Source organism: Alkalihalobacillus pseudalcaliphilus, from assembly GCF_028610675.1.
Taxonomy (GTDB): Bacteria; Bacillota; Bacilli; order Bacillales; family Bacillaceae_D; genus Alkalihalobacillus; species Alkalihalobacillus pseudalcaliphilus.
Genome location: NZ_JAQQWS010000016.1, coordinates 1 through 56,846, shown reverse-complemented (window position 1 = coordinate 56,846; position 56,846 = coordinate 1). Strand labels below are relative to the sequence as shown.

Here is a 56,846-nt window from a genome sequence, read left to right as displayed (position 1 = left end):
GGTCAAAGTGGTCTTTGATGCCCATATGGTTGAGGGTGTAGGGAAGAAGTATAAGAATTATCGAGTAGATGTGATTTATACAGGGAAAAATGAAACGGCTGATGAGAGAATTGAAAAGTTAGTTTCGGAATTAAAGCGTCTCGATCGCACGATCCATGTGGCAACTTCTGATTTCACTGAACAGTCGATAACGTTTGGAAAAGGGGCTTTGAGGAAGTCAGCGAGAGAGCTCTTAATTGAAACAGAAATGATGACAAAGGGCATTCATCATGCTGTCGAAAAAACAAGAAAAAGCCAAAGAACGACAAATCTCAAGCTTTCTGATGAAGTGGCAGAAATTTTTGAAAAATGGCGTCGAGGTTTATAAAGGGTAGTTGACCTTCTCGAAAAGTGTGCTATATAATGTTTCTATAATTTAACAGCACCTAGGTCGGGGGGGATTGTTTTGAGCATGGACCTTCAAGAAACTTTAGCAAAGCCGGATTTTAACCAGTTTGATGATGATCAATTAGTAGGACAGGCACGCTTAGGAGACGGTGCGGCACTTGAATATTTAATTACGAAGTACAAAAATTTTGTTCGGGCAAAAGCTCGATCCTATTTTTTAATAGGTGCCGATCATGAAGATATTGTGCAAGAAGGTATGATTGGTCTTTACAAAGCGATCAGAGACTTTAATGGTGAGAAGCTATCATCATTTAAAGCCTTTGCTGAGCTTTGTGTAACGAGACAAATTATTACAGCGATCAAAACAGCAACCAGACAAAAACATATCCCATTAAATTCATACGTATCATTGGACAAGCCTTTATACGACGAAGAATCCGACCGTACATTACTTGATGTAATATGCGGAACACGTGTAACCAATCCAGAAGAACTTCTAATTAATCAAGAAGAATTTGCAGACATTGAATTGAAAATGGGTGAGATTTTAAGCGAGCTCGAACAGCAGGTTTTGATGCTTTATTTAGATGGACGTTCCTATCAAGAAATTTCAGAAGATTTAAACCGGCATGTCAAGTCGATTGATAATGCACTGCAACGGGTGAAGCGTAAGTTAGAGCGTTATGTGGAGTTAAAAGGTGTGACATTGTAAATCAATAAGTCGGAAAGTTCAAAAAGCATGGTGTGAAGTTTAGAACTTTGCACCATGCTTTATGTTTTTATTTCTCTGTTAGTTACATGTGAAAAATATAAGATACATCGATATAATCTTGAGATTGAATTGACACCCTATTTTAGCTGTGCTAGAGTGAAAATGTATGTATGTACGTCTAAACTGGGGGTGGACAAGTATTGTCAGCAAAAATTGCCCTTGCGTGTAGTATCTGTCAATCTCGTAATTATTCAACAAATAAGAATAACCAAAACGAGACAAAACGTTTAGAGATCAAGAAGTTTTGTAAAACCTGTAATGAGCATACGCTTCATCGGGAAACGAAGTAAGGCATTCTGATAGATTTGTTGAATGATGGTTTTAGAAATAACTATTTTATTTGGCTTATATGTAAATCAATTACAATAAAAATACGTAGATCGGAATAGATAATCATACTTTTGTCTATATTGATTGGTGTGTTGGAGGTGTCTCGTTTGGCAAACGGTGAAAAAAGTAGTGGCAATTTCTTTGGCGGTGTTGTACGTGAGATGAAAAGGGTTTCTTGGCCGTCGAGAAAGGAACTCACTCGCTATACAGTTGTAGTTATTGTAACAGTTATCATTATGTCACTTTTCTTTTGGGCTGTTGATTTAGGGATTTCAGCCATAGTAGAACGATTAGTTGGTTAATAAAGTGGTTTAAATAGATAGCCTTAATGAAGTGTTAAGGCTTTTATTAAACTCTATGAGGAGGGAAGGACGCTACCGTCCTGAAAGCATGGAAAAAAATTGGTATGTTGTTCATACTTACTCTGGGTATGAAAATAAAGTAAAAGCGAATCTAGAAAAGCGTCTTGAATCGATGGAAATGGCCGATAAAATCTTCCGTGTTCTTGTTCCTGTCGAAGAAGAAACAGAAGTGAAAAACGGGAAAAGTAAAACCGTTTCTAGGAAAGTTTTCCCTGGTTATGTACTCGTTGAGATGTTAATGACGGACGATTCCTGGTATGTTGTGCGGAATACGCCAGGTGTGACTGGTTTCGTTGGTTCGGCTGGTGCGGGATCGAAACCTACAGCGCTAATGCCTGATGAAGTTGATCGCATCCTGAAACAAATGGGTGTAGAGGAACCGAAAGCCGAGATTGATTTTGAACTTAAGGAATCAGTGAAGGTGAAAGAAGGTCCGTTCGCTAACTTTGTTGGCTCGATAGAAGAGATTCTTGTCGACAAAAAGAAATTAAAAGTGCATGTTAATATGTTTGGTCGTGAAACACCGGTAGAACTAGAGTTTGGACAGGTTGAAAAGATTTAATTTGAAAAAAACTTGAAATTGGTCGGTGAAGATGATAAAATCGTCATGGTTGATAATGGTTTATTAACATGAGCCAATCGGGTGCATGCATGCATCCGTTTTTTGAGTGGGAGGGTGAAGAGCCCGGATACCACATCACGGACTAAGGAGGTGTGTCACGTGGCGAAAAAGGTAATTAAAATGGTTAAGTTACAAATTCCTGCTGGAAAAGCAAATCCAGCACCACCAGTTGGTCCTGCACTAGGTCAAGCAGGTGTTAATATCATGGGATTCTGTAAAGAGTTTAATGCTCGTACTTCAGATCAAGCTGGTCTTATCATTCCTGTAGAAATTACGGTATTTGAAGACCGTTCGTTTACATTTATTACGAAAACTCCTCCAGCTGCCGTTCTACTTAAGAAAGCAGCAGGAATTGAGTCTGGTTCTGGCGAGCCAAACCGTAATAAGGTTGCAACAGTCAAGCGTGATAAAGTACGCGAGATTGCTGAGACAAAAATGCCAGATTTAAATGCAGCTGATGTTGAAGCAGCAATGCGCATGGTTGAAGGAACTGCGCGTAGCATGGGTATTGTGATTGAAGATTAAAGGTAAGACTCACGAGGTTGCGATTGAGGCGAGTCCTCATCCCTATTATTAGGTTCGCAACCTTTCATAGTGGGAGGTTCTACCGCTAAAACCACATTTGAGGAGGAAATAAACATGGCTAAAAAGAGTAAAAAGTATCAAGATGCTATTAAATTAGTTGATCGTGATACAGCTTATTTAGTAGATGAAGCATTAGAATTAGTGAAGAAGACAGCGACTGCTAAGTTCGACGAAACTGTAGAAGTAGCTGTACGTCTTGGAGTTGACCCTAAAAAAGCGGACCAACAAATCCGTGGTGCGGTTGTACTTCCAAATGGAACAGGTAAAACACAATCTGTTTTAGTATTTGCTAAAGGCGAAAAAGCAAAAGAAGCAGAAGCTGCTGGAGCTGATTTCGTAGGTGATGAGGATTATATTAACAAAATCAACCAAGGTTGGTTCGAGTTTGATGTAATCGTAGCAACACCAGATATGATGGCACAAGTTGGTAAATTAGGTCGTGTCCTTGGACCAAAAGGCTTAATGCCAAACCCTAAAACAGGAACTGTAACATTTGACGTAGAAAAAGCGATCAACGAAATTAAAGCTGGTAAAGTAGAATACCGTGTTGATAAAGCGGGTAACATTCATGTTCCTATCGGTAAAGTGTCGTTCGAAACTGAGAAATTAACGGAGAACTTCAAAACAATTATCGATACATTAATGAAAGCTAAGCCTGCTGCGGCGAAAGGAACTTATGTGAAGAACGTAACGGTTGCTTCAACTATGGGTCCTGGAGTTCGTGTTAATGCATCTGCTTTAACAAAATAATAGTTGACATTTGATTGGAAGCTGCGTATACTTCTAGGAGTGTGCGAGAGCATTCAAATAAAATTAACATTCATACCGTAGACAGTAGGGGCTTTTAGCTTAATTATCCTACCGAGGTAAGCGATATAGATTCTTCAATTAGAGTCCATAATGCCCTCATGTCTATTATAGCGTGAGGGCTTTTTATAGCTTAATACGTCCGGGTATGGAACAACAAACTCTAGGAGGTGTAACAATGAGCATACTAGAACAAAAACAACAAGTTGTTTCTGATATTGCAGCTAAATTACGCGACAGTAAATCAACAGTAGTGGTTGATTACCGTGGTCTTAATGTTGCTGAAGTAACAGAATTACGTAAGCAGCTTCGTGAAGCTGGTATCGAGTTTAAGGTTTACAAAAACACATTAACTCGTCGTGCGACAGAAGCTACTGAGCTTACTGACTTAGATTCACATCTAGTGGGACCAACTGCGATTGCATTTGGTGCTGATGATGTAATTGCCCCTGCTAAAATTATCAATGAGTTCGCGAAAAAACACGAAGCTCTTGAAATTAAAGCTGGTGTTATCGAAGGTCAAGTTGCATCTGCAGAAGAAATCAAAGCGCTTGCGGAACTACCGTCTCGCGATGGACTTCTTTCTATGCTACTCAGCGTTCTTCAAGCACCAATGCGCAACATGGCGCTTGTTACAAAAGCTGTTGCAGAGCAAAAGGAAGAGCAAGGAGCTTAATAGTAGCTTCTGCTTAAGGAATGTTTCATAAAAGAAAACCAATAATAGGAGGAAAATAAAATGAGCAAAGAGCAAATTATTGAAGCGATTAAAGAAATGACAGTTTTAGAGCTTAACGACTTAGTTAAAGCAATTGAAGAAGAGTTTGGTGTAACGGCTGCAGCACCTGTAGCTGTAGCTGGTGGAGCTGCTGACGGTGGCGCTGCTGAGCAAACTGAATTCGATGTAATTCTTGAGTCTGCTGGTGGATCTAAAATCAACGTAATCAAAGTTGTTCGTGAAATCACTGGTCTTGGTCTTAAAGAAGCGAAAGCTGTTGTAGATGGTGCACCAGCTCCAGTTAAAGAAGGCGCTAGCAAAGAAGAAGCTGAAGAAATCAAAGCTAAACTTGAAGAAGCAGGAGCTTCTGTAGCAGTTAAGTAATTTGATAAAGTGAAAAAGACTCGCGTCAAAGCGGGTCTTTTTTTCTCTCACTAGGATATATAAGAAGGGATTGCCTTGGTTATGTCAGAACATTATTATTCCAAACAACCACAGATAGAAAGTGACGTCAGAAAATGGAACACTGAACTTGCTGGCCTATCCTTTTCATTTACGACGGATCGTGGTGTATTCTCAAAAGGTGAGGTTGATTTTGGGAGTCGTTTTTTAATTGAAGAAATGATAGTACCTTCTACTGTTGGTCCGATTCTTGATGTCGGTTGTGGTTATGGTCCGATCGGCTTAACGTTAGCCAGGAAGAATTCGGAGCGTGATGTGACGATGGTTGATGTTAATGAAAGAGCCTTATTGCTTTCGCAAATCAACGCCGAAGAAAATGGAGTTAATAATGTGAAGGTGTATCAAAGCAATGGCTTTGAGAAGGTGAAGGAAAACAATTTTGCATTAATTGTAACGAATCCACCTATTCGAGCGGGGAAAAAGGTTGTCCATGATATTCTTGAACAAGCCTATGAACATCTTAAGCCGTTAGGTGAGTTATGGGTCGTCATCCAAAAGAAACAAGGGGCACCCTCAGCTATTGAGAAATTAAATGAAGTGTTTGGTCAAAGTGAGGTTTATAAGAAGAAAAAAGGCTACTATTTAATCGTCGCCAAAAAAATTGACTGAGCCTTTGTTTTGTGGTATTGTTATTTAATGCGTATAACTACCTATTTTTTGTTGTGCAAAAAATGAAAAAGTCAAGGATTATTTGATTATAACAGGATAATAATGGTTATACTAGAATAATCAAATGTGAGTACGTTTTTTATGGTTTTAATTTCAAAGCCATATTTCTTTTTGTTTCATTATTTTTTAAAATTTTTCTCTGACATGATGAGCTTCAATGATTGCTTAGCAGGAGAAGGTACTGTGTAGAGAAATCAATTTTAGATACTATAACGCTAGATTTGAGGGGTGAATCAGTTGACAGGTCAACTTGTTCAGTATGGACGCCACCGCCAACGTAGAAGCTATGCAAGGATTAATGAGGTATTGGAATTACCGAACTTAATCGAGATACAAACAGCTTCTTATCAATGGTTTCTTGATGAGGGACTTCGTGAAATGTTTCAAGACATTTCCCCAATTCAAGATTTCACAGGGAATTTGGTTTTAGAATTTATCGATTATAGCTTAGGAGAGCCTAAGTATCCGGTCGATGAGTCGAAAGAACGAGATGTAACATATGCTGCGCCTTTACGCGTAAAAGTCCGTCTTATTAACAAAGAGACAGGTGAAGTGAAGGAGCAAGAAGTATTTATGGGAGATTTCCCATTAATGACAGAGACAGGTACCTTTGTTATTAATGGTGCAGAACGTGTTATAGTTTCCCAATTAGTTCGTTCGCCAAGTGTCTATTATAGTGAAAAAACGGATAAGAACGGAAAGAAGGGCTATACCGCTACTGTTATTCCAAACCGAGGAGCTTGGTTAGAGCTCGAAACAGATGCGAAAGATATCGTGTATGTTCGTATTGATCGTACGAGAAAGATCCCTGTAACGGTTCTTTTACGTGGATTAGGGTTTGGATCTGATCAAGAGATCATTGATTTATTAGGGGAAGATGAGTTTTTACGCAATTCCCTTGAAAAAGACAATACCGATAGCTCCGAAAAAGCCCTATTAGAAATTTATGAGCGTTTACGCCCAGGTGAACCACCTACGGTTGAAAATGCGAAAAGCTTATTAGAGTCTCGCTTCTTTGACCCGAAACGCTATGATTTGGCCAATGTAGGTCGTTATAAAATCAATAAAAAGCTCCACATTAAGAATCGTCTATTTAATCAACGTTTAGCTGAGACGCTTATTGATCCTGAAACAGGAGAAGTGCTAGCGGAAAAAGGTACATTACTTGATCGTCGTACTTTAGATCGTATCATACCTTACTTAGAGAATAATGTTGGTTTTAGAAAGGCTCGCACAACAGGTGGGGTAGTAGGAGATGAAGATATCAATCTTCAATCCATCTTAATCTATGCTCCTGATGATGTTGATGGAGAGATGCCTATCCGCGTAATGGGTAATGGTATGGTCGATCGTGATACGAAGCATATTACACCTGCTGACATTATTGCATCGATTAATTACTTCTTTAACTTATTACACGGTGTCGGTGATACAGATGACATCGATCACCTTGGTAACCGTCGCCTTCGTTCAGTTGGTGAATTATTACAAAACCAATTTAGAATCGGTTTATCGCGTATGGAACGTGTTGTTCGTGAGCGTATGTCGATACAAGATCCGAATATGATTACGCCTCAAGCGCTTATTAATATTCGTCCAGTTATTGCTTCAATTAAAGAGTTCTTTGGTTCTTCTCAGTTATCACAGTTTATGGACCAAACGAATCCGCTTGCTGAATTAACACATAAGCGTCGTCTTTCTGCCTTAGGACCTGGTGGTTTAACGCGTGAGCGTGCTGGCTTTGAAGTACGTGACGTTCACTGGTCTCACTATGGTCGTATGTGTCCGATTGAAACGCCTGAGGGTCCAAACATTGGACTTATCAACTCTTTATCTTCTTATGCTAAAGTGAATGAGTTTGGCTTTATGGAAACACCATACCGCCGTATTGACTCTGAAACTGGGAAAGTTACCTCTCAGATTGATTACTTAACAGCAGATGAAGAAGATAACTATGTCGTTGCCCAAGCGAATGCTCGTTTAAATGATGACGGCTCTTTTATTAACGATAATATTATTGCCCGTTTCCGTGGTGAGAACTTAGTCGTATCAAAAGAACGTATTGATTATATGGATGTATCACCGAAGCAGGTTGTTTCTGCTGCGACTTCATGTATCCCGTTCTTAGAGAACGATGACTCCAACCGTGCACTAATGGGAGCGAACATGCAACGTCAAGCTGTTCCTTTATTAGTACCAGAAGCACCAATTGTCGGTACAGGGATGGAGCACGTTTCTGCTAAAGACTCAGGTGCTGCGATTGTTTCAAAATTCCCAGGTCTTGTAGAGCGTGTAACAGCTCGTGAAATTTGGGTTCGTCGTATCGAAGAAGTAGACGGTAAAGAAGTCAAAGGTGATTTAGATAAATATCGTTTACAGAAGTTTGTTCGTTCTAACCAAGGAACAAGTTATAACCAACGCCCGATTGTTCGTGAAGGAGACGTTGTTGAGAAGCGCGAAATCTTAGCAGACGGTCCATCAATGGAGCAGGGTGAGATGGCTCTTGGCCGTAATGTAATGGTTGGATTCATGACTTGGGAAGGTTATAACTATGAGGATGCTATCATTTTAAGTGAGCGCCTTGTTAAAGATGATGTTTACACATCTGTCCATATTGAAGAGTATGAGTCAGAATCTCGTGATACAAAGCTTGGACCAGAGGAAATTACACGTGATATTCCGAACGTTGGGGAAGACGCATTGAAGAACCTTGATGATCGTGGAATTATACGAGTTGGAGCGGAAGTAAAAGACGGAGATATTCTCGTTGGTAAAGTAACACCAAAAGGAGTTACAGAATTAACAGCTGAAGAACGTCTGCTACATGCTATCTTTGGTGAAAAAGCTCGTGAGGTACGTGATACATCATTACGTGCACCACATGGTGGCGACGGAATCGTTCTCGACGTAAAAATCTTCAATCGTGAAGATGGCGATGAGTTACCTCCAGGTGTGAATCAGCTCGTTCGTGTTTATATCGTACAAAAGCGTAAAATCCATGAAGGCGATAAAATGGCGGGTCGTCACGGTAATAAAGGGGTAATCTCTCGTATTTTACCAGAGGAAGATATGCCTTATTTACCAGACGGAACACCAATCGATATCATGTTAAACCCACTAGGTGTACCTTCGCGAATGAACATCGGACAAGTGCTTGAGCTCCATTTAGGTATGGCTGCTCGTAAGCTTGGTATCCACGTTGCATCACCTGTTTTTGATGGTGCGAATGAGGAAGATGTTTGGGGTACATTAGATGAAGCGGGCATGGCTCGTGATGGTAAAACTATTCTTTATGATGGACGTACGGGTGAGCCGTTTGATAACCGTGTATCAGTAGGTATCATGTATATGATTAAGCTGGCACACATGGTTGATGATAAGCTTCATGCACGTTCGACAGGACCTTATTCTCTAGTTACGCAACAACCACTAGGTGGTAAAGCTCAATTTGGTGGACAGCGTTTCGGTGAGATGGAGGTTTGGGCACTTGAAGCATACGGTGCAGCTTACACATTACAAGAGATTCTAACGGTTAAATCAGATGACGTTGTTGGTCGTGTGAAAACGTATGAAGCGATTGTAAAAGGTGAGAATGTCCCTGAACCAGGTGTACCTGAATCGTTTAAAGTATTAATTAAAGAGCTTCAGTCTTTAGGTATGGATGTTAAGATGCTTTCTAGCAATGAAGAAGAAATTGAAATGCTAGAGCTTGATGATGAAGACGATCAAACAAGCGAAAAGTTAAACCTTAACTTCGATGCTAACGAGTCAAAAGCTTAATATAGAATGAACCTTTGTCGGTTTATGGTAAGGGACTAGTGTTAGCTAGTAGCTGAAGTTTTGACAAAATCAGAGACTTTATGGAAGCTAGTTGACGCTAGTTCCCTTTTCCGTTTGCAAAAAACTTGGAAACTAAAAGGGAGGTTAGCCCCTTGTTAGATGTGAATAACTTCGAATATATGAAAATTGGTCTTGCTTCACCAAACAAGATTCGTTCTTGGTCAAGAGGGGAAGTTAAAAAGCCAGAAACAATAAACTACCGTACTTTAAAACCTGAAAAGGATGGACTTTTCTGTGAACGTATTTTCGGACCGCAAAAGGACTGGGAATGTCATTGTGGAAAATACAAACGTGTTCGTTATAAAGGTGTTGTTTGTGATCGTTGTGGCGTAGAGGTAACACGTTCAAAAGTTCGTCGTGAGCGTATGGGACATATCGAGTTAGCGGCTCCTGTATCGCATATTTGGTATTTCAAAGGGATTCCAAGCCGTATGGGTCTTGTATTAGACATGTCTCCACGTTCATTAGAAGAAGTTATTTACTTTGCTTCTTATGTTGTGACAGATAATGGCGATACACCACTTGAGAAAAAGCAACTTCTTTCAGAAAAAGAATATCGTGCTTATTACGATAAGTATGGTCGTTCTTTTACTGCACAAATGGGTGCTGAAGCGATTCGTAAGCTTTTAGCTGATATCGATTTAGAAAAAGAAGTAGATGCTTTAAAAGAAGAGCTTTTAACGGCACAAGGTCAACGTCGTACTCGTGCGATTAAACGTCTTGAAGTATTAGAAGCATTTAGAAACTCAGGTAATGAGCCATCTTGGATGATTTTAGACGTACTTCCAGTTATCCCGCCAGAGCTTCGTCCGATGGTACAACTTGATGGTGGTCGTTTTGCGACTTCGGACTTAAATGACTTATACCGTCGAGTGATTAACCGTAATAATCGTTTGAAGCGTTTATTAGATTTAGGAGCACCAAACATTATTGTTCAAAATGAAAAGCGTATGCTGCAAGAAGCTGTAGATGCTTTAATCGACAATGGCCGTCGTGGTCGTCCTGTAACAGGTCCGGGTAACCGTCCATTAAAATCGTTATCACACATGTTAAAAGGTAAACAAGGTCGTTTCCGTCAAAACTTATTAGGTAAACGTGTTGACTACTCTGGTCGTTCGGTTATCGTCGTAGGACCTAACCTAAAAATGTACCAATGTGGTTTACCTAAGGAGATGGCACTTGAATTATTTAAGCCTTTTGTTATGAAAGAGCTTGTAAGCAAAGGTCTAGCTCATAACATTAAGAGCGCCAAGCGTAAAGTTGAACGCGTTCAACCGGAAGTTTGGGATGTACTTGAGGAAGTAATTCGTGAGCACCCTGTATTACTAAACCGAGCTCCTACACTTCACCGTCTTGGTATCCAGGCGTTTGAACCTATTTTAGTAGAAGGTCGTGCGATTCGTTTGCATCCGTTAGTTTGTACAGCTTATAACGCTGACTTTGACGGTGACCAAATGGCCGTTCACGTTCCTTTATCAGCAGAAGCTCAAGCGGAAGCTCGTATTTTAATGTTAGCTGCCCAAAACATCCTTAACCCTAAAGATGGTAAACCAGTTGTTACACCATCACAGGATATGGTATTAGGTAACTATTACTTAACTATGGAACGTGATGATGCAAAAGGTGAGGGAGCAATCTTTAAAGATACAAACGAAGCATTACTAGCTTACCAAAATGGTTATGTACACCTACATTCTCGTGTAGCGATTCCGGTCGCATCTTTAAATAAATCAACGTTTAAAGAAGATGAAAATGATAAGTTGTTGTTAACGACAGTTGGTAAGTTAATCTTTAATGAGATTTTACCGGAAACATTCCCATACATTAACGAACCAACTGACTTTAACCTAGAGGTTGAAACGCCAAGTAATTATCTTGTGCCGAGTACAACTGATGTTAAGGCTGAGTTCTTAAAACGTGATGTCGTTTCTCCATTTAAGAAAGGTTTCTTAGGTAATATCATCGCAGAAGTATTTAAAACGTTTAAGATTACGGAAACATCTAAGATGCTTGACCGTATGAAGGACTTAGGATTTAAATATTCTACAAAAGCTGGTATTACTGTTGGTGTAGCGGATATCGTTGTACTTGCTGAAAAGAAAGAAATTTTAGCTGAGGCTGAGTTAAAAGTTGAACGTATTACGAAGCAATTCCGTCGTGGTTTAATTACAGAGGAAGAGAGATACGACCGTGTTATCTCTGTTTGGAGTAATGCTAAGGACGTTATTCAAGATAAGTTAATGCTTACATTAGATAAGCGAAACCCAATCTTTATGATGAGTGACTCTGGTGCCCGTGGTAACGCTTCTAACTTCACGCAGCTTGCAGGTATGCGTGGGTTAATGGCTAACCCGTCTGGCCGAATTATCGAACTTCCAATCCGTTCAAGTTTCCGAGAAGGTTTAACGGTATTAGAGTACTTTATTTCGACGCACGGTGCTCGTAAAGGTCTTGCCGATACAGCCCTTAAGACAGCTGACTCAGGTTATTTAACTCGTCGACTTGTTGACGTTGCTCAAGACGTCATCGTCAGAGAACAGGATTGTGGTACGGATCGTGGCTTAGAAGTTGCGGCGATTAAAGAGGGCAACGAAGTTATTGAAGAGTTATTCGACCGTTTAGTTGGCCGTGTTGCTTTTAAGACCGTTCGTCATCCTCAAACAAAAGATGTTATCGTAAAAAGAAATGACTTAATTACTGAAGATATCGCCAAAATTATTGTCGATACAGATATCGAAAGTGTTCATATCCGTTCTGTATTTACATGTGATACACGTCACGGTGTTTGTAAACAGTGTTATGGTCGTAACCTTGCTACAGGTAGCGATGTAGAGGTAGGAGAAGCAGTAGGTATTATTGCTGCTCAATCTATCGGTGAGCCAGGGACACAGTTAACGATGCGTACCTTCCATACAGGTGGGGTAGCCGGAGATGATATTACGCAAGGTTTACCACGTATTCAGGAGCTCTTTGAAGCTCGTAACCCGAAAGGTCAAGCGGTTATTTCTGAGTTCGAAGGTGAAATTGTTGATATTAAAGAAGGCGACAAGCGTGAAGTATCACTAAAAGGCGTCATGGAAACGAAAGCATATGCGATTCCATACGGTTCACGTATTAAAGTTTCAATTGGGGATGTCGTACCTCCAGGTGCACCATTAACAGAAGGTTCAATTGATCCGAAAGAGCTTCTTAAAGTAAAAGGTATTAATGGTGTTCAAGAATACTTATTACGTGAAGTTCAAAAGGTTTACCGTATGCAAGGGGTAGAAATTGGCGATAAGCACGTAGAGGTTATGGTTCGTCAAATGCTTCGTAAAGTACGCGTTGTTGATGCGGGTGAAACGAATATTTTGCCTGGATCATTAGTTGAAATCCAAAACTTCAATGATGAGAACAAAACGGTTCTTAATACAGGAGAACGCCCAGCAACGGGACGTCCTGTGTTACTTGGTATTACAAAGGCATCACTTGAGACGGATTCATTCTTATCAGCAGCATCGTTCCAAGAAACAACTCGTGTCTTAACAGATGCAGCGATTAAAGGTAAGCGTGATGAGTTACTTGGATTGAAAGAAAATGTTATTATCGGTAAGCTGGTTCCAGCTGGTACGGGGATGAACCGTTATCGTAATTTAAATATCATGTCAAAGCATGATGATAACCAAGTTTCTAGTGAAGAGCATTCCGAATTAGAAGAACTTATTACAAACGAATAACGAATAATGAATGTTGGAGGGTCTAGAAGGACAGTAAGTATTTTTAGACTCTCAGCATTAATTCTTTGTTTAGATTTCACTTGAAATTTTATCGAATAAACCTTGACATTCAGATTATCACAATGATAAGATATCAAAGTGTGCCAAAGAACGTATTGCTTTGGAGGATTAACTATGTCTTATGAAAAAGTAATGCAGGCTAACGAAATAGTCATAGGTACGAAACAAACCTTACGATCTTTAGATAGTAATGAAGTGAAGGAAGTTTATATTGCAAAAGATGCTGAATATCGTGTGATTCACAAGGTAGAGGCGTCGTCTCGTGATAAAGGTATTCCCATTCATTATGTCGACTCAATGAAAATGCTTGGCAAAGCGTGTAATATTGAGGTAGGAGCAGCTACGGTTGCGATAAAGAAATAATATTGTTTTTGCCACTCGGAGCCTACCGTTTGGCAAAAACTTTACTTTTGCCAAAATATGAACCACCAGGAACTGTGGTCTTATTTTAATGAAGGAAAGGAGGAACAAACATGCCAACAATTAACCAGTTAATTCGTAAAGGTCGTGTAGATAAAGTGAAGAAATCTGATTCACCAGCACTTAACAAAGGCTATAACAGCTATAAAAAAGTGCAAACGAATCTTTCATCACCACAAAAGCGTGGAGTTTGTACTCGTGTTGGTACAATGACACCGAAAAAGCCAAACTCGGCTCTTCGTAAATATGCACGTGTTCGCTTAACGAACCAAATTGAGGTTACGGCTTACATTCCAGGTATCGGACATAACTTACAAGAACATAGTGTTGTGCTTATCCGTGGAGGTCGTGTAAAAGACTTACCAGGGGTACGTTATCACATCGTTCGTGGTGCGTTAGATACTGCCGGAGTTCAAAACCGTATGCAAGGTCGTTCTAAATATGGTACGAAACGTCCAAAAGAGAAGAAGTAATGAATTATTTATAGTTGAAAGGAGGGGAATGATATGCCTCGAAAAGGTCCTGTAGCTCGTCGTGATGTGTTACCTGATCCAATTTACAAAACGAAGCTAGTCACTCGTTTAATCAACCGTCTTATGATCGATGGTAAGCGTGGTGTAGCTCAAACAATTTTATATAATGCGTTTGAATTAGTAAAAGAGCGTAGCGGAAATGACCCTATGGAAGTTTTCGATCAAGCTTTAAAGAACATTATGCCTGTTCTTGAGGTTAAAGCTCGTCGTGTTGGTGGTGCAAACTATCAAGTGCCGATCGAAGTAAAACCTGAGCGTCGTACAACTTTAGGTCTTCGTTGGTTAGTTAACTACTCTCGTCTTCGTGGAGAAAAAACGATGGAAGAGCGTTTAGCTAACGAAATTCTTGATGCAGCTAACAACACTGGTGCTGCTGTTAAGAAACGTGAAGATACTCATAAGATGGCAGAAGCGAACAAAGCGTTTGCTCACTATCGCTGGTAAGATTCTATTAGTTCTTATTAATTTAATTGCAGGAAGGAGAAATGCATTATGGCAAGAGAATTCTCCTTAAAAGATACACGTAATATCGGCATCATGGCTCACATCGATGCCGGTAAAACAACAGCAACTGAGCGTATTTTATTCTACACAGGTCGTGTACACAAAATTGGTGAAACACACGAAGGTGCTTCTCAGATGGACTGGATGGAGCAAGAGCAAGAGCGTGGTATTACAATCACGTCTGCTGCGACTACAGCTCAATGGAAAAACCACCGTATCAACATTATTGATACACCTGGACACGTAGACTTTACGGTTGAAGTTGAACGTTCTTTACGTGTACTTGATGGGGCGGTTGCGGTTCTTGATGCTCAATCTGGAGTTGAACCGCAAACAGAAACTGTATGGCGTCAAGCAACAACTTATGGCGTACCACGTATCGTATTCGTTAACAAAATGGATAAGACTGGTGCGGACTTTATGTATTCTGTTGGGACATTACGCGATCGTTTACAAGCGAACGCTCACCCAATTCAATTACCAATCGGTGCTGAAGAAGATTTCGTTGGATTCATCGATTTAATTGAAATGGTTGCCCACATCTCTAAAGATGATTTAGGTCAAGATTGGGAAACAACAGAAATCCCTGCAGATTATAAAGATAAAGCTGATGAGCTTCGTGAGTCTTTAGTTGAAGCAGTAGCTGAACTAGACGAAGAGCTTATGATGAAGTATCTTGAAGGGGAAGAACTTACGAACGAAGAAATTGTTGCTGCGATTCGTAAAGGGACATGTAATGTCGAATTCTACCCTGTAATCTGTGGTTCAGCATTCAAAAATAAAGGTGTACAGGCACTTTTAGATGCTGTATTAGCTTACTTACCATCACCTTTAGATGTAGCAGCAATTAAAGGTCATGTTCCTGATAGCGAAGAAGAAGTAACGCGCGAACCAGGCGATGATCAACCATTTGCCGCTTTAGCATTTAAAGTAATGACGGATCCATTTGTTGGTAAATTAACATTCTTCCGTGTTTATTCAGGTACATTAGACTCAGGTTCATATGTACGTAATGCTACAAAGGATAAGCGCGAACGTGTTGGTCGTATCCTACAAATGCACGCGAACTCTCGTGAAGAGATTTCAACTGTATACTCTGGGGATATTGCAGCAGCGGTTGGATTAAAAGATACAACAACTGGAGACACTCTATGTGATGAGAAAAACCTTGTTATTTTAGAGTCAATGAATTTCCCAGAACCAGTTATTCACTTATCTGTTGAGCCTAAGTCTAAGGCTGACCAAGATAAAATGGGTATCGCTCTTGCGAAACTTGCAGAAGAAGATCCTACTTTCAGAACACATACTGATGAAGAAACAGGTCAGACGATCATTGGTGGTATGGGTGAGCTTCACCTTGATATCATCGTTGACCGTATGAGACGTGAATTCAAAGTAGAAGCTAATGTTGGTGCTCCTCAAGTTTCTTATCGTGAGACAATTCGTCAAACGGCTCAAGTTGAAGGTAAGTTCGTTCGTCAATCAGGTGGACGCGGTCAATTTGGTCACGTTTGGGTTGAGTTCTCTCCAAACGAAGAAGGAGCAGGTTTTGAATTCGAAAATGCAATTGTCGGTGGTGTTGTACCACGTGAGTATATTGGTTCCGTTGAACAAGGAATCTCAGAAGCTCTTGACAATGGTATGATCGCTGGCTTCCCAATCATTGATATTAAAGCAAAATTATATGATGGATCTTACCATGATGTCGATTCATCAGAGATGGCGTTTAAGATTGCCGCTTCTATGGCACTTAAAAATGCTAAATCAAAATGTAGTCCAGTATTATTAGAGCCACTTATGAAAGTGGAAGTAGTAATTCCTGAGGAGTACATGGGTGATATTATGGGTGACGTAACTGCACGTCGCGGACGCGTAGAAGGTATGGAAGCTCGTGGTAATGCACAAATCGTTAAAGCGTTTGTTCCACTTGCTGAAATGTTTGGATATGCAACTTCACTTCGTTCACGTACTCAAGGTCGCGGAACATACTCTATGTTCTTTGATCATTATGAAGAAGTACCTAAGAGCGTTGCTGAAGAAATCATTAAGAAACAATCTGGTGAATAATCCAGTATACTATTTGTTTCTATATTAATTTTGTTGTATTCTAAGAAAGGTATTATTCAGAATTAAAATGGATAATCACCTTTCTTAACCACCATATTATAAGTTAAATTAAGGGAGGAATTGAGTCATGGGTAAAGAAAAATTCGACCGTTCCAAGACGCATGCCAATATTGGTACAATTGGACACGTTGACCATGGTAAAACTACATTAACTGCTGCAATTACAACAGTACTTGCAAAAAAATCTGGTAAAGGTACAGCAATGGCATATGATGCTATTGATGGTGCTCCAGAAGAGCGTGAGCGTGGAATCACAATCTCAACTGCACACGTTGAGTACGAAACTGATTCTCGTCACTATGCACACGTTGACTGCCCAGGACACGCTGACTATGTTAAAAACATGATCACTGGTGCTGCGCAAATGGACGGAGGAATCTTAGTAGTATCTGCTGCTGATGGTCCAATGCCACAAACTCGTGAGCACATCTTACTTTCTCGTCAAGTAGGTGTACCATACTTAGTTGTATTCTTAAACAAGTGTGATATGGTTGATGACGAAGAGTTATTAGAATTAGTAGAAATGGAAGTACGTGACCTTCTTTCTGAGTACGACTTCCCTGGTGATGACATTCCTGTTATCCAAGGTTCTGCTCTTAAAGCATTAGAAGGAGACGCTGCTTGGGAAGCTAAAATCATCGAGCTAATGGACGCTGTTGATGAGTACATCCCAACTCCACCACGTGACACTGAAAAGCCATTCATGATGCCAGTTGAGGATGTATTCTCAATTACTGGTCGTGGTACAGTTGCTACAGGACGTGTTGAGCGTGGACAACTAAACGTAGGTGACGTTATTGACATCATCGGTCTTGCTGAAGAAAAATCTTCTACTACTGTAACTGGAGTAGAGATGTTCCGTAAGCTTCTTGATTACGCTGAAGCTGGAGACAACATTGGTGCGTTACTACGTGGTGTATCTCGTGATGATATCCAACGTGGACAAGTTCTTGCTAAGCCAGGAACAATCACACCACACACAAACTTCCAAGCTGAAGTTTATGTTCTTTCAAAAGAAGAGGGTGGACGTCACACTCCATTCTTCTCTAACTACCGTCCTCAGTTCTACTTCCGTACAACTGATGTAACTGGAATCGTTCATCTTCCAGAAGGCGTTGAGATGGTAATGCCTGGCGATAACATCGAAATGACTGTAGAATTAATTTCACCAATCGCGATTGAAGAAGGTACTAAATTCTCAATCCGTGAAGGTGGACGTACAGTTGGTGCTGGTGTTGTAGCTACAATCACTAAGTAATCACGGTATTCCGTTAAAAAAGAGCACTTTTATAAAGTGCTCTTTTTTTATGGGTATAAGAGGAAAAAATAAAATAAAAATAAACTTGCAATTATAGGTTACGCTCTTTATAATAGAAAAAGTGTGAACAACAGGATATTTCCTTGATTTATGCCTTTAATTCAAGTATAATGTTGAATGTTGGTCATTGACAGCGATGATGCGGAAGGTTGCTGACACACCAGGCCCCTTTGCCATGGCACGGTGTAGGAAATTTTCGCGGAGTATGTCTATTTTAAAAATGGACGATAAAGGAGGGGCTATTATGGCAAAGCAAAAGATTCGTATTCGTTTGAAGGCTTATGATCACCGTGTGCTTGATCAATCAGCAGAGAAAATTGTAGAAACGGCAAAACGTTCAGGTGCTCAAGTATCAGGACCGATTCCGTTACCAACTGAGAAGTCAGTTTACACAATTCTTCGTGCGGTTCATAAGTATAAAGATTCTCGCGAACAATTCGAAATGCGCACGCATAAACGCCTTATTGATATTGTAAATCCGACTCCACAAACTGTGGACGCTTTAATGCGTTTGGACTTACCATCTGGCGTAGACATTGAAATTAAATTGTAATTCATAGACTAGTAAAAGTCTTTTCATAGTAAAAATGGCAAATACATTAAATTATTTATAGGAGGTGTTTCGGATGTCCAAAGGAATCTTAGGAAGAAAAATCGGTATGACTCAAGTTTTTGCAGAAAACGGTGAAGTTATTCCAGTAACAGTAATTGAAGCTGAGCCTAACGTTGTTCTTCAAGTGAAAACAGTTGAAGCTGACGGTTATGAAGCAGTTCAATTAGGATTTGCTGATCAAAAGAAGTCTAACATCACTAAGCCAGCTGAAGGTCATGCTGCAAAAGCTGATACAACACCTAAGCGCTTCATGAAGGAAATCCGTGACGTAAACCTTGCTGATTATACAGTAGGGCAAGAAGTTAAGGTAGATACTTTTGCAGTAGGTGAAAAAATCGATGTAACAGGTATTTCTAAAGGGAAAGGTTTCCAAGGTGCGATTAAGCGTCATAACCAATCTCGTGGACCAATGTCACACGGTTCTAGATATCACCGTCGTCCTGGTTCAATGGGTCCTGTTGCTCCTAACCGAGTTTTCAAAGGTAAACTATTACCTGGACGTATGGGTGGAGAGCAAAAAACGATTCAAAACCTTGAAGTTGTTAAAGTTGATACAGAGCGTAACTTATTATTAGTAAAAGGTAATATTCCTGGAGCTAAAAAGAGCTATGTAACTGTTCAAACTGCTGTCAAAGGTAACTAATAAGATTTAGAAAGGAGGCCACATCATGCCGAAAGTAGCATTATTCAATCAAACAGGTTCTCAAGTTGGAGATATCGAACTAACAGAATCAATTTTTGGTTTAGAACCAAATAAAGCTGTATTACATGACGCTATCGTGATGCAACAAGCATCTTTACGTCAAGGTACACACAAAACTAAAGGACGTTCGGAAGTACGCGGTGGAGGACGTAAGCCATGGCGTCAAAAAGGAACTGGTCGTGCTCGTCAAGGATCAATCCGTTCACCACAATGGGTTGGTGGAGGCGTAGTATTCGGTCCAACTCCACGTAGCTACAGCTACAAATTACCGAAAAAAGTTCGTCGTTTAGCTATTAAGTCTGCTCTTTCTAGCAAAGTGCAAGCTGCAGAAATTATTGTATTGGATGACCTTAAATTCGATGCAGTTAAAACAAAAGAAATGGTTAATGTTTTAGCTTCTTTATCAGTAGATTCTAAAGCGTTAGTTGTTACGGCGAATTATGATGAAAAAGTTGCCTTATCTGCACGTAATATCCCAGGAGTAACATTTGTTACAGCAGAAGGTGTTAATGTCTTAGATGTCATCAAGCATGATAAGCTTATCATCACCAAAGAAGCCGTTGAAAAGGTAGAGGAGGTGCTTGCGTAATGTCAAACGCTCGTGATATCATTAAGCGCCCAGTTATTACAGAACGTTCAGCTGATTTAATGAGTGAGAAAGTATACACATTTGAAGTAGATGTTCGTGCTAATAAAACACAAATTAAAGATGCGGTTGAAGAAATCTTTGAAGTGAAAGTTGCTAAAGTCAACACGATGAACTACAAAGGTAAATCTAAGCGCTTTGGTCGTTACACTGGCTACACAGCTCGTCGTAAAAAAGCTTTGGTCACTCTAACACCAGAGAGTAAAGAACTCGAATTTTTCGAGGGAGTTTAATTTTTTAAAGAAGGAGGTAACTGAAGATGGCTATTAAGAAGTATAAACCGACCAGTGCCGGTCGTCGTGGCATGTCTGTATTAGATTTCAAAGAAATCACAACAGATAAGCCGGAAAAATCGTTATTAGCTCCGCTTCATAAAAAAGGCGGTCGTAATAACCAAGGTAAATTAACTGTACGTCATCAAGGTGGCGGACACAAACGTCAATATCGTGTTATTGACTTTAAACGTAACAAAGATGGAATTCCAGGACGCGTTGCTACGATCGAATACGATCCAAACCGTTCTGCTAACATCGCTTTAATCAACTATGTTGACGGTGAGAAGCGTTATATTCTTGCTCCTAAAGGCTTAGAAGTTGGAACTATGATCGAATCAGGTTCAGAAGCTGATATCAAAGTAGGAAATGCACTTCCATTAAAAAATATCCCAGTTGGTACTGTTATTCATAATATCGAGTTAAAACCAGGTAAAGGTGGACAATTAGTTCGTTCTGCTGGTACAGAAGCTCAACTTCTTGGTAAAGAAGAAGATTATGTATTAGTACGTTTAAATTCTGGTGAAACTCGTCGTATTCTAGCTACTTGCCGTGCAACAATCGGTCAAGTTGGTAACTTAGAGCACGAACTAGTAAACATCGGTAAAGCTGGTCGTTCTCGCTGGTTAGGTAAGCGTCCAACTGTTCGTGGTTCTGTAATGAACCCTAATGATCACCCACACGGTGGTGGTGAAGGTAAAGCACCTATCGGACGTAAATCTCCAATGTCTCCATGGGGCAAACCAACCCTTGGATACAAAACGCGTAAGAAGAACAAAGCGTCTGACAAATATATTGTACGTCGTCGTAAAAAATAAAAGGATTAGTGCAACGGTTCTACTAGGAACCGTGCGCCAATCACGAAGGGAGGATATCTCATGGGTCGTAGTTTGAAAAAAGGACCTTTTGTCGATGATCATTTAATGAAAAAAGTTGAGGCGATGAACGAAACGGATGATAAGCGAGTAATTAAAACTTGGTCTCGTCGTTCAACGATTTTCCCTGATTTTATTGGTCACACGATCGCAGTTTATGATGGTCGTAAGCATGTACCTGTATACATCTCAGAAGACATGGTAGGGCACAAGTTAGGTGAATTTGCACCAACTCGTACTTATAAAGGTCATGCTGCTGATGATAAGAAAACAAGACGTTAAGGTGATTTAGAGAGGAGGTCTTTAGTCTATGCAAGCTAAAGCTGTAGCCAAACAAGTTCGTATTGCTCCTCGTAAAGTTCGTTTAGTTGTTGATTTAATTCGCGGAAAGCAAGTTGGTGAGGCCATTGCAATTTTACGCCACACACCAAAAGCTGCTTCTCCAGTTGTTGAGAAATTACTTAACTCTGCGATTGCGAATGCTGAGCACAACTATGAAATGGAGCCAAATAATCTTGTAATTAGTGAAGTGTTCGTTGATGAGGGAGTAACGCTTAAGCGTTTCCGTCCACGTGCACAAGGTCGTGCTAGTCGTATTAACAAACGCACAAGCCACATCACACTAGTTGTAACAGAAAAGAAGGAGGGATAAGCGTGGGTCAAAAGGTTAATCCAGTTGGACTTCGAGTAGGCGTTATCCGTGACTGGGAGTCAAAATGGTACGCTGATAAAGATTATGCTGACTTACTACACGAAGATATTAAAATTCGTGAGTACATTGAAAACCGTTTGAAAGAAGCTTCAGTTTCTAAAGTAGAAATTGAACGTGCTGCAAACCGCGTTAACGTTACTGTATCTACGGCTAAGCCAGGTATGGTTATCGGTAAAGGTGGTTCAGAAGTAGAAGCTTTACGTAAAGCTTTAAATGAACTAACAGGTAAGAGAGTTCATATCAACATCTTTGAAATCAAGCAAGCTGATTTAGATGCTAAATTAGTAGCTGAAAATATTGCTCGTCAATTAGAGAATCGTATCTCTTTCCGTCGTGCAATGAAACAAGCCATTCAACGTACAATGCGTGCGGGAGCTAAAGGTATCAAAACACAAGTATCTGGTCGTTTAGGCGGAGCTGATATTGCTCGAGCTGAACATTACAGTGAGGGAACTGTTCCACTTCACACGCTTCGTGCTGACATCGATTACGGTACAGCTGAAGCTGATACAACTTACGGTAAATTAGGTGTAAAAATTTGGATTTATCGTGGTGAAGTACTTCCAACGAAAGGTACGAACCAAAAGGAAGGAGGCAACTAATCATGTTAATGCCAAAACGTGTGAAATATCGTCGTGAACATCGTGGAAAAATGCGTGGTCGTGCAAAAGGCGGTACTGAAGTACACTTCGGTGAGTACGGTTTACAAGCACAAGATGCTTCTTGGGTAACAAACCGTCAAATTGAAGCGGCTCGTATTGCGATGACTCGTTATATGAAACGTGGTGGTAAAGTTTGGATTAAGATTTTCCCATCTAAACCTTACACTGCAAAACCTCTAGAAGTTCGAATGGGTTCAGGTAAAGGGGCACCTGAAGGATGGGTTGCTGTTGTTAAACCTGGTAAAGTGATGTTTGAAATTTCTGGAGTATCTGAAGAGGTAGCTCGTGAAGCGTTACGTTTAGCTTCTCACAAACTACCTGTTAAATGTAAATTTGTAAAACGTGAAGAAGTGGGTGGTGACGCAAATGAAAGCTAATGATATTCGTAACTTAACCACTGCTGAAATTGAGCAAAAAACGAAATCACTTAAAGAAGAATTATTCAACCTTCGCTTTCAACTAGCGACTGGTCAATTAGATAATCCGGCCCGCATTCGTGAAGTTCGTAAAGCTATCGCTCGCGCTAAAACAGTTTTGCGTGAACGTGAGCTTGGAATTAACAACGGCTAAAAGGAGGTTTTAAAACAATGGACCGCAACCAACGTAAGGTATATAATGGGCGCGTAGTTTCCGACAAAATGGATAAAACCATTACTGTTCTTGTAGAAACTTATAAAAAAGACCGCCTTTACGGTAAGCGTGTAAAATACTCTAAGAAGTTTAAAGCGCATGATGAAGATAACCAAGCTAAAGTTGGCGATATCGTAAAAATTATGGAAACACGTCCTTTATCAAAAGATAAACGTTTCCGTTTAGTAGAAATCGTTGAAGAAGCAGTTATCATTTAATAGATGTTCTTTAGTTGAAGGGAGGTAAAACCGTATGATTCAACAAGAATCCCGTTTAAAAGTTGCTGATAACTCAGGTGCTCGTGAAGTACTAGCTATCAAAGTTTTAGGTGGTTCTGGTCGTAAAACAGCTAATATTGGTGATGTTATCGTTTGTTCGGTGAAACAAGCAACACCAGGTGGCGTTGTCAAAAAAGGTGACGTAGTAAGAGCTGTAATTGTTCGTTCAAAGAGTGGCGTTCGTCGTAATGATGGTTCTTACATCAAGTTTGATGAGAACGCAGTTGTAATTATCCGTGATGATAAGAGCCCTCGCGGAACTCGTATTTTTGGACCTGTAGCACGTGAACTTCGTGATAACCAATTCATGAAGATTGTGTCTCTTGCTCCGGAAGTTCTTTAATAACTCTTTATTGAGAAGAAGGCCTGTCAAGGAGGTGCGAACATGGCAAAGATGCATGTCAAAAAAGGTGACACTGTAAAAGTGATCTCCGGTAAAGACAAAGGTAAACAAGGCGTTATTTTAGAAGCTTTCCCGAAAAAGGAACGTGTACTTGTTGAAGGTGTTAACTTAGTGAAAAAACACGCTAAGCCATCTCAAGATAATCCACAAGGTGGAATCTTAAATCAAGAAGCAGCCATTCATGTTTCTAACGTAATGCCAATTGATCCTAAGTCAGGTGAGCCTACTCGTGTAGGTTATAAAGTAGAAGATGGTAAAAAAGTACGTATTGCTAAAAAGTCTGGCGAAGCATTAGACAAATAGTAATCAGGTTTGAAAGGAGGTTAATCCTGTGAATCGTTTAAAGGAAAAGTACACAAATGAAATCGTTCCTTCTCTTGTAGAGAAGTTCAATTATAGTTCAGTTATGGCTGTGCCAAAAATTGAGAAAATCGTTGTTAACATGGGTATCGGTGATGCTGTTTCTAACGCAAAAGCTTTAGATAAAGCGGTTGAAGAGTTAGGACAAATTACTGGTCAAAAACCACTTGTAACAAAGGCGAAGAAATCAATCGCTGGTTTCAAGCTTCGTGAAGGTATGCCAATCGGTGCGAAGGTAACACTTCGTGGTGAGCGCATGTATGAATTCTTAGATAAGTTAGTTACTGTTTCATTACCACGTGTACGTGACTTCCGCGGTATCTCTAAGAAAGCTTTTGATGGTCGTGGAAACTATACTCTTGGTGTGAAAGAGCAATTAATTTTCCCTGAAATCGACTACGATAAAGTTGATAAAGTACGCGGTATGGATGTTGTTATCGTAACAACAGCTAACACGGATGAAGAAGCTCGTGAATTATTAACATCTATGGGAATGCCTTTCCAAAAATAATAGGTGTCCTAATTAAGAGGAGGGAAAACATTGGCAAAGAAATCAATGATTGCTAAGCAAAAACGCACACAAAAGTATAAAGTACAAGAGTATACACGTTGCGAACGCTGCGGTCGTCCTCATTCAGTTATTCGTAAGTTTAAACTTTGCCGGATTTGCTTCAGAGAACTTGCTTACAAAGGGCAAATTCCTGGCGTGAAGAAAGCTAGCTGGTAAGCTCAAGAACGGGAAGGAGGTATATACAAATGGTCATGACAGATCCAATTGCAGATATGTTGACTCGTATTCGTAATGCGAACACTGTTCGTCACGAGAAATTAGAATTGCCTGCTTCAAAGGTGAAGAAGGAAATTGCTGAAATCTTAAAGCGTGAAGGTTTTATTCGCGATTATGAGTATGTTGAAGATAATAAACAAGGAGTTATCCGTATCTTCCTAAAATACGGCCCTACAAACGAACGTGTTATTACTGGATTAAAACGTATCAGTAAGCCTGGTCTTCGCGTATATGCGAAAGCTGGTGAACTTCCACGTGTGTTAGGCGGACTTGGAATTGCTATCGTTTCAACTTCTAACGGAGTTTTAACTGATAAAGAAGCTCGTTCTCAACAAATTGGTGGCGAAGTATTAGCGTACGTTTGGTAAGATTCTTTAATTGAACGGAGGTGTATCGAATGTCTCGTATTGGTAAGAAGCCTGTTGAAGTTCCAAGTGGTGTTACGGTTACACTTGAAGGGACTACTTTCTCAGTGAAAGGTCCTAAAGGTGAGTTAACACGCGAATTTCATCCAGACATGAAAATTAATGTTGAAGAAAACCAAATTACAGTTGAACGTCCATCTGATAAGAAAGAGCACCGTGCTCTTCACGGAACAACTGCTAGTTTGATTGGAAATATGGTTGAAGGTGTAACAAAAGGTTTTGAACGCAATTTAGAATTAGTCGGTGTCGGTTACCGTGCTTCTAAATCAGGTCAAAAACTTGTACTTAATGTAGGTTACTCTCACCCTGTTGAAATCGTTCCAGAAGAAGGAATTGAAATTGACGTTCCTGCTAACACAAAAGTTGTTGTTAAAGGAATTGATAAAGAACGTGTAGGAGCAGTTGCTTCAAATATTCGTTCTGTACGTCTACCTGAGCCTTACAAAGGAAAAGGTATTCGCTACGAAGGCGAGTACATCCGTCGTAAAGAAGGTAAAACTGGTAAATAATCATTAAATTACGGAAAGGACTGACGTTCAATGATTACGAAGCCTAATAAAAATACGGCACGTAAGAAAAGACACGCTCATGTTCGTCGCGCAATCACAGGCACTCCTGAACGTCCGCGCTTAAATGTTTTCCGTTCTTCTAAACACATCTACGCTCAATTAATCGATGATGTTAATGGTGTTACTTTAGCATCTGCATCTTCATTAGATAAAGAGCTAGGTTTAGAAAATGGAAGCAACACAGAAGCAGCTAAACAAGTAGGAGCACTTGTAGCAAAACGTGCAGTAGAAAATGGACATAAAGTCATTGTCTTTGATCGTGGCGGTTATGTATACCACGGACGTGTAGCAACATTAGCAGACGCAGCTCGTGAAGCTGGTCTAGAATTTTAAAGGTAAAAGGAGGGAAAACGAATGCGTCGTATTGACCCTAATACGTTGGAACTTGAAGAAAAAGTAGTAGCAGTCAATCGTGTAGCAAAAGTTGTTAAAGGTGGACGTCGTTTCCGCTTTGCTGCATTGGTTGTTGTTGGCGATAAAAACGGTCATGTCGGTTTCGGTATGGGTAAAGCTCAGGAAGTTCCTGAAGCTATCCGTAAAGCGGTAGAAGATGCGAAGAAAAACCTCATCGAAGTACCAGTTGTTGGTACAACAATTCCACATTTAGTGACAGGACATTTTGGAGCTGGTCGAGTATTATTAAAACCAGCATCTGAAGGTACTGGAGTTATTGCAGGTGGTCCTGTACGTGCGGTACTAGATCTTGCAGGTGTTGGCGATATTCTTTCTAAGTCTCTAGGTTCAAATAATCCTATCAACATGGTACGTGCTACTATGCAAGGATTACAAAGCTTAAAGCGTGCAGAAGAAGTAGCTAAACTTCGCGGTAAATCAGTAGAAGAACTGTTAGGTTAAGGAGGGATATTAAATGGCTAAGAAATTAGAAATTACCCTCACTCGTAGTCTTATCGGTCGTCCGGAAGACCAACGCGTTACAGTGAACACTCTTGGGTTACGCAAAATGCACCAAACGGTTGTTCAAGCAGATAACGCTGCGATTCGCGGTATGGTAAATAAGGTTTCACACCTTTTAACAGTAAAAGAGATCGAAGCATAAAATCATCATTTTTATATGAGGAGGTGTCAACATGAAACTTCATGAGTTAAAACCTGCAGAAGGTTCACGTAAAGTACGCAATCGTGTAGGTCGCGGTATCGGTTCTGGAAACGGTAAGACAGCAGGTAGAGGACATAAAGGTCAAAATTCACGCTCTGGTGGCGGTGTACGCCCAGGATTTGAGGGTGGTCAAAATCCTTTATACCGTCGTTTACCAAAACGTGGTTTTACTAACCCAACTCGTAAAGAATTCACGGTTGTTAACTTAGATACACTTAATCGTTTTGAAGAAGGTACTGAGGTTACACCTGAGTTGTTAATCGAGAGTGGTACTGTGAAAAACGTTAAATACGGTATTAAGATTTTAGGTAACGGAAAAATCGAAAAGAACTTAACTGTTAAAGCAAATAAGTTCTCGGCCTCAGCTGTTGCAGCAATTGAAGCTGCAGGCGGAAAAACAGAGGTGATTTAATGTTCCAAACGATCTCCAATATTATTAGAGTGGGTGACATTCGTCGCAAAGTCGTATTCACCCTTCTGATGCTCATTGTTTTTAGGGTAGGAAGTTTTATTCCTATTCCAGGTTCTAATAGTGATGTACTTACATTTGTCGATCAAGCTAATGCGTTTGGCTTTCTCAACACGTTTGGCGGGGGAGCGCTAGGGAACTTTTCAATTTTTGCAATGGGAATTATGCCATACATTACAGCATCCATCGTGGTGCAGTTATTACAAATGGATGTAGTTCCAAAATTTGCAGAGTGGGCAAAACAGGGTGAAGCAGGGCGTCGTAAACTAACGCAGTTTACCCGTTATGGAACGATCGTTTTAGGATTCATTCAAGCGTTAGGTATGTCAATTGGGTTTAATAGTATTTTCCCTGGACTAATACCTAACCCATCTATTCCGGTGTATATATTTATTGCACTCGTTTTGACAGCTGGTACAGCTTTCTTAATGTGGCTAGGTGAGCAAATTACAGCGTACGGTGTTGGTAATGGTATTTCTATTATTATCTTTGCTGGTATCGCAGCTGGAATTCCGAATGCTGTAAACCAAGTTTACGCACTTCAAATTCAAGATGCTGGTGACCAGTTATTCTTAAGCATTGTCACTGTTTTACTTCTATTGTTAGCAATATTAGCTATTACAGTCGGTGTAATTTTCGTTCAACAAGCTCTAAGGAAAATTCCTGTTCAGTATGCGAAGCGTTTAGCAGGACGTAGTCCAGTTGGTGGACAATCGACTCATTTACCAATTAAGGTTAATGCAGCAGGGGTAATTCCGGTTATCTTTGCGATGTCGCTATTTATGTTTCCACCAGTTGTAGCAGGATTCTTCGGAGATGACAATCCTGTCTCTAATTGGATTATTACGTATTTTGATTATACGAATCCAATTGGAATGGTTGTATATGCTGCACTCATTATTGGGTTTACGTACTTTTATACATTTGTTCAAGTTAACCCTGAGCAGATGGCTGAAAACCTTAAAAAACAAGGTGGTTATATCCCAGGCATTCGTCCAGGAAAATCAACACAAACTTACTTAACGCGCATTTTATATCGCTTAACGTTTGTTGGAGCTATCTTCTTAGCGGTTGTTGCTACTTTACCAGTCTTTTTCACGAAACTCCTAGATTTACCACAAGCTGTTCAAGTTGGTGGTACTGGATTGTTAATCGTGGTTGGTGTAGCATTAGACACGATGAAACGTATTGAGAGTCAATTAATTAAGCGTTCATATAAAGGCTTTATTAAGTAATAAGGGGAGCAGGGTAAGAGATCTCTCGTCCTGTCTCTCTACTGTTGTTATTTTGGATAATGGAGGGATATAAGTGAATCTTATTTTAATGGGATTACCAGGCGCTGGTAAGGGTACTCAAGCTGAGAGAATTGTAGAAAAATATCAAATTCCTCACATTTCAACCGGTGACATGTTTCGTGCGGCGATGAAAGACCAGACAGAGTTAGGGCTAAAAGCTAAATCGTTTATGGATGCGGGAGAGCTTGTACCTGATGAAGTTACGATCGGAATCGTACGCGAACGTCTAAGTGAAGATGATTGCAAAGATGGTTTCTTACTTGATGGATTTCCGCGTACAGTAGCACAAGCAGAAGCATTAGAAGAAATTATGTCATCTCTAGGACGTAAAATTGATTATGTTTTAAATGTTGATGTGCCGGAGCAGCTGTTATTAGAGCGATTAACAGGTCGACGGGTTTCACCTACATCAGGGAAAACATACCATGTGATTTTCAATCCTCCTCAAGTAGAAGGAAAATGTGATGTAGATGGAAGTGACTTAATTCAACGTGACGATGACAAACCAGAAACGGTTAAGAAGCGTCTTGAAGTGAATCAACAACAGGCCCAACCTTTAATTGATTTCTATACAGAAAAAGGTTACCTTGAAAATATCAATGGTAATCAAGATATTAATGTTGTTTTCAACGATATCGATCAATTATTAAGAGGGATTCATGCATGATCATTTGTAAAACAGAGCGCGAGCTCGAGATTATGCGTGAAGCTGGGAAAATTGTTGCACTTACACATCAAGCGTTACAACCACATATCAAACCTGGTGTTACAACAATTCAACTAGACAAAATAGCGGAGGAGTTTATTCGTTCACACGATGCATCTCCCTCTTTTAAAGGCTATAACGGATTCAAAGGTAGTATCTGTGCTTCAGTAAATGAAGAATTAGTGCATGGTATTCCAGGGAATCGCGAGCTGAAAGATGGCGACATCATCAGCATTGACATCGGTGCATATTACAAGGGGTATCATGGTGATTCAGCTTGGACGTATGCAGTAGGGAATATTAGTGATGATGATAAGAAGTTGCTCGAAGTCACGGAAGCTTCCCTTTTTAAAGGTCTAGAACAGGCTTTGCCTGGAGGTCGTTTATCAGATATATCTCATGCGATTCAATCGTATGTTGAACCTTTTGGTTTCTCGATTGTGCGTGAGTATGTTGGACATGGCGTTGGGCAAGACTTACATGAGGATCCACAAATTCCTCATTACGGTCCACCTGGAAAAGGGCCTCGTTTAAAGCCAGGAATGGTTTTAGCGATTGAACCGATGGTGAATGCTGGTTCGCGATATGTGCGAACTCTTGCTGACAACTGGACCGTAGAGACAGTTGACAAGAAGAATTGTGCACACTTTGAGCACACAATTGCGATTACGGATTCAGGTTTTGAGATATTAACGAAAGCCGATTAATTTTCTCGAAGCGATGAATTGTAAACCTGTATATAAATTATTTACTGAAGGAAGGAGCGTGAATACCTATGGCGAAAGAGGATGTAATTGAAGTTGAAGGTACAGTAATTGAACCACTTCCAAATGCAATGTTTCGTGTAGAGTTAGAAAATGGACACAAAGTATTAGCCCATGTTTCAGGAAAAATTAGAATGCACTTCATTCGGATTCTACCTGGTGACAAGGTGACAGTTGAGCTTTCTCCTTATGACCTAACTCGTGGACGAATCACTTATCGTTATAAATAAAGAACGTTCATCGTAATGAATGTGTTGTTCGTTTTACATTTCGATCTGTTTAAAGTAATATAAATTTCATGCACTCCGTACTATAAGGAGGTAACAATAATGAAGGTTAGACCATCTGTCAAGCCGATTTGTGAAAAGTGCAAAGTCATCCGTCGTAAAGGGACGGTTATGGTTATTTGTGAAAATCCGAAACATAAACAAAAGCAAGGTTAATATAAGGAGGTGCTAATCAATGGCACGTATTGCTGGTGTTGATATTCCTCGTGACAAACGTGTAGTCATCGCACTTACGTATGTATACGGAGTTGGAAAAGCTAAATCAACAGAAATTCTAGCGCAAGCTGGTGTATCTGAAAATACTCGCGTTCGTGACTTAACGGAAGAAGAATTAGGTCGCATTCGTGAAGCTGTAGAAGCACACACAGTTGAGGGAGACCTTCGTCGTGAAGTTTCTCTAAACATCAAACGCCTAATTGAAATTGGTTCATATCGTGGTATCCGCCACCGTCGTAGTTTACCAGTTCGTGGTCAGAATTCTAAAAACAATGCTCGTACACGTAAAGGTCCTCGTCGTACTGTAGCTAACAAGAAGAAATAAGTAAAGGAGGTCATCTAAGCAATGGCTAAGAAAACGAATACTCGTCCAAAGCGTCGTCAACGTAAGAATGTTGAGTCAGGTATTGCGCATATCCGTTCAACATTTAACAATACGATTGTGACGATAACTGATGTGCACGGAAATGCAATTTCATGGGCAAGTGCTGGAAATTTAGGCTTCAAAGGTTCTCGTAAGTCTACTCCATTCGCAGCTCAAATGGCTGCTGAAGCTGCTGCAAAAACAGCAATGGAAAATGGCATGAAATCAATCGAAGTATCTGTAAAAGGTCCTGGTGCAGGTCGTGAAGCTGCGATTCGTTCATTACAAGCTGTAGGACTAGAAGTCAACATGATCAAAGATGTGACTCCAGTTCCACACAACGGCTGCCGTCCGCCAAAACGTCGTAGAGTGTAACGGAATCAATCATTGTATAGATTTCCCAAATGTGTCAATAATGGATAAGACGGAAAATCCAGTTGACAAGAATGGTCAAACGGTTGGGAACTGCCTAATAGGATATCCGGTTAGGCTTTCCTAACAGTCTACCGGAGTTCGACGTTTTGAAGGAGGGTTTGTTTAATGATTGAAATTGAAAAGCCAATTATTGAAACGGTTGAAGTTAGTGAAGACGCAAAGTACGGTAAATTTGTAGTAGAGCCACTAGAACGTGGTTATGGTACTACTCTAGGAAACTCCTTACGTCGTATTCTTCTCTCATCACTACCTGGTGCTGCGATTACTTCAGTTCAAATTGATGGTGTTTTACATGAGTTCTCTACAATTGAAGGTGTTGTAGAAGATGTAACAACGATTATTTTGAACTTGAAAAAACTAGCACTTAAGATTTACTCTGATGAAGAAAAAACGATGGAAATTGATGTACAAGGTGAAGGCAAAGTAACCGCAGCTGATTTAACTCATGACAGTGATGTTGAAGTGTTAAATCCAGACTTGTATATTGCTACGTTAGCAAAAGGTGCTAATCTTCGCATGCGTTTAACGGCTAAGCGTGGTCGTGGTTATGTGTTGGCTGAAGGTAATAAATCAGAAGATCAAGCAATTGGTGTTCTACCGATCGATTCAATTTACACACCAGTTTCTCGTGTGAATTATCAAGTAGAAAATACTCGTGTCGGTCAAGTGACGAATTATGACAAACTTACTCTTGATGTGTGGACAGATGGAAGTATTCGTCCTGAAGAAGCTGTTTCTTTAGGTGCGAAAATTCTTACTGAACACCTTAACATCTTCGTCGGTTTAACGGACCAAGCACAAAATGCGGAAATCATGGTTGAAAAAGAAGAAGACCAGAAAGAAAAAGTTCTTGAGATGACGATCGAAGAGCTTGACTTATCTGTTCGTTCTTATAACTGTTTAAAACGTGCAGGTATTAACACTGTACAAGAGCTGACTCAAAAAACAGAAGAAGACATGATGAAAGTACGTAATCTTGGACGTAAATCACTTGAGGAAGTTCAAGAGAAGCTTGGTGAGCTAGGTCTAGGTCTTCGTAAAGAAGATTAATTGTAGGAAGCTTAGAGTTTACATCATGAATGTTTTATACTTGCCCTTACTTAGGGAAAAGTATTGATAAAGGGAGGGAAAACGAACTATGGCATACGCAAAATTAGGTCGTACGAGTTCACAGCGTAAAGCACTTTTCCGTGATTTAGCTACAGACCTTATCATTAATGAGCGTATCGAAACGACTGAAGCGAAAGCGAAAGAGCTTCGTTCAATCGTTGAGAAAATGATCACTCTTGGAAAACGTGGTGACTTACACGCTCGTCGTCAAGCGGCAGCATTCATCCGTCGCGAAGTGGCAGATGAAGAGTCTAACCAAGACGCTATCCAGAAGCTTTTCTCTGATATCGCTACGCGTTATGAAGAGCGTCAAGGTGGATACACTCGTATTTTAAAAATTGGACCTCGTCGCGGAGACGGTGCTCCAATGGTAATTATTGAGCTTGTTTAACGTTGTTACGTTAGACGGCTCTCTCTGATTGTATAGATTAGGGCACGACAGAATGGAGACTTATGCCTCTTTTACTGTGGAGCCCTTTTTTGCTTTCAGAGTAGAGGAGAGTAAGGTAGGAGGAAATAACTTGTGGATGAACTAATCATATTTGAAAACGTCACATATCGTTATCTAGAAAGTGATGTAGAAGCAGTAAGTGATATTCAATTCTCTGTACCGAAAAGCCAATGGCTCAGTATAGTCGGTCGAAATGGATCGGGTAAGTCAACGATCGGTAAGTTAATGAACGGCTTAGTGCAACCTTCAAGTGGAACCGTCTATGTTAGAAGCCTTCCTACAAACAAAGAGAGTAACTTAAGAGAGATCCGTTTAAGGGTTGGAATGGTCTTTCAGAATCCAGAGCATCAATTTGTTGCAACGAATGTACGTGACGATATCGCCTTTGGTTTAGAAAATCAGGGGGTACAACGTGAAGAGATGCTTAAGCAAATTGATTTTTATGCTGAACTGATTGGGATTAAAGACTTGTTAGACCGCGAGCCTCATCGTCTTTCTGGAGGTCAAAAACAAAGAGTAGCTATTTGTGGGGTACTCGTACTTGAGCCAGATGTGCTGGTTTTTGATGAGTCTACCTCGATGTTAGACCCGAGCGGTCGTAAAGAAGTAAGAAAGATTATGGAGCTATTAAAATCTCGTGGAATCACGATTATTTCGATTACTCATGATATGGAGGAAGCTTGGCAGGCTGATCGTTTACTTGTACTTGAGAGAGGTCAGATAATTGCAGATAACAAACCTATCGATATCTTTAATAATCAGGACTTACTGCAACGAGCCGGTTTGCAAATCCCTTTTGTACTTGCTGTTCAAAAGAAGCTAATTGAGCAAGGTATTCCATTATCAGCTACGCATGAGTCAGAGGATGATGTATTGGAGGAGCTATGGACATTACATTCACAGACGTAGAACATACGTATATGACTAAGACTCCTTTTGAAAAAAAGGCTCTAGAAAATGTGACGATACATATTCCGAAGGGTCGTTTCACGGCAATAATCGGTCATACGGGTTCTGGGAAATCGACTCTTATCCAACATTTAAACGGATTACTCAAACCTTCCAAAGGGAAGATTCAGATTGGACCCTATGTATTAGAAGCAGGGAAAAAGTATCCATCGATGCGAGAGCTAAGGGAGAAGGTTGGACTTGTTTTTCAATATCCCGAGCATCAGCTATTTGAAGAAACGGTAGAAAAGGATATCATGTTTGGCCCTCGTAATTTTGGCGTGGAAGAGGCTGAAATCAAAAGGAGATTAGAGGAGCTACTGCCAAGAGTAGGTCTAACCACGGATATGTTACAGACATCGCCCTTTCAGCTAAGTGGTGGTCAAATGCGTCGTGTTGCCATCGCATCTGTATTAATTAGCAAACCAGAAGTACTTGTCCTTGATGAACCAACAGCAGGGCTAGATCCACTCGGCCAAAAAGAGATGCTAGAACTCTTTTATCAGTATCATCAATCCTTCGGCACAACGACGATTTTGGTCACACATCAAATGGAGGTTGCGGCGGAATATGCAGATTACCTTATTGTGATGGATCAAGGCTCAATAAAACTAAGTGGTACAAAGGAAGAAGTTTTTTCCAAAAAGGAATTGCTAGAAGGATTTGGCTTAGCAGAACCTGATGAACTCGCCTTTTTAAGAGCCTTTAATAAAAGATTTCAGCTACAAGAGAAAGAGTTGTATTTTGACATCGACGGTCTGGCTACCTATATAAGCAACCATCTTCGAAAAAGGGAGAAAAGCTAATGTTTCAGAATGTGATTATTGGCCAATACGTGCCAGGGCAATCGTCGTTACACCAGCTTGACCCTCGCTCGAAAATGGTCGCAGCGTTTATGCTGATGTTGATCGTTTTTATCGCATCGAATTGGTATGCGCTTTTATTATTTGTTGTTGTCACGATTTTTATAATGTGGTTATCGCAAGTACCCTTTTATTTTCTGTATAAAGGGATGCGGCCGATTTTTATTTTGGTCGTTTTTACCTTCCTTTTACATCTTTTTATGACAAAGGGAGGACAGGTATGGGTCCAGCTTGGTCCAATTTCGATTCATGAACAAGGATTTAATCAAGGTGTATTTCTATCGATGCGCTTAATCTCGATTATTGCGATTACTTCTCTGGTGACGTTAACAACAAGCCCAGTTGATTTGACTAATGGCTTAGAGAGCCTATTAAAGCCTTTGAAAAAGTTAAAAGTGCCGACGCATGAGTTCGCCCTCATGGTCTCAATTGCCTTACGATTCATCCCTACTTTTTTACAAGAAACAGAAAAGATTTTAAAAGCTCAAATGGCCCGTGGTGTTGACTTTAGTTCAGGACCTTGGAGAGACCGAATGAAAGCCTTGTTGCCCTTATTAATTCCTTTATTTATGAGTGCTTTTAAAAGGGCCGAGGAGCTTGCCTTAGCTATGGAAGCGAGAGGGTATCAAGGTGGCGAGGGACGGACGAGGCTGAGAAAGCTTCAGTGGGGGCTTATGGATACGATCGCCGTATTCAGTTGTCTAACTTTAGGTGTCGTTATGATTGTATTGAGGAGTCTGTAAGGAGAGAGTGAAATGAAGAAATGGGCATGTGAGATATCTTATGACGGGACTGGTTTTGCTGGCTATCAAGTACAGCCAGGAAAAAGGACTGTGCAACTAGAGCTCGAAACAGCTTTAAAAAAAATTCATAAGGGTTTTGAGCAACGCGTGCATTCATCGGGTCGGACCGATGCAGGAGTCCATGCAATCGGTCAGGTCTTTCACTTTGATTCGAGCTTACAGCTAACCGATGAACGTTGGAAAAAAGCATTAAATGCCTTATTACCAGCTGATGTTCGAGTGAGAAAGGCCACAGAGGTCGCGACTGATTTCCATGCTCGTTATTCAGCTGTGTCCAAGCAATATCATTATCGTATGCTCTTAGGGGCTGAGGGCGATGTATTTAGAAGAAAGTATACGTATCATATCCCTACAGACCTAAATATCGCCGCTATGAAGGAAGCGGCTCTACACATCGTAGGAGAGCATGACTTTAGTGCCTTTTGTGCTTCTAATACGAGTGTTGTCGATAAGGTGAGGACCGTAACGATGGTGGAGTTCGTTCACGTAGGTGATGAACTGCTATTTAAGGTAGAAGGAAACGGTTTTTTATACAATATGGTTCGAATTATCGTAGGTACGTTAGTCGAGGTTGGACAAGGCAAAAGAGAGCCTAAAGAACTGAAAGAAATCATCGACGGGATGGACCGCACAAAGGCCGGTAAGACAGCACCTGGTCATGGTCTGTATTTGTATCGAGTCAACTATGAACCAGCCATTTTTAAGGGATGAACAGCCGTTTTTTGTACGGCTTGAAGTTTTATTTTGAAAATGAAGAAATTAACAGTTAAAAACAACGAACCCGCGTGTAACAAGTTGTTGACATTGGGTTCTAGATATTATATGATGTTAGATGGTAATTCTAAAACCCACTAGCCCCGGGTTACGGAATGTTACAATAGACAATGGTGTAAGTAAAATAAAATGAAAAATGAACGCGAGCGTTTTTAGGAGGTATAATTCATGCGTACAACATATATGGCAAAGCCAAATGAAGTTGATCGTAAGTGGTATGTTGTTGATGCAGCTGGCCAAACTCTTGGTCGTTTAGCATCTGAGGTTGCTTCAATCCTTCGTGGTAAGCACAAACCAACATTCACGCCACATGTAGACACTGGTGATTTCGTTATTATCATCAATGCAGAGAAAATTGAGTTAACAGGTAATAAATTACAAGACAAAATTTACTACCGTCACTCTAATCACCCAGGTGGTTTAAAACAAACAACGGCAGGAGACATGCGTGCTAACAAGCCTGAGCGTATGTTAGAACTTGCAATCAAAGGAATGCTACCAAAGAACACGTTAGGTCGTAAGCAAGGCATGAAACTACATGTATATGCTGGTAGCGAACACAAACATCAAGCTCAAAAACCAGAAGCTTACGAACTTCGTGGTTAATAGATAGGGAGGGTATTATTTTGGCACAAGTACAATATTACGGTACTGGTCGTCGTAAGCACTCTGTTGCTCGTGTACGCCTATTACCTGGTGATGGCCGCGTTGTTATCAACGGCCGCGAAATGGATGAATATTTTAACCTTGAAACATTAAAGCTTATCGTTAAGCAACCTTTAGTAGAAACTGGCGTTGAAGGTCAATATGACGTTCACGTAAACGTTAACGGTGGAGGTTACACTGGTCAAGCTGGTGCTATCCGTCACGGTGTTGCACGTGCTCTATTAACAGTTGACCCAGACAACCGTCCTTCATTAAAGACGGCTGGATTCTTAACTCGTGATGCACGTATGAAAGAACGTAAAAAATACGGTCTTAAAGCAGCACGTCGTGCACCTCAGTTCTCAAAACGTTAATATACTTGGTATATCAATGTTTACCCTCTTTGCTCTTGTGGAGCGAGGAGGGTTTTTTGGTTCATTTTGGCGCAAATCAGCTTGAACCTCACAAAGAACTTAACAGATTTAAAGCATCGGCATCTTGCTGATGCTTTTTTTCTGGCATTAATTCTAGATAGTATTTTTGTGTGGTTTGAATATTTATGTGTCCTAACCGTTTTGATACATAAGCAAAATCTATATTCTGGGCAAATAAGAATGATGCGGGGTATCTCTTAGTCCGTGAAAGGTTGTTCTTTTTAATGTTTAATCCCGTAAAGGGTACATAGAAAGCAAATTACGCTTTGAACGAACCTCAATTCATTGGGCTTCCCCACAACATATACGATTCACTCGATGGCTTTGCTACTTACCCCACTAAACATCTATGTAAGTTCCATAATGACGTTATGACGCTAACAACGGGTGCTATTCCGAATAAGGGGGGTTGTACATCGTTGGTAAGCGTAAAATAATCCCCACCTGCTATTAGGTGGGGATTTCGTGTATACTTTATTTAGATTTATTTGGTACACGGTACTCCTGTGTAAGTAACGTTAATGGCCTTAAATTTTCATGTTAGAAAGTAGGGAAGAAAAATGATTGAATTAAGAAAGATTACCCACGATAATTTTGAGGCAGTGTTGAAGTTAAGCATGACAGATGAGCAGAAAGGAAATGTGGATCCCAGCATATATTCTTTGGCTAAAGCCTATGTAAAGATACTCAACGACGAAAAACCTCCTATGATCTTCGCTATATGCAACAATGATGAAGTCATCGGATATGTCGATATTGCATTTTACAAATTAGCGGAGAGTTCATTTTTATGTGAAAAATATGGAGATAAATCTACTTATGGACTTAATCGCTTTATGATTGATAAAAACCATCAAGGCAAAGGATTTGGCAAACAAGCAATGGTGAAAGTTATTGATTACATAAAGTCATTTCCACAAGGAAAAGCCGATGCAGTTTCTACATCATATTGGATGGTAAACGAAGTCGTCCGGAAGTTGTTTGCGTCTGTCGGTTTCGTTGAAACAGGAGCGATATGGGACGGGCAAACAGGGGATAATTGGAATGCAGAAAGAAAAAAAGATATAAAGTATGCAGAAGTAGGTGCCAGACTCGGATTATAATGCTAATAAGTTAGGTGGCCTCTCTGGCCTTCTTTAATAAATCACTCGCACTTTGTTCCCTGATCAGATCCTGCCACTGGGCTTGATGTATTTCGTATTTCGATGTTTTCATAGTTATCAAATTATCATCTCCCAACTGTTCTAATGTTGACAAAGTGTGTTACCAACATTTTTTGCCGTAATAGGGCGCGATTGTGGAACAAACAACGCCCTATTCTGGAAAGCAAGTTAATAGTGTATTCAACTAACATCAATCACTTTGGTTCAAATTGGTTCAAGTAATGTCAATTTCAATCCTTTTTCATGCACTTTTATCCATATAACAATTCCCAAAATGTCGATATTAATGGATTACGATGTATTCAATGCACTTAGAATTTATCTGTATATTTCTCAATATGTTAATCTTTATAAAGCAAATCCCCAACCGTCTATGGTTGGGGATTTTTACTTAATACGCACTTGTTTAAAACCGAATATTTCTCGTGCCTTTTATTCAATAAGTTATTACTATATTTAAAGATTGTGGAATTAGCAAATAGTAGGGAAGCAGCAGGTTTGTTTGTGAGTCTATTAGGTGTAGATTTTGGTGGTTTAATCAATGAGTGAGCGGGCAACTTCTAATAATTTTCCTTTATATAGCATTAATTCAGTTACCTTATCGATGCTAACCGTTGTTTTATCACCATCGTTGAATTGAATGTATTTTTTATTGTAGTCGAGACCTAAACGACAGATCCATTTTCTAATGTTATCATCTATCAGAATATTAAAATAACTTTTGTTATCTCGATAGAATACTCTTTCTTCATTAACTATTTCGGATAGAATAATTTTAGCTATTCCAAACCCTTGAATTTCTTCTTCTGTTGTAACGATACCACTGTCTAATTCAGGCATTTCTTCTTCTTGTATTTCCTCGTCAGCTTTAGCTTTTTTATCTTCAGAAGTTGATTTTAGTGCTGCGCTTAGTTTTTTGTTAACTAGTTCATTTATAAACTGATTTAATGATTGTTTAACGATGGGAGTGAATTGGGTAATTATATTTTTGGTTTTTCGACCATCATATATATTATTCAATATAAATGTAATAAATTCATCACTTGGTTCATCCCACATTTCAAAGAGTAGAGTTTTTATTTTATTGGTATATTTCAATTCAGATGCTGTACTAAAAATGTTGTCGACATTGAATTTATCTTTCTTAAATTTCTCTAGTTCTGAAATTTGGTTATTATTTAAATCGAGAAGATTAAATTCGAAAAAAGGGGAGTTATCCATTTTATTTTGTTCGTCTAAATCTGTGAAAAATTTATAATGAGTACCGTTTGTTAATATGGCGAATTTCGCTGTAGTTGTACCGAAATAACGAAAGAGTTGTGAATCATGCTTGAGCAATTCTTCGGTTATCGATTTTGCTTCAATTAAAATTACAGGTAAATCATTTTTTACAATGGCAAAGTCAACTTTTTCCCCTTTTTTAATTCCAACATCAGCGATATATTCAGGGGTAAATTCACTGGGATTAAAAATATCATATCCGAGAATTTGAAAGAAAGGCATGATAATACTCGTCTTCGTAGCTTCCTCTGTCGTAATCTTCTCTCGTAATGGCTCAATTCTTTGTGCTAGTGCTTTTAATTTTTCTTTTAATTCTCCCATAGTAATCTCCTTTCAATATTAACTCTTTTTCGTAAGATGTGTTGAATGAAAAGTATGTAAAAGACATGGTGATAACTTAACAATAAGAATGGACTAATTTTTTGAGAGTGTGAGGTATTTTTGTGATTCTATATACCTACTTAATAAGTAAAATTTTTTTGAGGTGTTAACCTTTTAACATAAATCATGAAATTAAGTGAACATAATTAACTGATTATCATTAAGTACAAACCCATCGTTCATTTTCTATTGCTAACTCTTCTTTTCTATAATCGCGTCTACTGCCTTTGGTTCATGACCATTTACTAATTAAACCGGCCTAAATGTTTGAAGAAAATATCCGTTTTAGAAGGATGCTCCGTAGCTCCTTTCTCACTAAAAGTGTTAGTATTTTTCAAACTTGAGGCTACTATGTTTATTTAACCTCCACGATTAGGAATTTTGCTTAAAACTATTATATCATTAAGGAATCTTAATTACATCTGAATATTCTGTTATTTACCCTTGTGTCACTGAGTTTAAGAAAAGAATTTGAATGAGCAGGTGGAGAAAAGCAGTCAGAATTGAGGAAGAACGGACACAATAAATCGAAGCCATTAAAAAACGGAAACCACTTTAGATATAAACAAGCAGTCTATAATAAAAGAAACCCTTTTATAAAAATATCTCGAATCCAAGATAAAAAGACTTGATCTTTTATCAGTTGACTGGTAAAGTGATAAATATAGAGAGAGGGAGTGATTCAAAATATGCAAAAGAATACACGTGGATCTTTAATTTGGTTGAGGCTATCGCGATTTACGCATCAGAGTAATTTATTATCGAATGATTTCTTGAAACCTTATGATTTAACGTCTGCACAATTTGATGTTCTAAACCAAATATCCGTTTATGGGCCATTAACACAGAATGAGTTAGCAGCCAAAGCGACGGTCACGCAAGGTGGTATTTCGCGCATGCTCACTCGTCTTGAAAAAGAAGGCCTCATCGAACGGAAGCAAAATTGGAAAACGAAGACGATATTTTTAACAGAGGCAGGTAAGCAAAAGCTTGAAGAGGCCTTTGACGCACAATTAGCTTTTCAGTCCTCATTTTTTGATGAATGCTTAACAGAAGAAGAGCAAAAGCAATTATATACGTTAATAACAAAAGTACAAAAAAACAGTGAAAATAAAATGGGGTAGGATATTTTTTTACCCTATCACTTGACTAATCAATTGAAAATTAAAGGAGGAATACATTATGTTTAACATCCCAGGCCATCACCACATTTCGATGATTACCAAAAATGCTGATATGAATAACCATTTTTACAAAAATGTTCTTGGCTTGAGAAGAGTCAAAATGACGGTCAACCAGGATGACCCGACGATGTATCATTTATTTTTTGGTGATAGAACGGGTAGCCCGGGTACCGAGTTAACTTTTTTTGAAATCCCGCTCGTTGGACGTACACACCGAGGAACGAACGCGATTACTCAAATTGGGTTATTAGTGCCAACTATGGACAGTTTAGTTTATTGGAGAGAACGCTTTGAAGAATTTGGTGTGAAGCATAGTGGAATTACAACGTATGCAAATCGACCTGCCCTACACTTCGAAGACTCAGAAAATTTACGGATGGTGCTCACTGTTGCGAATGGACAAAAGCTTGATCATTGGGAGACGTGGGAGAAATCAGACGTTCCTAAGGAGCACCAAATTCAAGGGATGGGACCGATTGAAATAACGGTACGACGACTTGAAAAAATGGCGGCGACACTTCAAGAGATATTTGGTTATACGGAAGTTTCTCAAAAGGAAAATGAGTGGATTTTTCAATCGATTGAAGGTGAAGCATTCGGTGAGATTGTCGTGAAGCAATTAGATGGTGAGCCTGAGAAGCCAGGACGAGGAAGTGTTCATCATTTAGCGATTCGTGCCAAAAATGATGAGGAGCTAGAACATTGGGACAAAGAGGTAAAGGCAAGAGGCTTTCACTCATCAGGTATTGTCGACCGCCATTACTTCAAAAGTCTTTATTTCCGTGAGTCCAATGGCATTCTATTTGAGATTGCAACAGATGGGCCAGGCTTCTTAGTGGATGCAGACGTCGAGACTTTAGGTGAGACATTAGACTTGCCGCCTTTCTTAGAGGAAAAACGAGCAGAAATCGAAGCCAAGTTGACGCCGATTAAAGAAGATTAAACAAGGGAAAATAAAAGAAATGACAACACTGGCAGAGAAAAATGGCCGTAGTGTTGTAGGAAAAGCCAAGAAGTAACAACACTCCCACAGCAAAATAACCCTAGTGTTGTAGGAAAACGGCATCACCGAGCCCACAACGAGGGAACCGGCCTCCCCTCCATCCAAATTTTCACCTAGTAACGATATTAAAAGGAGATGAATGATATGAACAGTTTAAAAGGGATTCACCATGTTACGGCGATTACGAGTAGTGCCGAGAAGAATTATGAGTTTTTCACGTATACGTTAGGAATGCGATTAGTTAAGAAGACGGTTAATCAAGATGATATCCGCACTTACCATTTATTTTTTGCTGATGATGAGGGGAATGCGGGGACTGATATGACGTTCTTTGATTTCCCGGGTATTCCTAAAGGGCAGCATGGGACAGATGAGATTTTTAAAACATCATTCCGAGTTCCGAGTGATGCAGCCATTGATTATTGGGTGAAGAGATTTGATCGTCTCGATGTTAAGCATGAGGGAATTAAAGAGGAGTTTGGCAAAAAGACGTTATCGTTTGTTGATTTTGATGATCAGCATTATCAACTTATTTCCGATGAGCATAATGATGGTGTTGCAAGTGGTACACCTTGGAAGAATGGTCCGATTCCTTTAGAGTATGCGATTACGGGACTTGGTCCGATATTTGTTCGAGTCGCTAATGTTGATTTCTTTAAACAAGTATTGGAGCAAGCGTTATTATTTAAAGAAGTGTCGAAAGAGGGAAGTCGTTATTTATTTGAAGTGGGGGAAGGCGGAAATGGTGCACAGATTGTGGTGGAGCATAATCAAGTGTTACCACGGGCTGTCCAAGGTTACGGCACTGTACACCATGCGGCTTTTAGAGTCGAGGATCGGACGGTATTAGATGAGTGGACGAAACATCTTGATTCAATGGGCTTTAATACTTCAGGATATGTGAATCGTCATTTCTTTGAGTCGTTGTATGCAAGAGTTGCTCCTCAAATTTTATTTGAATTTGCGACAGATGGACCTGGTTTTATGGGCGATGAGCCTTATGAGACATTAGGTGAAAAATTATCGTTACCTCCATTTTTAGAGGGCAAACGAGAACAGATTGAACAAGCTGTCAGACATATCGATACGGTACGAAGTGATAAAGAGTTTGAGAAAGAATATGAGGATTAATGGCCTGTACATGGAGTTGTTTATAAAGGGTTTGGGGTAAGTACCTATTTTTTATTATGTATAGTAGGTCACTCGCCCAGAACAAATCTAGACATATGCATATACTGTTAGCAGTTATTTAAAGGAGGTATATGTCTAGATGAATCATTATCATGAGCAACACTCTTATGACGGTTACCCGTCACAGTCCTATAATTATGAACCACATCAACATCATGTCACACACGTACCGACCCATTCGTATGACCCGTCAATGGTTAGAAGACCGTGGGGCGGACGTCCAGGCCGTTGGGGTGGTAGACCAGGTAGATGGGGAGGTCGCCCGGGCTTTGGGTTTGGTTATGGCTTTGGAGGACCTTTTGTAGGTGGGTTCTTAGGGGGCCTTGCAGCGAACGCTTTATTTCCTGGGGGATACGGGTACGGATATCCGCCGTATTACCCTCCTTATTATTACTATTAAGAAGGGGAAACATGACTGGACGTTCCAGTCGTGTTTTTTTGTGCTCTCTCCGGCAACATATAAGGGTTAATTCGAACGCTCAAAGGGAATAGACAATAGAAGCTGAAATAGTGATCCCCACGCTATTTCAGTTTCGACATCATGGTGGATTATGTCCTAGATTTCTCCTTGTATGGGCTATGCGTTTATACAGGTTTATAGGCAAGAAAACGGTTCGTGTCTGTGATAAAAAGGACAAGCAATGACAGTTGCTTTTTCATTTTTAAGGTAGTAATATGAAGATAACATCATCATAAAAGTTGGTAGAGAAAAAGAGAGACCACACGATATTGGGGAAGGATGCCTAATAGTAGTGTGGTCTTTTTTTGTCCTAAACTTCGGGGAGGCTGAATGAAATGAATTTTTCAAGTACGAATAGAAGCAGTATTTTAGCGAGTATGAGTCAGCAGCAATTAGACGTTCTAGTTATTGGCGGTGGTATTACTGGAGCAGGAATCGCTTTAGATGCTAGTTCTCGGGGGATGAAAATAGGACTTATAGAAATGCAAGATTTTGCAGCGGGTACATCGAGTCGTTCAACAAAGCTTGTACATGGAGGTTTGCGTTATCTCAAGCAATTGGAGGTAAGGCTTGTCGCTGAAGTAGGTAAGGAAAGAGAAATTGTGTACGAAAACGGACCACATGTGACAACACCAGAATGGATGCTTTTACCTTTCCATGAAGGCGGTACTTTTGGTAAATTCTCGACTTCGTTTGGTTTGCAAGTGTATGATTTCTTGGCTGGTGTCAAGAAGAAGGAACGGAGAAAAATGCTCACGGTCGAAGAAACGATTGCTCGTGAACCACTTGTGAACCAAGTTGGTTTAAAGGGTGGCGGTTATTATGTGGAGTATCGTACAGATGATGCTCGTTTAACGATAGAGGTTTTAAAGGAAGCGATCAAATATGGTGCTGATGCACTTAATTATGTGAGGGCTGAAGGTCTTATCTATGAAGGTGGGCAAGTGGTTGGTGCCGAGGTTCGTGATTTGTTGACAGGTGATACGGTGGAACTATATGCGAAAAAGGTCGTCAATGCAACAGGACCATGGGTTGATGATGTTCGTGAATTTGACAAATCGAAGCAAGGGAAGCAACTAAAGCTATCAAAAGGTGTGCATATTGTTGTTGACCAATCGGTCTTTCCGTTAAAACAAGCCGTATATTTTGATACACCAGACGGCAGGATGGTTTTTGCTATACCTCGTGAAAATAAAACGTATGTCGGAACAACGGATACGTTCTTTGAAGGGGATACGTCAAATCCTACGATGAGCGAGTCTGATCGTTCCTATTTGCTAAAGGCCATATCCTATATGTTTCCGCATGTGACTGTGACAGAAAAAGATGTCGAGTCTAGTTGGGCGGGGCTTCGTCCACTCATATATGAAGAAGGTAAAAAGGAGTCGGAGATTTCACGTAAGGACGAAATTTGGCAATCTGATTCTGGTCTCATCTCCATTGCCGGGGGGAAATTGACAGGCTACAGAAAGATGGCAGAGCTAACGGTAAATCTAGTTGTGAAACTACTCAAAGAGGAATATGCGGTCTTATATTCACCGAGCCAAACGAAAAACATGCCGATCTCTGGTGGGCATGTGGGTGGTTCGCACAACTATCCGGCATTTGTAAAGGAAACGATTCGCCATGGTCGGGAATTAGGCTTTGAGGAAAGTCAGGCCGAAAAACTCGTGCACTTATACGGATCCAATACCGAGAAGGTTTTTAGCTATGTCGCTGATTTTGAGCGTGAAGCGAATCATGAGTTGGATCTCGCTGTCTACGCCCAGCTTCGTTATGGAATAGAAGAAGAAATGGTCACAAAACCAATCGACTTTTTCATCAATCGAACAGGAGCCCTCTTTTTTAATATCGATTGGGTGAAAACATGGAAAGATGCCGTTATTGAGTATATGGCAGACCATTTTAGTTGGTCAAAAGAAACAAAAGTGGCATATAGCCAAGAGTTAGCAGAAAGAATCAACCAAGCTGAAACACCGAGCGATTGATTCTCACTACTACCTAGGTAACTCCAACCGATCATGCTACAATTTGGAGTGTGTGTAACAGCTGCAGTTAACGTTCTAACCATCATACTTAAAATTTTAATTCAAGTATTAGGTGGAATAGTGTCATATAGACAAACATATAATCTGATAGAGAATAGAAGAGAAACCTAAAGCAGAAGAGCCTTCTTCGTTTTAGAGATATTCTCTTCTATTTTTTTGGAGTTAAAGAAACGAATATAAAAGAAAGATTGGGAGGGTTATGTATGAGACGGTTTGCTAGTGTGATTCTATTTCTTTCATGTACGTTGCTTTTAGTAGCTTGTGGAGGTTCAGATTCAGAGGGAGGTGGCGCAGCAGTCACCTTGTATTCCCCCGAAACACCAGATATGACACGAGAAATTGCCGAGGCTTTTGAGGAAGAGACGGGTACGCCGGTCAATGTTCATTATGCAGGCACGAATGTTTTAGTGAATCAGATGATAGCGGAAATGGACAATCCTGAGGCCGATGTTTGGTATGGTGGCGGAGGTATTTTGCCGTTCGAATCAGCGATTGAAAGAGGGTTTATCCAGGCGTATACACCTGAGTTAGCTGAGAATTGGGATGTGTATCAGGATGGTATTAAAATGCGTCATGAGGACTTTAAATGGGTAGGTATGGAGGTATTTGTGCTGGGTCTTATTTATAACACAGACTTAGTTGACGAATCAGAGCTTCCGCAAACATGGGATGAATTATTAGATGAAAAATGGGCTGGCGAAATCCAAATGCCGAACCCAGCAGCATCTGGGACAGCGACCTTATTAGTGCTTAGTCAGCTGATGGATAAAGGTGAAGAGAGTGGCTGGGCGTACTTTGATGCACTGGTTGAGAATGTGAGTAGTTTCCCTGATTCAGGTGGTGCGCCAGCACAAGCAGCAGCTGCAGGAGAAGCTTCAATTGGTATTGGTTTTGATTTTATGGCTTATCAAATGAAGGATCGTGGTGAATCCGTTGACTTTCATATTCCTGCCAACACACCAGTGCTAGTTAACCCAGCTGCCATGATTGAAAATGGTCCAAACAGTGAAGGGGCCGAGCAATTGATTGATTTTATGCTTTCGCCAAAAGGACAGCAGATTAAAGCAGACTGGTTCCACATTCCGATTGATCCAAGTATAGAAGGCAAGTCGCCTTTAACATTAGATAGTTTAAAGGATAAGGCTATGGATCTTGATATTGACTGGGTTGTAGAAAACTATGACAGAATTCGAAATGAATGGCGAGAAAGATATCAATAAGCAAGGTCGGATATGAGGAGGGCGAATCAATGAGTGGTGTGAAGGTAAGAAATCTTGTAAAAAAGTATGGAAATGACGTAACAGCATTAAATCATGTCAATCTAGATATACAAGAAGGGGAGTTCTTTGCCCTTCTTGGCCCTTCCGGTTGTGGGAAAACAACAACGATGCGTTGTATTGCAGGTTTTGAGACGCCTACTTCTGGAGAAATACTCTTTAATAACCAAGTCATTAATCGATTACCGGCAAATAAGCGGAATTGTGGCATGGTATTTCAAAGCTACGCCCTGTTCCCCCATTATAATGTTTTTGAAAATGTCTCCTATGGATTAACAATTCGTGATTTTTACAATGGAAAGTTAGGGAGGAAAGTCAGCAGTTTAGCTCGTTTATTAAGCAGACGCTTAGCTAAACCGCCCAAACATATTATTGAAAAAGTAACAGAAGCCCTTGAATATGTGGAGTTGGGACATCTTGCTGAAAGAGGGACTAACGAGCTCTCTGGTGGGCAGCAGCAGCGCGTCGCATTAGCTCGAGCACTGGTGATGGAGCCTGCTGTCTTGCTCATGGATGAGCCTTTATCTAACTTAGATAAAAAACTAAGGAATACGATGAGAACAACGATTAGAAAAATCCAGCAGGACTTAGGGATTACAACGGTATTTGTGACTCATGATCAAGAAGAAGCGATGAGTATGGCCGATCGTGTCGCGGTTATGAAGGATGGTGAAATTATTCAAATGGCGACACCGACAGAGCTATACAGTAATCCTACGAATCCATTTGTCGCTGATTTTGTCGGGTCGTCGAATATTTTCGTAGGAAAACATGTCCAAAGCCAACCAGATGGCTCACTAATAAAGGTAGAGAATTTCCTGTTAAAATCAAGTTTTAATAAAGAAGAAGATTCCCTTCATGTGTTAATTCGTCCAGAGGGAATGAATGTATATGCGAAAGATTCGGCGATACAAGCAGAGAATAAAATAGAAGGTAAAGTAAAAATGCATACGTATTTGGGGGCAACGATTCGCTATGATGTCCAGGTCGGTGATCGTGAAATAGGAATTGAGAAAACATATGTACCCGGAGAACGTGTTTTTCATGACGGTGAAGAGGTGTGGGTGACGGTAGATCCAGAGAGGGTGCTACTCATATGAAAAAGAAGCGTCAACGAATCAGATCCTTTTTTTCAAGGTTTGACAGCTTATCTTTGTTGAAATGGCTAGTGGGCCTCTTTTTTATCCTGTTTCTCATCTTACCTTTACTTTCCGTCTTTATCGTTAGTTTTACTGGACAACCGGTTAATATTCTCGGTTCGCTAGTGAATATGGATATTTTACAAACGAATATTGAAAGGCTAACGAATGCCTCCTTGGAGCATTATGAAAAGCTCGTAGCGGGTGGCACGTATTATCATGCTTTAAAAAATAGTTTAATGCTTTCGTTAGGTGTTTCCACGTTTGTGATTCTGATGTGTTTGCCGATTGCTTACGGTTTTGCAAGGACGACGATGCCATTTAAAAAGGTATTTGCAGCCCTATGCACCTTACCAATCATCGTGCCTACTTTTATTTCTGCGGCTGGTTTTATTATTATGTTCGGTCGCACTGGCTGGGCTACGACCTTGTTTCAAACCTTAGGCGGCGACGGAACGATATTTAATGTGTATTCAATGACGGGGATTGTGCTCGTACAAATTTTCTTTTTTTTCCCGTTTGCTTTATGGCCAATGGTGGCAGCTTTTAAGCTAAGTGATATTTCGTTAGAAGAGGCCTCTCATAATTTAGGGGCTAAAAGCTGGTTAACGATGGCTTTTATCACATTACCACTTGCCTTGCCAGGTATTATCTCAAGTGCCTTATTAATTTTTACGGTAAGTTTTTCTGATTTTGGAACACCTATTATTCTTGCGCCTGATGGTTTAAATTTAATCGTTGTCGAGGCGTACCGTGAAATATCTGGCTTTTTTAACTGGGCAGGGGCTTCTATATTAACAGTCGTTATGGTCATTGTTGCGGCTTTCTTTTTCTGGCTCCAGCGTCTTGTCACAAAAGGAAAGAATTATGGAACACTCTCTGGAAAACCGAAGCAACTAAAACAAAACTCTAATAGATGGGTAACGACAAGTTTAGCCATTTATACAGGGATTGTTGTACTTATACCTTTACTTGCTGTTTTATCAGTAGGCGTTCAATCCTTTGCAACAACTTGGGGAGCTGATTTATTACCACGTGGATTTACGCTTGATCATTACCAGATGATTTTCAGCCGTTCTACAAATAATATAGTAAATAGTATCGTATTAGCTTTGGGAGCTTTAGTTATAAGTGTTGTCATTTCGACGCTTATTTCCTATTTCGTTGTTCGTCAAAATGCGGTGAAGCTTGATTTTATTTCTTCGATTCCTTTAATTGTGCCAGGTATTGCTTTAGGTATTGCCTTCATCCAAACGTTTAATACAGCACCATTAAAATTAACCGGAACAGCGGTGATTTTAATTATTGCTTATGCGATCCGTCGTATGCCCTATATGATTCGATCAACGATGGGAACGATGATGTCAATCAAACCAGACATTGAAGAAGCCTCCATTAATTTGGGAGCCTCTAAACTGATGTCGATCATGACCGTTGTTGGTCCATTAATGTTACCTGGTATTGCGGCTGGTTCGATTTTGGTTTTCGTAACCGTAATTAAGGAAACGTCTGTGACGATTTTAATGGCACCCTCGGATTGGGCACCGATGAGTTTGGTCGTATTCCAAAACCTCTTGAGAGGCGAGGTTTATACGGCCTCTGCGATGGCGATTTTAATTATTATCATCGTGCTCATCTTGCAATTCGTCGCCAATAAAATTACAAAAAATTCATTATATTAATCAAAATCCTTGGCGTCTCTGTCATTTTCGATAATGGAAAATAAACCATAGCATGACCTTTTCTGCAATTCCTCATACTATAGAAAAAAAGAGGAGGAGCTTAATCGTGACGGTTGTGTTCAACTTATCGGATAAAAGAAGACAGAAGCAATGGCGCTTTGAACGCGGGATACTAAGACACTTGTCACTAAAGGATTTAAAGAGGCATGTAGAGCAGCATTTTAAAGCGATCATGCCTTTCCAATTCATGGTGAATCCATTTTTAATTGACCCGGTCATGGATCTGGGGATTGATTCTTATTTGATTGGGGCGGAATTTAGTCGGTTAAGTTATTTAGGTGAAACGGATGAACAGGTTAAGGGACGTTGTGAGCTCGAGCTTCAAGAGCTTTCTCATTCCTTATTCCATATTTTATATGGCTGGTTTGATACGAGTGGCTACGGTCATGAGGAATCATTATCAATTGCAGCTGATGCCTTTGTAGACCTTTGGTGGAGCCGAGGACTGCAAGAGGGAAAGCGCCGTTATAAAATGAAGCTTCAATAAAAAGAAATGTGTGGGATGAAGGCAGAGAAGTGGCTAGTCTCGCGGGGAAAAACGGGGTGTGTGGCAATTCGGCAGTGAAAAGAGTAGTCAATGCGGGGAAAGGATTATGAGCCGCAATGTAGCCTGAAACGGAGTAGTCAATACGGGGAAAAGGCAGAATCCGTGGTAAAGAAGCTATGAAAAGAGCCGCCAATGCGAAGAAAAGCGAAATACTCGGCAATAGAGCCGTGAAAACAGCCAGCAAACAGATGCAGCGTAAAGTACAACCAACAGCAAACACTGCTGTGCGCAGCAATGTTTGCTGTTCCAACAATGAAATTCACTGAATTCCAAAATGATCTTCATAAATTTAAGCCAGTCCCAGTATATATAGAGAGAGGAAAGGGACAGGGGGTCATGGTGTGAAGGCATCAGTGAAAAGATGGCTAAAGGGAGCTGCATTTGCGATTGGAATTGTGGCATTGTTATACATTGTACAATTTCAATTTATGAGTAATGATTCTTGGTCAACTTGGAGTTTGCCATTGTCTGGAAAAGTGATTGTTGTTGATCCTGGTCATGGCGGTATTGATGGAGGAGCAACCTCAAAGGACGGGGCATTAGAAAAAGATATATCATTAGAAATTGGCTTTATTCTGCGAGATTATTTACAAGAAGCAGGGGCCATTGTATTAATGACACGTGAAGAGGATGTAGATTTAGCAGGAGAAAACACTCATAAAATTCGTAAAAGAAAACAAGAGGACTTAAAGAGAAGAGCAGATATCATAAATGAATCGGACGCTGACCTCTTTCTCAGCCTGCATTTAAATGCGATACCATCTCCGAAATGGAGTGGAGCACAAGTTTTTTATCAAAAAGCGACGCCAGGAAATGAAGAGTTAGCGAAGTTTGTCCAAGATGAATTAACAAGAAACTTAGAAAATACAACAAGGGTTGCTAAGCCAATCCAGAATGTATATTTACTAAAGCATGCTACCATAACTGGTGCACTTGTCGAAGCTGGATTTTTATCAAATCCTGAAGAAGCTGAATTATTAACGAAACCTAAGTATCAGGAAAAAATTGCAGCATCGATTTATCAAGGGGTCATAAGGTATTATACGGATGAAAAGGTGCCAGTACCATAAACCAATCAATAAAGCCTATTGCGGTTAGAAACCGAGGTAGGTTTTTTTGAATGTGATTAAGTGCAAGCGTTTACGGCTTCGTCTTTACGTATGCTATACTAGATATGAGAAAGAAGTATGGGAGAAGGATGGTGTTCGTTGTGTTATCAGAGTCAAAAGTTAGAGATGCGTTAAGTCACGTCAAGGATCGAGACTTAAATAAGAGCATCGGTGAAACAGGTGGAATCCGTGAGGTTAAAATAAATGACGATAAAGTAAGCGTCAAACTTGCGTTAGCAAAAATGGGTTCAGGCTCACAAATGGAAGTACAGCAAGAGGTTGTGAATATTTTAAAAGGTAATGGTGCTGCTTCTGTTGGGCTTCGCTTTGATCAGTTAACAGAAGGGGAAATCGAAGCCGCTGGTGGATTCCCGAAACCAAAATTTGAAGGGCCTGCTTTATTGGACCCTGATAGTCCAACCACCTTTATTGCCGTAACGAGTGGAAAAGGTGGAGTAGGTAAATCAACGGTTTCCGTTAACTTAGCGACATCACTCGTTCGTTTAGGGAAAAGAGTGGGAATTATTGATGCCGACATTTATGGCTTTAGTGTACCTGATATGATGGGTATTGAAGAGCGTCCACAAGTGAAAGCTGACCGTATTTATCCCGTTGAACGTTTTGGTGTTAAAGTAATCTCTATGGGCTTTTTTGTCGAAAATAATGCTCCTGTTATTTGGCGTGGACCTATGCTCGGGAAAATGATTAATCAATTTTTCGCCGATGTTGAATGGGGAGAGCTCGACTATTTAATTTTAGACTTGCCGCCTGGAACGGGGGATGTGGCATTAGATATTCATACGATGCTCCCACAATCTAAGGAAATTCTCGTAAGTACCCCTCATGCGACAGCAGCTTTTGTGGCGGCACGTGCTGGGGCAATGGCGATTAAGACACACCATGAAATTTTAGGTGTGGTTGAGAATATGTCTTATTTTGAAAGCGAAGTATCGAATGAGAAGGAATATGTTTTCGGACGAGGTGGTGGAGAACGTCTGGCTGAAGAGCTAAAAACCGCTTTGCTTGGACAAATTCCACTTGGACAACCTGCCATTGATGAGCACGATTTTGCCCCTTCTATTTATGAAGAGGAAAGCAAAATTGGTTCGATTTATATGGAAATTGCCAAACGAGTCATTGATAAAACGAAATAAGTAAATCATTGTTCATTTGAACGTGAAGGAAAACCGCTCCATTTAAACGGGCGGTTTTTATATTTGGTCATTATTCATTTTCTTTCTCTTCTGATTTAGACTCTTCCTCTGAACCACCACCGCCACTACTCTCTTCTGATTCATCCTGTTTCTCCAGCTGTTCTTCGGTTACTTTTGAAAGAATTTCATTCACTTTGGCTATGAAGTAAGGACTTTCAAAGGCTTCTGCCATAATATTCATGGTTTGCTCACGGTATTCTTTCGCTTTTAAAAGTTCGAGGATTGAGTTTTGTACATCCTGGTCCTTCATAATATCCATCATCATTTGTTGGTATTCGGGGTCCTTCATTAATCGTTTTAAAATCTTTTCATTTTCTGCTTGCATCGTTTCAGCGAATGTTTTGGCAAATTCGGGGTCTTGCATCGTTTCTTGCCAGTATTTTTTTCCTGTATCGGATGTTAACGTTTCTTGAATCGTCTGTCTTACAAATAAATTATCCATGACTAAATCATGACGATACTCCTCCTCCGTCATAATTTCATGGATAGCTTTTTTTCCATCGTCGGTTTTAAGCATATCGACCATCATTTTTTTCGTACTGTCGTAATCTGGATTATTGCCATTTTCCGCAGCAGCACAAGCGGTTGCTAGGAACAAAATCAAACAGAGAACAAGTGATTTATGAAGTAGCTTCATTCTCGTTGCTCCTTTCCTTCATTTTGTCATTAATTTGAGACATTTATGAAGAAATTATGCATGTTCCTTAAGATAATGTGGTAATTACTATTTAAATTTTATACAATTAGAAAGAATGTACTGAGTAGATGGAGGATACGTCGTGAACAGTAGAAAAGTAGTATTTTTATTTATCTCTACCTTATTGGTAGGTTCTATAAGTGGTACGATTGTTGGTATTTTTATTCGATCCGAGATTTTATTTGGAGAAGGGTTTGCGAATTTATTTTTTGGTTTAGTCTGGATATTTGGTATTTCTGCAGCGTTTGCTTTAATCGCCCAGATGGGCTTTTTCGCTTATTTGACGATACATCGTTTTGGACTAGGGATATTCAAATCGGCCAAGCTTTGGAATGCGGCTCAGGTTGTCATTATTGCCTTCGTTTTATTTGATTTAGTATACTTTAGGTATATTGCTTTTGCCGAAGCGAATGAAACGATTTTCCATTATATGGTCATGCCATTAGCCTTTTTATTATACGCGATGTTTATTGCTTACTTAAAAGCAAAAGATACAAATAAAGCAACGTTTATTCCTGCTTTATTCTTTATGTATGTAGTAACAACGATAGAGTGGGTACCTGCCTTATTAAATAACGATTCACAGTGGCTATGGTTATATTTAACGCCATTAATTTCTGCGAATACATGGCAATTGCTCATTTTACATCGTCTTCAAAATAAAGATGATGGAAAAAGTAAAGTCGGTAATCCTAATTCAAAAGTAGAAGCTGGACATATAAGAACAGCGAAAAAGAAGAATAAAAAAGGTCAAGCGAAGAAATAGTGCTTGGCCTTTTTTATATGAAAGTTGATGCTGATACTCATGTTCAGAGCGGAAATCGTCGCTACCGAAAATCATACTCCGCGTCCTGTGGGGTGGCGCTGAGCTAATCGGCTACGCCGCTGGATCTCAAGCTTTCGCCACTACGTCCCACGGGAGTCTCCGCATGTTTTCGTCCGCTGGGTTACTGCTAATTCTCAAGTTAACAATCCCTCTAACACCATTCATTTAAAATGAAAACGAACAAAGTCTAATTGAATGAAAAGCCAACAGTTTAAGAGCAAAAATATACTTTCATCTTTGATGGTGGCGAAGTGAACTGGCTTCTCAATGGGCGTTTTATATGAAGTTATTGAATTTCTTCACTCGAGGATTTGGCATTTTCCATCATCTGCTCTACCGATATAAAGGAGAAGCCTTTGCCTTTCAGTTCTTTTAAGACAATTGGTAAAGCTTCATGTGTCTGTTTGGCGGAGTCAGAGGCATGGAAAAGTAGGATGTCACCGGCAGTCGTTTCACTCAAAGTATTTTCTACGATTTTCTCAACACCTGGGTTCGTATAGTCTTTTGAATCAACACTCCAATGGATTATACTTAAACCTTGTTTATCTGCTATTTGAAGGATACGTTTATCAAAATCACCATTAGGAGGTCTAAGTAGCTGGGGCGATTGACCAGCAAGATCACTTAGGACCCTTTTACTTGTCTGCATGTCCTGATTGACTTTATCATCTTCCCACTTCGTATAATCTTTGTATTGGTAACCATGGCTGCCAATAATATGTCCATCATCAACGATTTGCTTCACAATGTCAGGATAGCGTTCCGCCCATGAGGCCGATACGAAAAACGTGGCTTCTTTCATATTGTTCTCTTTTAATACTTCTAAAATTGGTCCTACCCGTTGATCGCCCCAACTTATATTAAAGGTAAGAGCAACTTGTTTTTGCTCAATTTCCGCTCTGTAAAAAGCTTGTGGCCCTTCCGAAGTGGAAAAGACAGGTAATTGAGTGCGTTCTACATACAAAAAGAGTGCGGCCATTAAGGCGGTAAGGATAATAATTGAAAATGACTTGATTCGTTTTGCAGAAAAGACCCAAAAGACATTCACTAGAACTCCCCCTCACTTTTTCCTAATCCATCTTTATTCAAAATAGGGACAAGATATGAATAAAAATTAGCGAGAAAGAAAAGAATTGTAAGGGTACCATTTTTTTCATGGAACATAAATTAGTATTGTAACTATTAGTCGAGTAGAGGTGTCGTGGATGTTGGGGTTTTTATTGACAACAAAAGAAGTACAAGAAGTCGAGTATATGTTAAAGAGAGAACTAGAAGAAATCTTACTAGACTTAACAGATCCGAGGATTGACCATGTCGTTAAACATGCAATGGAAGAAAAATATGAAATTGTTTATGGAATATTTAAAAGGATTGTATCTCCAGAAGAGAGACTTAAGTATGCATTACCTAAAGCGAAAAGAGGTTTACAATAAAGAAATGATAGGCTCTAACAAGAATATAATGAAGTCGGTGGCATTTCATTCATTTTGAAGCTGCCGATTATTTTTTTTATAAAAAGAGAAAAAAGGTATTGCGTCACTACAAATATGGTGGTATATTAATTCTTGTCCCAAAAAGGACAGCAAAAAACTTTTTAAAAGTATTGTTGACAGCAACTGATGCTTTTGATAGTATTGTAAAAGTCGCCACTAAGCGACGCAAGTTCTTTGAAAACTGAACAAAAGCCAAGCGAATTAAAGAGATACAAGGTATCTCGTCAATTGTTAGTCACATTTTCT

70 protein-coding genes and 1 other annotated feature (1 of these 71 running past the window's edge) are annotated in these 56,846 nt (G+C 39.9%); of the genes, 67 read left to right on the top strand and 3 right to left on the bottom strand.

The annotated features are described in order from the left end of the window. From PQ479_RS19945 to PQ479_RS19680, 54 genes are all read left to right on the top strand, one after another. Window positions 1-367, top strand: the 3' portion of a protein-coding gene (locus tag PQ479_RS19945) for an NYN domain-containing protein (protein WP_047990150.1). 143 nt of this gene lie to the left of the window's left edge; only the last 367 of its 510 coding nucleotides appear in the window; its start codon lies off the left edge, out of view; its stop codon occupies window positions 365-367. Window positions 368-451: 84 nt separating this feature from the next. Beyond that, window positions 452-1,099, top strand: coding sequence for an RNA polymerase sporulation sigma factor SigH (gene sigH / locus PQ479_RS19940; protein WP_047990151.1), 648 nt, complete (start codon window positions 452-454; stop codon window positions 1,097-1,099). Between the two features lie 200 nt (window positions 1,100-1,299). Then, window positions 1,300-1,449 carry a 50S ribosomal protein L33 gene (gene rpmG, locus PQ479_RS19935; RefSeq protein ID WP_083991341.1) on the top strand — a complete coding sequence of 50 codons (150 nt, stop codon included), beginning with the start codon at window positions 1,300-1,302 and terminating at the stop codon, window positions 1,447-1,449. Between the two features lie 147 nt (window positions 1,450-1,596). Beyond that, the gene (secE, locus tag PQ479_RS19930; RefSeq protein ID WP_053070506.1) at window positions 1,597-1,791 is read left to right on the top strand and encodes a preprotein translocase subunit SecE; all 195 of its coding nucleotides are present in this window, start codon (window positions 1,597-1,599) and stop codon (window positions 1,789-1,791) included. 88 nt (window positions 1,792-1,879) lie between these two features. Beyond that, a complete protein-coding gene (gene nusG, locus PQ479_RS19925) occupies window positions 1,880-2,413 on the top strand; it encodes a transcription termination/antitermination protein NusG (RefSeq protein ID WP_047990152.1) in 534 nt (177 codons plus the stop codon). A gap of 159 nt (window positions 2,414-2,572) precedes the next feature. Then, on the top strand, window positions 2,573-2,998 hold the full coding sequence (gene rplK, locus PQ479_RS19920; protein WP_003322595.1) for a 50S ribosomal protein L11: 426 nt from the start codon (window positions 2,573-2,575) through the stop codon (window positions 2,996-2,998). 69 nt (window positions 2,999-3,067) lie between these two features. Then, on the top strand, window positions 3,068-3,808 hold the full coding sequence (rplA, locus tag PQ479_RS19915) for a 50S ribosomal protein L1 (protein WP_069187732.1): 741 nt from the start codon (window positions 3,068-3,070) through the stop codon (window positions 3,806-3,808). A gap of 57 nt (window positions 3,809-3,865) precedes the next feature. Next, window positions 3,866-4,003, top strand: a sequence feature (ribosomal protein L10 leader region). Window positions 4,004-4,043: 40 nt separating this feature from the next. Further along, window positions 4,044-4,541: a 50S ribosomal protein L10 gene (rplJ, locus tag PQ479_RS19910; RefSeq protein ID WP_047990154.1), complete on the top strand. Its 498-nt coding sequence runs from the start codon at window positions 4,044-4,046 to the stop codon at window positions 4,539-4,541. A gap of 60 nt (window positions 4,542-4,601) precedes the next feature. After that, window positions 4,602-4,964 (top strand): 50S ribosomal protein L7/L12, encoded by a 363-nt coding sequence (gene rplL, locus PQ479_RS19905; protein WP_047990155.1) that lies wholly within the window; start codon window positions 4,602-4,604, stop codon window positions 4,962-4,964. Between the two features lie 81 nt (window positions 4,965-5,045). Continuing rightward, window positions 5,046-5,651 carry a class I SAM-dependent methyltransferase gene (locus PQ479_RS19900; RefSeq protein ID WP_047990210.1) on the top strand — a complete coding sequence of 202 codons (606 nt, stop codon included), beginning with the start codon at window positions 5,046-5,048 and terminating at the stop codon, window positions 5,649-5,651. 297 nt (window positions 5,652-5,948) lie between these two features. Continuing rightward, window positions 5,949-9,491, top strand: coding sequence for a DNA-directed RNA polymerase subunit beta (gene rpoB, locus PQ479_RS19895; protein ID WP_047990156.1), 3,543 nt, complete (start codon window positions 5,949-5,951; stop codon window positions 9,489-9,491). A 152-nt stretch (window positions 9,492-9,643) separates the two neighbouring features. Next, window positions 9,644-13,267, top strand: coding sequence for a DNA-directed RNA polymerase subunit beta' (gene rpoC / locus PQ479_RS19890; protein ID WP_047990157.1), 3,624 nt, complete (start codon window positions 9,644-9,646; stop codon window positions 13,265-13,267). A 174-nt stretch (window positions 13,268-13,441) separates the two neighbouring features. After that, window positions 13,442-13,690, top strand: coding sequence for a 50S ribosomal protein L7ae-like protein (locus tag PQ479_RS19885; protein ID WP_047990158.1), 249 nt, complete (start codon window positions 13,442-13,444; stop codon window positions 13,688-13,690). 110 nt (window positions 13,691-13,800) lie between these two features. Next, window positions 13,801-14,220 (top strand): 30S ribosomal protein S12, encoded by a 420-nt coding sequence (gene rpsL / locus PQ479_RS19880; RefSeq protein ID WP_047990159.1) that lies wholly within the window; start codon window positions 13,801-13,803, stop codon window positions 14,218-14,220. Window positions 14,221-14,253: 33 nt separating this feature from the next. After that, complete coding sequence (rpsG, locus tag PQ479_RS19875; RefSeq protein WP_047990160.1) at window positions 14,254-14,724, top strand: 30S ribosomal protein S7; 471 nt, start codon at window positions 14,254-14,256, stop codon at window positions 14,722-14,724. A 48-nt stretch (window positions 14,725-14,772) separates the two neighbouring features. Continuing rightward, complete coding sequence (gene fusA / locus PQ479_RS19870; protein WP_047990161.1) at window positions 14,773-16,851, top strand: elongation factor G; 2,079 nt, start codon at window positions 14,773-14,775, stop codon at window positions 16,849-16,851. Between the two features lie 127 nt (window positions 16,852-16,978). Next, a complete protein-coding gene (gene tuf / locus PQ479_RS19865; RefSeq protein WP_047990162.1) occupies window positions 16,979-18,169 on the top strand; it encodes an elongation factor Tu in 1,191 nt (396 codons plus the stop codon). A 304-nt stretch (window positions 18,170-18,473) separates the two neighbouring features. Then, a complete protein-coding gene (gene rpsJ, locus PQ479_RS19860) occupies window positions 18,474-18,782 on the top strand; it encodes a 30S ribosomal protein S10 (RefSeq protein WP_003322608.1) in 309 nt (102 codons plus the stop codon). A 73-nt stretch (window positions 18,783-18,855) separates the two neighbouring features. Further along, entirely contained in the window at window positions 18,856-19,485 is a 630-nt protein-coding gene (rplC, locus tag PQ479_RS19855) for a 50S ribosomal protein L3 (protein ID WP_047990163.1), read from the top strand. Window positions 19,486-19,510: 25 nt separating this feature from the next. Then, window positions 19,511-20,134: a 50S ribosomal protein L4 gene (gene rplD / locus PQ479_RS19850; RefSeq protein WP_047990164.1), complete on the top strand. Its 624-nt coding sequence runs from the start codon at window positions 19,511-19,513 to the stop codon at window positions 20,132-20,134. Beyond that, window positions 20,134-20,424 carry a 50S ribosomal protein L23 gene (gene rplW, locus PQ479_RS19845; protein ID WP_047990165.1) on the top strand — a complete coding sequence of 97 codons (291 nt, stop codon included), beginning with the start codon at window positions 20,134-20,136 and terminating at the stop codon, window positions 20,422-20,424. Before rplD ends, rplW begins: the two co-directional genes overlap by 1 nt. A 26-nt stretch (window positions 20,425-20,450) precedes the next feature. Beyond that, entirely contained in the window at window positions 20,451-21,281 is an 831-nt protein-coding gene (rplB, locus tag PQ479_RS19840; protein WP_047990166.1) for a 50S ribosomal protein L2, read from the top strand. 60 nt (window positions 21,282-21,341) lie between these two features. Next, complete coding sequence (gene rpsS / locus PQ479_RS19835; RefSeq protein ID WP_047990167.1) at window positions 21,342-21,620, top strand: 30S ribosomal protein S19; 279 nt, start codon at window positions 21,342-21,344, stop codon at window positions 21,618-21,620. Window positions 21,621-21,648: 28 nt separating this feature from the next. Further along, entirely contained in the window at window positions 21,649-21,990 is a 342-nt protein-coding gene (gene rplV / locus PQ479_RS19830) for a 50S ribosomal protein L22 (protein WP_003322615.1), read from the top strand. Window positions 21,991-21,992: 2 nt separating this feature from the next. Further along, window positions 21,993-22,652, top strand: a complete 660-nt coding sequence (gene rpsC / locus PQ479_RS19825) for a 30S ribosomal protein S3 (protein WP_047990168.1) — start codon at window positions 21,993-21,995, stop codon at window positions 22,650-22,652. A 2-nt stretch (window positions 22,653-22,654) separates the two neighbouring features. Next, a complete protein-coding gene (rplP, locus tag PQ479_RS19820; RefSeq protein WP_047990169.1) occupies window positions 22,655-23,089 on the top strand; it encodes a 50S ribosomal protein L16 in 435 nt (144 codons plus the stop codon). Beyond that, window positions 23,079-23,282, top strand: a complete 204-nt coding sequence (rpmC, locus tag PQ479_RS19815; protein WP_003322618.1) for a 50S ribosomal protein L29 — start codon at window positions 23,079-23,081, stop codon at window positions 23,280-23,282. Before rplP ends, rpmC begins: the two co-directional genes overlap by 11 nt. A gap of 17 nt (window positions 23,283-23,299) precedes the next feature. Next, window positions 23,300-23,560: a 30S ribosomal protein S17 gene (gene rpsQ, locus PQ479_RS19810; RefSeq protein ID WP_047990170.1), complete on the top strand. Its 261-nt coding sequence runs from the start codon at window positions 23,300-23,302 to the stop codon at window positions 23,558-23,560. A 34-nt stretch (window positions 23,561-23,594) separates the two neighbouring features. Next, a complete protein-coding gene (rplN, locus tag PQ479_RS19805; protein WP_047990171.1) occupies window positions 23,595-23,963 on the top strand; it encodes a 50S ribosomal protein L14 in 369 nt (122 codons plus the stop codon). Between the two features lie 51 nt (window positions 23,964-24,014). After that, window positions 24,015-24,326, top strand: a complete 312-nt coding sequence (rplX, locus tag PQ479_RS19800; RefSeq protein ID WP_047990211.1) for a 50S ribosomal protein L24 — start codon at window positions 24,015-24,017, stop codon at window positions 24,324-24,326. A 28-nt stretch (window positions 24,327-24,354) separates the two neighbouring features. Further along, the gene (gene rplE, locus PQ479_RS19795) at window positions 24,355-24,894 is read left to right on the top strand and encodes a 50S ribosomal protein L5 (RefSeq protein WP_047990172.1); all 540 of its coding nucleotides are present in this window, start codon (window positions 24,355-24,357) and stop codon (window positions 24,892-24,894) included. 30 nt (window positions 24,895-24,924) lie between these two features. Continuing rightward, a complete protein-coding gene (gene rpsN, locus PQ479_RS19790; RefSeq protein ID WP_047990173.1) occupies window positions 24,925-25,110 on the top strand; it encodes a 30S ribosomal protein S14 in 186 nt (61 codons plus the stop codon). 29 nt (window positions 25,111-25,139) lie between these two features. Further along, on the top strand, window positions 25,140-25,538 hold the full coding sequence (rpsH, locus tag PQ479_RS19785; protein WP_003322625.1) for a 30S ribosomal protein S8: 399 nt from the start codon (window positions 25,140-25,142) through the stop codon (window positions 25,536-25,538). A gap of 29 nt (window positions 25,539-25,567) precedes the next feature. After that, on the top strand, window positions 25,568-26,104 hold the full coding sequence (rplF, locus tag PQ479_RS19780) for a 50S ribosomal protein L6 (protein WP_047990174.1): 537 nt from the start codon (window positions 25,568-25,570) through the stop codon (window positions 26,102-26,104). 30 nt (window positions 26,105-26,134) lie between these two features. Further along, the gene (rplR, locus tag PQ479_RS19775; protein WP_047990175.1) at window positions 26,135-26,497 is read left to right on the top strand and encodes a 50S ribosomal protein L18; all 363 of its coding nucleotides are present in this window, start codon (window positions 26,135-26,137) and stop codon (window positions 26,495-26,497) included. Between the two features lie 21 nt (window positions 26,498-26,518). After that, entirely contained in the window at window positions 26,519-27,019 is a 501-nt protein-coding gene (rpsE, locus tag PQ479_RS19770) for a 30S ribosomal protein S5 (RefSeq protein ID WP_047990176.1), read from the top strand. A gap of 13 nt (window positions 27,020-27,032) precedes the next feature. Next, entirely contained in the window at window positions 27,033-27,221 is a 189-nt protein-coding gene (gene rpmD, locus PQ479_RS19765; RefSeq protein ID WP_047990177.1) for a 50S ribosomal protein L30, read from the top strand. A gap of 31 nt (window positions 27,222-27,252) precedes the next feature. Beyond that, complete coding sequence (rplO, locus tag PQ479_RS19760) at window positions 27,253-27,693, top strand: 50S ribosomal protein L15 (protein ID WP_047990178.1); 441 nt, start codon at window positions 27,253-27,255, stop codon at window positions 27,691-27,693. Beyond that, entirely contained in the window at window positions 27,693-28,985 is a 1,293-nt protein-coding gene (gene secY, locus PQ479_RS19755) for a preprotein translocase subunit SecY (protein WP_047990179.1), read from the top strand. The genes rplO and secY overlap by 1 nt, the downstream gene beginning before the upstream one ends. 73 nt (window positions 28,986-29,058) lie before the next feature. Further along, the gene (locus PQ479_RS19750; RefSeq protein ID WP_047990180.1) at window positions 29,059-29,712 is read left to right on the top strand and encodes an adenylate kinase; all 654 of its coding nucleotides are present in this window, start codon (window positions 29,059-29,061) and stop codon (window positions 29,710-29,712) included. Beyond that, complete coding sequence (gene map / locus PQ479_RS19745) at window positions 29,709-30,458, top strand: type I methionyl aminopeptidase (protein WP_047990181.1); 750 nt, start codon at window positions 29,709-29,711, stop codon at window positions 30,456-30,458. The genes PQ479_RS19750 and map overlap by 4 nt, the downstream gene beginning before the upstream one ends. A gap of 68 nt (window positions 30,459-30,526) precedes the next feature. Then, on the top strand, window positions 30,527-30,745 hold the full coding sequence (infA, locus tag PQ479_RS19740; RefSeq protein WP_003322635.1) for a translation initiation factor IF-1: 219 nt from the start codon (window positions 30,527-30,529) through the stop codon (window positions 30,743-30,745). Window positions 30,746-30,844: 99 nt separating this feature from the next. Continuing rightward, window positions 30,845-30,958: a 50S ribosomal protein L36 gene (gene rpmJ, locus PQ479_RS19735; RefSeq protein WP_003322638.1), complete on the top strand. Its 114-nt coding sequence runs from the start codon at window positions 30,845-30,847 to the stop codon at window positions 30,956-30,958. Window positions 30,959-30,977: 19 nt separating this feature from the next. After that, window positions 30,978-31,343 carry a 30S ribosomal protein S13 gene (rpsM, locus tag PQ479_RS19730; RefSeq protein WP_047990182.1) on the top strand — a complete coding sequence of 122 codons (366 nt, stop codon included), beginning with the start codon at window positions 30,978-30,980 and terminating at the stop codon, window positions 31,341-31,343. Between the two features lie 21 nt (window positions 31,344-31,364). After that, window positions 31,365-31,757, top strand: a complete 393-nt coding sequence (rpsK, locus tag PQ479_RS19725; RefSeq protein ID WP_047990183.1) for a 30S ribosomal protein S11 — start codon at window positions 31,365-31,367, stop codon at window positions 31,755-31,757. Window positions 31,758-31,922: 165 nt separating this feature from the next. Beyond that, the gene (locus PQ479_RS19720) at window positions 31,923-32,867 is read left to right on the top strand and encodes a DNA-directed RNA polymerase subunit alpha (RefSeq protein ID WP_047990184.1); all 945 of its coding nucleotides are present in this window, start codon (window positions 31,923-31,925) and stop codon (window positions 32,865-32,867) included. A gap of 88 nt (window positions 32,868-32,955) precedes the next feature. After that, window positions 32,956-33,318, top strand: a complete 363-nt coding sequence (gene rplQ, locus PQ479_RS19715) for a 50S ribosomal protein L17 (RefSeq protein ID WP_047990185.1) — start codon at window positions 32,956-32,958, stop codon at window positions 33,316-33,318. 132 nt (window positions 33,319-33,450) lie between these two features. Next, window positions 33,451-34,287 (top strand): energy-coupling factor transporter ATPase, encoded by an 837-nt coding sequence (locus PQ479_RS19710; protein ID WP_047990186.1) that lies wholly within the window; start codon window positions 33,451-33,453, stop codon window positions 34,285-34,287. Then, a complete protein-coding gene (locus tag PQ479_RS19705) occupies window positions 34,263-35,132 on the top strand; it encodes an energy-coupling factor transporter ATPase (protein WP_047990187.1) in 870 nt (289 codons plus the stop codon). Before PQ479_RS19710 ends, PQ479_RS19705 begins: the two co-directional genes overlap by 25 nt. After that, window positions 35,132-35,932 carry an energy-coupling factor transporter transmembrane component T family protein gene (locus PQ479_RS19700; protein WP_047990188.1) on the top strand — a complete coding sequence of 267 codons (801 nt, stop codon included), beginning with the start codon at window positions 35,132-35,134 and terminating at the stop codon, window positions 35,930-35,932. Before PQ479_RS19705 ends, PQ479_RS19700 begins: the two co-directional genes overlap by 1 nt. Before the next feature lie 12 nt (window positions 35,933-35,944). Next, window positions 35,945-36,703: a tRNA pseudouridine(38-40) synthase TruA gene (gene truA / locus PQ479_RS19695; protein ID WP_047990189.1), complete on the top strand. Its 759-nt coding sequence runs from the start codon at window positions 35,945-35,947 to the stop codon at window positions 36,701-36,703. A 231-nt stretch (window positions 36,704-36,934) separates the two neighbouring features. Next, on the top strand, window positions 36,935-37,372 hold the full coding sequence (rplM, locus tag PQ479_RS19690) for a 50S ribosomal protein L13 (RefSeq protein WP_047990190.1): 438 nt from the start codon (window positions 36,935-36,937) through the stop codon (window positions 37,370-37,372). A 20-nt stretch (window positions 37,373-37,392) separates the two neighbouring features. Further along, entirely contained in the window at window positions 37,393-37,785 is a 393-nt protein-coding gene (gene rpsI / locus PQ479_RS19685) for a 30S ribosomal protein S9 (RefSeq protein WP_047990191.1), read from the top strand. Window positions 37,786-38,405: 620 nt separating this feature from the next. Beyond that, window positions 38,406-38,948 carry a GNAT family N-acetyltransferase gene (locus PQ479_RS19680; RefSeq protein ID WP_047990193.1) on the top strand — a complete coding sequence of 181 codons (543 nt, stop codon included), beginning with the start codon at window positions 38,406-38,408 and terminating at the stop codon, window positions 38,946-38,948. A 594-nt stretch (window positions 38,949-39,542) separates the two neighbouring features. Here PQ479_RS19680 and PQ479_RS19675 read toward each other — a convergent pair. Beyond that, window positions 39,543-40,610 carry a type I restriction endonuclease gene (locus PQ479_RS19675; protein ID WP_047990194.1) on the bottom strand — a complete coding sequence of 356 codons (1,068 nt, stop codon included), beginning with the start codon at window positions 40,608-40,610 and terminating at the stop codon, window positions 39,543-39,545. A gap of 749 nt (window positions 40,611-41,359) precedes the next feature. Here PQ479_RS19675 and PQ479_RS19670 point away from each other — a divergent pair. From PQ479_RS19670 to PQ479_RS19620, 11 genes are all read left to right on the top strand, one after another. Further along, a complete protein-coding gene (locus PQ479_RS19670) occupies window positions 41,360-41,794 on the top strand; it encodes a MarR family winged helix-turn-helix transcriptional regulator (protein WP_047990195.1) in 435 nt (144 codons plus the stop codon). 58 nt (window positions 41,795-41,852) lie between these two features. Continuing rightward, a complete protein-coding gene (locus PQ479_RS19665) occupies window positions 41,853-42,797 on the top strand; it encodes a ring-cleaving dioxygenase (protein WP_047990196.1) in 945 nt (314 codons plus the stop codon). A gap of 204 nt (window positions 42,798-43,001) precedes the next feature. Then, window positions 43,002-43,988 carry a ring-cleaving dioxygenase gene (locus tag PQ479_RS19660; RefSeq protein ID WP_047990197.1) on the top strand — a complete coding sequence of 329 codons (987 nt, stop codon included), beginning with the start codon at window positions 43,002-43,004 and terminating at the stop codon, window positions 43,986-43,988. 139 nt (window positions 43,989-44,127) lie between these two features. After that, complete coding sequence (locus PQ479_RS21960) at window positions 44,128-44,448, top strand: hypothetical protein (protein WP_420535566.1); 321 nt, start codon at window positions 44,128-44,130, stop codon at window positions 44,446-44,448. Between the two features lie 395 nt (window positions 44,449-44,843). Then, a complete protein-coding gene (locus PQ479_RS19650; RefSeq protein ID WP_047990198.1) occupies window positions 44,844-46,496 on the top strand; it encodes a glycerol-3-phosphate dehydrogenase/oxidase in 1,653 nt (550 codons plus the stop codon). A 263-nt stretch (window positions 46,497-46,759) separates the two neighbouring features. Beyond that, complete coding sequence (locus PQ479_RS19645; RefSeq protein WP_047990199.1) at window positions 46,760-47,776, top strand: ABC transporter substrate-binding protein; 1,017 nt, start codon at window positions 46,760-46,762, stop codon at window positions 47,774-47,776. 29 nt (window positions 47,777-47,805) lie between these two features. Next, the gene (locus PQ479_RS19640; RefSeq protein ID WP_047990200.1) at window positions 47,806-48,933 is read left to right on the top strand and encodes an ABC transporter ATP-binding protein; all 1,128 of its coding nucleotides are present in this window, start codon (window positions 47,806-47,808) and stop codon (window positions 48,931-48,933) included. Then, window positions 48,930-50,654, top strand: coding sequence for an ABC transporter permease (locus PQ479_RS19635; protein ID WP_047990201.1), 1,725 nt, complete (start codon window positions 48,930-48,932; stop codon window positions 50,652-50,654). The genes PQ479_RS19640 and PQ479_RS19635 overlap by 4 nt, the downstream gene beginning before the upstream one ends. A gap of 106 nt (window positions 50,655-50,760) precedes the next feature. Then, complete coding sequence (locus tag PQ479_RS19630; protein WP_047990202.1) at window positions 50,761-51,201, top strand: DUF2521 family protein; 441 nt, start codon at window positions 50,761-50,763, stop codon at window positions 51,199-51,201. A gap of 413 nt (window positions 51,202-51,614) precedes the next feature. Then, entirely contained in the window at window positions 51,615-52,331 is a 717-nt protein-coding gene (cwlD, locus tag PQ479_RS19625; RefSeq protein WP_047990213.1) for an N-acetylmuramoyl-L-alanine amidase CwlD, read from the top strand. 140 nt (window positions 52,332-52,471) lie between these two features. Beyond that, a complete protein-coding gene (locus PQ479_RS19620; RefSeq protein ID WP_047990214.1) occupies window positions 52,472-53,524 on the top strand; it encodes an Mrp/NBP35 family ATP-binding protein in 1,053 nt (350 codons plus the stop codon). A gap of 70 nt (window positions 53,525-53,594) precedes the next feature. Here the strand turns inward: PQ479_RS19620 and gerD are convergent, their stop codons facing one another. Beyond that, window positions 53,595-54,221, bottom strand: coding sequence for a spore germination lipoprotein GerD (gene gerD, locus PQ479_RS19615; protein WP_047990203.1), 627 nt, complete (start codon window positions 54,219-54,221; stop codon window positions 53,595-53,597). Between the two features lie 142 nt (window positions 54,222-54,363). On the opposite strand from gerD, the gene PQ479_RS19610 reads away from it, so the two are divergent. Beyond that, window positions 54,364-55,047: a KinB-signaling pathway activation protein gene (locus tag PQ479_RS19610; protein ID WP_047990204.1), complete on the top strand. Its 684-nt coding sequence runs from the start codon at window positions 54,364-54,366 to the stop codon at window positions 55,045-55,047. A 346-nt stretch (window positions 55,048-55,393) separates the two neighbouring features. Here the strand turns inward: PQ479_RS19610 and pdaB are convergent, their stop codons facing one another. Then, window positions 55,394-56,155, bottom strand: a complete 762-nt coding sequence (gene pdaB, locus PQ479_RS19605) for a polysaccharide deacetylase family sporulation protein PdaB (RefSeq protein ID WP_047990205.1) — start codon at window positions 56,153-56,155, stop codon at window positions 55,394-55,396. Between the two features lie 157 nt (window positions 56,156-56,312). Here pdaB and PQ479_RS19600 point away from each other — a divergent pair, with 157 nt between their 5' ends. Beyond that, a complete protein-coding gene (locus tag PQ479_RS19600; protein ID WP_047990206.1) occupies window positions 56,313-56,540 on the top strand; it encodes a hypothetical protein in 228 nt (75 codons plus the stop codon). The last annotated feature ends 306 nt before the right edge of the window (window positions 56,541-56,846 follow it).

Excerpts from the sequence above, each read along its gene's own strand:
- rplB (WP_047990166.1), top strand. The coding sequence starts at position 20,451 with ATGGCTATTAAGAAGTATAAACCGACCAGTGCCGGTCGTCGTGGCATG.
- rplM (WP_047990190.1), top strand. The coding sequence starts at position 36,935 with ATGCGTACAACATATATGGCAAAGCCAAATGAAGTTGATCGTAAGTGG.
- rplD (WP_047990164.1), top strand. The coding sequence starts at position 19,511 with ATGCCGAAAGTAGCATTATTCAATCAAACAGGTTCTCAAGTTGGAGAT.
- rplJ (WP_047990154.1), top strand. The coding sequence starts at position 4,044 with ATGAGCATACTAGAACAAAAACAACAAGTTGTTTCTGATATTGCAGCT.
- map (WP_047990181.1), top strand. The coding sequence starts at position 29,709 with ATGATCATTTGTAAAACAGAGCGCGAGCTCGAGATTATGCGTGAAGCT.
- rpsL (WP_047990159.1), top strand. The coding sequence starts at position 13,801 with ATGCCAACAATTAACCAGTTAATTCGTAAAGGTCGTGTAGATAAAGTG.
- rpsM (WP_047990182.1), top strand. The coding sequence starts at position 30,978 with ATGGCACGTATTGCTGGTGTTGATATTCCTCGTGACAAACGTGTAGTC.
- secY (WP_047990179.1), top strand. The coding sequence starts at position 27,693 with ATGTTCCAAACGATCTCCAATATTATTAGAGTGGGTGACATTCGTCGC.
- PQ479_RS19650 (WP_047990198.1), top strand. The coding sequence starts at position 44,844 with ATGAATTTTTCAAGTACGAATAGAAGCAGTATTTTAGCGAGTATGAGT.
- PQ479_RS19675 (WP_047990194.1), bottom strand. The coding sequence starts at position 40,610 with ATGGGAGAATTAAAAGAAAAATTAAAAGCACTAGCACAAAGAATTGAG.
- tuf (WP_047990162.1), top strand. The coding sequence starts at position 16,979 with ATGGGTAAAGAAAAATTCGACCGTTCCAAGACGCATGCCAATATTGGT.
- rpmC (WP_003322618.1), top strand. The coding sequence starts at position 23,079 with ATGAAAGCTAATGATATTCGTAACTTAACCACTGCTGAAATTGAGCAA.
- PQ479_RS19665 (WP_047990196.1), top strand. The coding sequence starts at position 41,853 with ATGTTTAACATCCCAGGCCATCACCACATTTCGATGATTACCAAAAAT.
- PQ479_RS19600 (WP_047990206.1), top strand. The coding sequence starts at position 56,313 with ATGTTGGGGTTTTTATTGACAACAAAAGAAGTACAAGAAGTCGAGTAT.
- rplN (WP_047990171.1), top strand. The coding sequence starts at position 23,595 with ATGATTCAACAAGAATCCCGTTTAAAAGTTGCTGATAACTCAGGTGCT.
- fusA (WP_047990161.1), top strand. The coding sequence starts at position 14,773 with ATGGCAAGAGAATTCTCCTTAAAAGATACACGTAATATCGGCATCATG.
- rplQ (WP_047990185.1), top strand. The coding sequence starts at position 32,956 with ATGGCATACGCAAAATTAGGTCGTACGAGTTCACAGCGTAAAGCACTT.
- rplC (WP_047990163.1), top strand. The coding sequence starts at position 18,856 with ATGTCCAAAGGAATCTTAGGAAGAAAAATCGGTATGACTCAAGTTTTT.
- PQ479_RS19885 (WP_047990158.1), top strand. The coding sequence starts at position 13,442 with ATGTCTTATGAAAAAGTAATGCAGGCTAACGAAATAGTCATAGGTACG.
- rplF (WP_047990174.1), top strand. The coding sequence starts at position 25,568 with ATGTCTCGTATTGGTAAGAAGCCTGTTGAAGTTCCAAGTGGTGTTACG.
- PQ479_RS19645 (WP_047990199.1), top strand. The coding sequence starts at position 46,760 with ATGAGACGGTTTGCTAGTGTGATTCTATTTCTTTCATGTACGTTGCTT.
- rplL (WP_047990155.1), top strand. The coding sequence starts at position 4,602 with ATGAGCAAAGAGCAAATTATTGAAGCGATTAAAGAAATGACAGTTTTA.
- rplX (WP_047990211.1), top strand. The coding sequence starts at position 24,015 with ATGCATGTCAAAAAAGGTGACACTGTAAAAGTGATCTCCGGTAAAGAC.
- rpsK (WP_047990183.1), top strand. The coding sequence starts at position 31,365 with ATGGCTAAGAAAACGAATACTCGTCCAAAGCGTCGTCAACGTAAGAAT.
- rplW (WP_047990165.1), top strand. The coding sequence starts at position 20,134 with ATGTCAAACGCTCGTGATATCATTAAGCGCCCAGTTATTACAGAACGT.
- PQ479_RS19705 (WP_047990187.1), top strand. The coding sequence starts at position 34,263 with ATGGACATTACATTCACAGACGTAGAACATACGTATATGACTAAGACT.
- sigH (WP_047990151.1), top strand. The coding sequence starts at position 452 with ATGGACCTTCAAGAAACTTTAGCAAAGCCGGATTTTAACCAGTTTGAT.
- PQ479_RS19700 (WP_047990188.1), top strand. The coding sequence starts at position 35,132 with ATGTTTCAGAATGTGATTATTGGCCAATACGTGCCAGGGCAATCGTCG.
- truA (WP_047990189.1), top strand. The coding sequence starts at position 35,945 with ATGAAGAAATGGGCATGTGAGATATCTTATGACGGGACTGGTTTTGCT.
- rplV (WP_003322615.1), top strand. The coding sequence starts at position 21,649 with ATGCAAGCTAAAGCTGTAGCCAAACAAGTTCGTATTGCTCCTCGTAAA.
- rpsG (WP_047990160.1), top strand. The coding sequence starts at position 14,254 with ATGCCTCGAAAAGGTCCTGTAGCTCGTCGTGATGTGTTACCTGATCCA.
- gerD (WP_047990203.1), bottom strand. The coding sequence starts at position 54,221 with ATGAAGCTACTTCATAAATCACTTGTTCTCTGTTTGATTTTGTTCCTA.
- nusG (WP_047990152.1), top strand. The coding sequence starts at position 1,880 with ATGGAAAAAAATTGGTATGTTGTTCATACTTACTCTGGGTATGAAAAT.
- rpsE (WP_047990176.1), top strand. The coding sequence starts at position 26,519 with ATGCGTCGTATTGACCCTAATACGTTGGAACTTGAAGAAAAAGTAGTA.
- PQ479_RS19660 (WP_047990197.1), top strand. The coding sequence starts at position 43,002 with ATGAACAGTTTAAAAGGGATTCACCATGTTACGGCGATTACGAGTAGT.
- rpsH (WP_003322625.1), top strand. The coding sequence starts at position 25,140 with ATGGTCATGACAGATCCAATTGCAGATATGTTGACTCGTATTCGTAAT.
- rpsQ (WP_047990170.1), top strand. The coding sequence starts at position 23,300 with ATGGACCGCAACCAACGTAAGGTATATAATGGGCGCGTAGTTTCCGAC.
- PQ479_RS19670 (WP_047990195.1), top strand. The coding sequence starts at position 41,360 with ATGCAAAAGAATACACGTGGATCTTTAATTTGGTTGAGGCTATCGCGA.
- rpsJ (WP_003322608.1), top strand. The coding sequence starts at position 18,474 with ATGGCAAAGCAAAAGATTCGTATTCGTTTGAAGGCTTATGATCACCGT.
- rpmD (WP_047990177.1), top strand. The coding sequence starts at position 27,033 with ATGGCTAAGAAATTAGAAATTACCCTCACTCGTAGTCTTATCGGTCGT.
- rplP (WP_047990169.1), top strand. The coding sequence starts at position 22,655 with ATGTTAATGCCAAAACGTGTGAAATATCGTCGTGAACATCGTGGAAAA.
- PQ479_RS19680 (WP_047990193.1), top strand. The coding sequence starts at position 38,406 with ATGATTGAATTAAGAAAGATTACCCACGATAATTTTGAGGCAGTGTTG.
- PQ479_RS19900 (WP_047990210.1), top strand. The coding sequence starts at position 5,046 with ATGTCAGAACATTATTATTCCAAACAACCACAGATAGAAAGTGACGTC.
- rplO (WP_047990178.1), top strand. The coding sequence starts at position 27,253 with ATGAAACTTCATGAGTTAAAACCTGCAGAAGGTTCACGTAAAGTACGC.
- PQ479_RS19640 (WP_047990200.1), top strand. The coding sequence starts at position 47,806 with ATGAGTGGTGTGAAGGTAAGAAATCTTGTAAAAAAGTATGGAAATGAC.
- PQ479_RS21960 (WP_420535566.1), top strand. The coding sequence starts at position 44,128 with ATGAATCATTATCATGAGCAACACTCTTATGACGGTTACCCGTCACAG.
- PQ479_RS19635 (WP_047990201.1), top strand. The coding sequence starts at position 48,930 with ATGAAAAAGAAGCGTCAACGAATCAGATCCTTTTTTTCAAGGTTTGAC.
- rplR (WP_047990175.1), top strand. The coding sequence starts at position 26,135 with ATGATTACGAAGCCTAATAAAAATACGGCACGTAAGAAAAGACACGCT.
- PQ479_RS19720 (WP_047990184.1), top strand. The coding sequence starts at position 31,923 with ATGATTGAAATTGAAAAGCCAATTATTGAAACGGTTGAAGTTAGTGAA.
- infA (WP_003322635.1), top strand. The coding sequence starts at position 30,527 with ATGGCGAAAGAGGATGTAATTGAAGTTGAAGGTACAGTAATTGAACCA.
- rpsS (WP_047990167.1), top strand. The coding sequence starts at position 21,342 with ATGGGTCGTAGTTTGAAAAAAGGACCTTTTGTCGATGATCATTTAATG.
- rpmJ (WP_003322638.1), top strand. The coding sequence starts at position 30,845 with ATGAAGGTTAGACCATCTGTCAAGCCGATTTGTGAAAAGTGCAAAGTC.